This is a genomic window from Cellulomonas sp. P22 (genome assembly GCF_044392165.1).
The window spans coordinates 1-42,607 of the sequence record NZ_JBISBW010000013.1; the positions used below are offsets into that span (position 1 = coordinate 1).

Consider the following 42,607-nt stretch of genomic DNA (forward strand, 5'->3'; position numbering starts at 1 on the left):
CAGCGACCGGAGTCCGGTCGCTGCCGCGCGGGCACGTCCGTCAGCCCTTGACGGCGCCCTGCATGATGCCGGCGACGAGCTGGCGTCCCGCGAAGATGAACACGACGACCAGCGGGATCACCGAGAGCGTGACACCAGCCATGATGAGCGACATGTCCTTGAAGTACGTGGACTGGAGCAGCTGGACAGCCACCGGCAGGGTGGGGTTGGACGACCCGAGCACGATGAACGGCCAGAAGAAGTTCGTCCAGGAACCCACGAAGGTGAACAGTCCGAGCATCGCCGCGGCGGGACGGGCCGCCGGAAGAGCCACGTGGTAGAACGTGCGGATCATCGACGCCCCGTCCACGCGGGCGGCTTCGATGAGCTCGTAGGGGAGCGCACTCTCGAGGTACTGCGTCATCCAGAAGACACCGAAGGCCGTGACCATGCCGGGCACGATGACCGCGATGAGCTTGCCGGTCCAGCCGAGCTGCGACATCACGATGAACAGCGGGACGATGCCGAGCTGGGTCGGGACCGCGGTGGTCGCGACGACGAAGACGAGCAGCGGGCCACGCCCCCGGAACCGGAGCTTCGCGAACGAGTACCCGGCCAGCGTCGAGAAGATGACCACCGAGAGCGCCGTCACGGTCGAGATGATGAGCGAGTTGCCGAGCGCCTTCCAGAAGTGGATGTCCGCGGACAGCACCCGGCCGACGTTGTCGAAGAACTGACCCCGGGGGATGAGCGACGGGATCGGCGTCTGGGCGATGGTCCCGGCGTCCGAGCTGGCGAGCAGGAACGCGAAGTACAACGGGTACGCCGAGATGAGGATGACGGCGACCAGGATCACATAGGTGACCCAGCCCGGTCGGCGGTCGGAGCCTGCACCCTTGGTGGGGCGGCGACGTGCTGCCGCGCGGGCTGCGCCGGCTCCAGCCGTCTGGTGGATGACGGGGATCGAAGGCGCGCTCATCGCTTCTTCTTCTTTCCGGTCTTCGGGGCCCCATCGGAGGCGATGCGGCGGGTGAGGGAGAAGTTGATCAGCGCGAGGACGATGATGATGAGGAACAGGATCCACGCGACCGCTGCGGCTCGGCCGAAGCTCTTCTGCGCGCCCCATCCGACCTCGTAGAGGTACATCGTCACCGTCATCCACTGACGGTCGGCGCCGCCCTGGCCGGCCTGGTCGAACAGGCGCGGCTCGTCGAAGATCTGCAGGCCACCGATGGTCGAGGTCACGACCACGAAGATGATCGTGGGCCGCAGCATGGGGACCGTCACCGAGAAGAACTGCCGCAGGCGGTTCGCGCCGTCGAGGATCGCTGCCTCGTAGAGGTCGCGCGGCACCGCCTGCATCGCGGCGAGGAAGATGAGGGTGTTGTAGCCGATCCAGCGGAAGTTGACCATCGAGGCGATCGCGACGTGGCTGGCCAGGACGTCGGCGTGCCAGCGGATGGCGTCGATGCCGACGCTCCCGAGGATCGAGTTGATCATGCCGGAGTCGCTGGCGAAGAGCTTGCCGAAGATCAGCGAGACGGCCACGGGGGCCACGATGAACGGCAGCAGCACGCCCATGCGCCAGAAGGTCTTGGCCCGGAGGTTCGCGTCCAGCACGGCCGCGATGACGATCGCGATGAAGACCTGCGGGACGGACGAGAGCAGGAAGATGCTGAAGGTGTTGCGCAGGCCCTTCCAGAAGTTGGGCTGCTGCAGGACGTACGTGAAGTTCTCGAGCCCGACGAACTCGCCCTGGCCACCGATGAGGTGCCACTTGTGCATCGACACGAAGGCCGTGTACCCGAGCGGGAAGAGGCCGACGATCGCGAACAAGATGAAGAACGGGGAGATGTACAGGTAGGGCGAGATCTTGACGTCCCACCGGCCGAGCCGCTGGCTGAGGCCGACCCTGCGGGGCTGGCGATCGTCGGACCGGCTCGGCCTGTGGTCGAGCTTCGGCGTGGTGGAGGTGACCATCGGTTTCCTTCGAGGGCTACGAACAGGGCGCGGGCAGGGGTGGAGGTGGGGGGGGGGGGGGGGGGAAGACCCCCCCCCCCCCAGGGCCGATAACCCCCGGGGCGTCGGTGTGACCGACGCCCCGGCTCCGGGAGCATCAGCTACCCAGGGTGTTCACTGCCTCGAGGAACTTGTCCCACGACGCCGCGGCGTCGTCGGTCTTGTCCACGTCGACACGCGTGAGCGCGCTCTGCATCGCGTCGTTGACCGCGAAGTAGTTCGGGCCCTTGAACGGCGGGGTGTCCGAGATGGCGTTCGCCCGGTTGGCGAGGATCTCACCCGACGGGGCATTGTTGAAGAACGCGTTGGTGACGGAGGTCAGGTCGGGGCTGGACAGCGCCTCCTTCTGGCTCGGGAACGTGCCCTTGGCCTTGAACGCCTTGATCTGCTGCTCGGGGGCGGTCAGCCACGCGGCGAGCGCCTTGGCCTCCTCCGGGTGCGCCGACTGGGTCGGGACCGTCAGGAACGAGCCGCCCCAGTTGCCGCCGCCGCCGGGGAAGACATCGGCGATGTCCCAGCCGGTGACGCCCTTCGCGTTGCCCTCGATGACGCCGAGCATCCAGCCCGGCGCGAGCATCGTGGCGAAGCCGTCCGTCTGGAAGGAGGCCGTCCAGTCGTCGCTCCACTGCCCGAGGTGTGCCGACTGCGTCGCCGCAGCGGCCAGGACCTGGTTGTAGATGTCCTTGACGTCCGCGTTGTCCGCGGCGATGACCTCGTTGGTCTTCGGGTCCTCGTACGCCGCCTCGACCTGGTTGATCATGCCCTGGTACGTGGCACCGGCCGAGTCGAAGAACGGCTTGCCGCCGCTGTTGGCGACGTACGTGTCGCCGACCTCGAAGTACTTGTCCCAGGTGGCGTCGGCGCCGCCGAAGAGCTTGGCGACCTCGGCGCGGTCGGTCGGCAGACCGGCAGCGGCGAACAGGTCGGAGCGGTAGGCGATGACCTCCGGGCCGATGTCCGTGCCGTAGGCGATGAGGCGACCGTCGGCGTCCGTGGCCTGCTTGGTCTTCCACGGCAGCCAGCGACCCTCGACGTCGTCGGAGGTCAGGTCGACGAACTTGTCCGAGTACTGGAGCAGCTCGGGCAGCCAGTCGACCTCGATGGCCTCGATGTCCGACAGGCCGGAGCCCGCGGCGAGGCGCGTGTTGAGGTTGTCGCGGGCGTCGTTCGACGTCGCGGCCTTCTTGTGCTCGACCGTGATGTTCGGGTGGAGCTCCATGTACTCCTTGACCAGGTCCTCGTAGCCGAACTCGTTGAACGTGGCGACGGTGAGCGTGATCTTCTCGTCCGAGGACCCGGAGGACTCGCCGCTCCCGGCGTCCGAGCTACCGCAGGCGGAGGCGAGGAGGGCGATGCCCGTGACCCCGGCCGCGGCCGCCCACATCTTGCGTGTGGTCTTGCGCACTATGACTCCCTTGTCAGTCGACGGCGTCATCGCCGTACCCATGGGACACGCTCCGCCCGAACCGCCTGCGGCGGTGACGTCCGGCTCGTGTGGGCCTTGTGGACCCTCACGTGAGAACGCTCCCAGTCACTGTGTGCGGGAGCGTTCCCACGCGCTGCGGTGAACTCTGGCGGCCCCCTGGTCGGGTGTCAAGGTCGAACGCTGTCGAGAACCCCGTGGTAGCGATTCCACGGCTGCGTGTGTGCAGGTCAGAGCGTTGTGCGCGCCGTTGGTGTTACCGAATTGTTACGGCTGGGAGCCCGGTTCGTGATCTTCCAACCAGCGCCGCGCGACGTCCTCCTCGGAGCGCAGCGCGGTCTGGATGGCCGCGGCCGCGGCCTCCTCCACGGCGCCGGCGAACAGGGGGATCGCAGCCTTGAGCTCGCCCTCGTACGTCACGGTCGACGAGTCGGCGGTCCCGAGCAGCCGGATCGAGCCCGTCAGCCGCACGGGCGCGCCCGCGACCTCGACGACGACCGTGCCCTGCCGGTCGTCGCCGGTGGACGGCGCCTCCCACGCCTCGACCTGCCGCACGTCGATCTGCGCGCCGACGAAGGGCCGCATGTTCGTGGGGATCTGGTCGGTGGGCAGCGCGCGCCGGGTGGTCACGGTGAAGGCGCCGCCGTCCGCCGGCACGACGTCCACCTGCTGCTCGATCGCGCCGCTCGCGCGGACCTTCGCGTCGACGTAGAGCGGGTCGGCGAGCATGCGGGCGACGTCCGAGGGGGGCGCCGCCAGGGAGAAGCTGACGCGCAGGTGCACCGATCGGCCCCTTTCCTGGATGGAGGATCGTGCTGGTCGCGAAGGACCGCACGGGTCGAGGCTAGCGTCCCGCCCCGGACGCCGCGGCGATCGGTTGTCCGGCGCGCCTACGCTGGAGCCCGTGTCCACCCTGAGCGACCTCGCCACGCGCCATGCCTCGCTCGATGCTGCCGACCTCGAGTGGCTGCACCTGCTCGTCGGTGACTGGCAGGTCATCTCCGACCTGGCCTTCGCCGACCTCGTGATGTGGCTCCCGACAGCGGACGGCGACTTCATCGCCATCGCGCAGTGCCGCCCGAGCACGGGCGCGACCGTCCACTACGACGACGTCGTCGGGTCGCGCGCCCCGGACGGCCAGCGCCCCCAGCTGCAGCGCTCGCTCACCGAGGTCCGCGCGCTGCGTTCGCGCGAGCCGCGCTGGTTCGGCTCGTACGCCGTCCGGGAGGAGGCCGTCCCCGTGGTGCGCGCCGGGCGGGCGATCGCCGTGATCGCCCGGCAGACGAACCTCGGCGGCGCCCGGACCCCGAGCCGGCTCGAGCTCAACTACGTCGAGGCGGCGGACGAGCTCATGGGCATGATCGGTCGCGGCGAGTTCCCGGCGCCGAACGCCGCCACCGGACCCCGGCGAGGTGCGCCGCGCGTCGGCGACGGCCTCATCCGGCTGAACTCCGAGGGTGAGGTGCTGTACGCCAGTCCCAACGCGCTCAGCTGCTTCCACCGTCTGGGGGCGCTCGGCGACCTCGTCGGGCGCTCGCTCATCGAGGTCACGACCGAGCTCGTCGAGCACAAGGCACCCGTGGACGAGTCGATGCCGCTCGTCGTGATGGGTCGCGCACCGTGGCGCGTCGACATCGAGTCGCGTGGCGTCGTCCTGTCGCTGCGCGCCGTGCCGCTCACCGAGCGTGGTCAGCGGCTGGGTGCCGTGCTGCTGTGCCGGGACGTCTCGGAGCTGCGCCGACGCGAGCGCGAGCTCATCACCAAGGACGCGACGATCCGGGAGATCCACCACCGGGTCAAGAACAACCTGCAGACCGTCGCCGCGCTGCTGCGGCTCCAGTCGCGCCGGATGAGCAACCCCGAGGCCCGCGAGGCGCTCGACGAGGCCATGCGGCGGGTCGCGACCATCGCGCTCGTCCACGAGACGCTCTCGCAGACGCTCGACGAGTCGGTGCCGTTCGACGACCTGGTCGGGCGCAGCCTGCGGCTCGCCGCAGACGTCGCGTCGGCCGGCAGCAGCGTGCGGACGGTCGTGAGCGGGTCGTTCGGGCTCGTGCCGGCCGAGGACGCGACGGCGCTCGCGCTCGTGCTCACCGAGCTCGTGACGAACGCGGTCGAGCACGGCCTCTCGGCGGTGGGCGGCGGCACGGTCGAGGTCACCGCGGAGCGTGACGGGCAGGCGCTGCGGGTCGTCGTGGCCGATGACGGCGGTGGGCTGCCCGACTCCGCGGGCGCGGGCAGCGGGCTCGGCACGCAGATCGTGCAGACCCTCGTCGCGAACGAGCTGCGCGGCAGCATCGAGTGGGGTCCGCGCGAGGGTCGCGGCACGCAGGTCGTCCTCGAGGCGGTGCTGCGCAACCCCGGGCGCGAGACGGCCGGGTCGGGCTGATCCGCGATCCGCGACGGGCGTCGTGGCAGGAGCGGACATGACAGAGCCGCCGACAGCGGGGGGAGCTGTCGGCGGCTCTGCTTCAGTGGCACGGGATCGCGGCGCAGGGGGTGCCGCGACCTCGCGCGTCCAGGTGCTGACCGGGGGCGACCCGGGTCAGCGGGCTGTGGTCGTCAGCCGGCGCGGCGCTGGCGTGCGGTGCGACGCTTGAGCGCGCGGCGCTCGTCCTCCGACAGGCCGCCCCAGACGCCCGCGTCCTGACCGGACTCGAGTGCCCACTTGAGGCAGGTGTCGACGACCTCGCAGCGACGGCACACAGCCTTCGCCTCGTCGATCTGGAGCAGGGCGGGGCCGGTGTTCCCGATCGGGAAGAACAGTTCCGGGTCCTCGTCCAGGCATGCTGCGCGGTGGCGCCAGTCCATATGAGTACTCCTTGGCACAGGGCAAGCCAGGGCCTTCGACGAAGAGCTGCTGGCTTGGTGCGTGCAGCACGGGCACATCGATGTTGACGTGACGCGCGTGTGGGATCTGCAACGCACAAGGTGGGGGGATCAACTGCTGGATCCAGCCTCACACCTGCGGGCGCGCTGCACAAGGGTTTCACGCCAGGTGGATCGCCTCTGACCTGAGGTCTTGATCACACCTGGACGTGACCTGTGACGTGGTTGCTCACCATAACTGCTCCAGGGGGATCCGACCAACTCGGCCCGGGTGTCCCGTGCGACACGCCGTCCAAGGCCCTGACCTGGGCGTTCGTAGACAGGTGTCCAGGAAGGCGTCCCCGCACCGCCTCGACTCATCCGACCGGAGATCGCCTGACACGCCCGACCGGCCGCATGCGAGGCCCCCGCGGTCACGCCGCAGGCGCCTCCCGTAGGGTCGCCCCGTGACTGCCCGACGTCCCTCACGCCTGCTCGCCGCGATCTGCCTGCTCGTGCTCCTCGAAGCCGCCCTGCTGGTCGGGCTCGGGGTCGCGTTCGCGGTCGAGCTGGTGCGTGGCGCGCAGCTGCCCGCCGCGATGGTGTTCCTCGTCGTCTTCCTCGTCGCCGTCGCCGCTGTGCTCGGTGCGTCGGCCCGCGGCCTGTGGCGCGGTCGTCGGTGGGCGCGGTCGCCTGTGGTCACGTGGCAGCTCCTGCTCGTCGTGCTGTCGATCGGCTGGCTCCAGGTCGAGCCGAGCGCGTGGGCCGTCGCAGTGCTGGTCGGCGCGCTCGTGATCGTTGCCGGACTCGTGGTCCCCTCGGTCGTGGCTGCGACGACGGGCACCGCGGCGGGATCAGACCGGCCCGAGTAGGTCCGCGACCTGCACGGGGTGGACCTCCCTCCCGTGCACCAGCACGCCTCGACCCGACCCGTGCCCGCGCACCGGGTCCGCCGCCTGGTCGAGCGGCACCCCGAACACGTCGGCGGACCCGGCCTCGTGCGCGTCGAGCACGAGGCCGTTGCGCAGTGCCCGCAGCCGGGCGAGGGGTTCGCGGTAGGCCGTCGCGGCCCGGGCCGTGGACACCGAGGCCACGAGCCGGACCGGCGGCGCTCCCGACCCGGCGCCGCCGGCGGTCAGCCGGGCGAGCCGTTCGACCTCGAACGGGTTCAGCTGGTCGAGCAGGTCGAGATCGTCCACCATGACGACCCGCGGCCCGGCCGGGGGAACGGCGGGAGATGCCGGCGCCACGGCGCGGCCGTGCCGCTCGGACCGCTCGGACTGCTCGGACCGCTCGGGCTGCTCGAGGTGGTCGAGCAGCGTCGCCAGCTCGGAGGGCTCGCCGCACCACGCCAGGCCGGGCAGACGCGTGAGCAACGGGTCGGTCGCGACCAGGTGGACGGCGGCACCGCGCGTGACGAGACCCTCGGCGAGGACCCCCAACGCGGTCGAGCGACCCGAGCCGCCGGGCCCGACGACGAGCGCGCCGCGCGACACGTCGAGGCGCAGCACCTGCGCCCGGTCGCCCCCGCACCCGATCGGCACCCGGCAGACCTGCCCGGGGTCGTCGCGCACGTCGTGCTCCGACGTCGGCCCCAGATCGGCACGCCGGACGCGCCGAGGGACCGGTTCGAGCCGCAGCACGGGCTCGACCTGCCCGCCGGCCCCGGTGCGGGACCGCCCCCCGGCGGGTGGCAGCGGCGGCTCCTCGACGACCGCGACCTGGCACTCGCGGGCTCCGGCTGCCCCGAGGTGCACAGCGCGCCCGGGCGGCCGACGGCCGTGGGTGAGCTCGGTCGGGACCCCCGCGAGCACCTGGTCGACGGGGTCGGGCACCGCGAGCACGAGCCGGTCGCGGAAGTGGCCGGCCAGGGCCAGCACGGCGGCCGACGGGGCCGCGGTGACGGCCAGCGTGACGTCGCGCGAGCGTCCGTCGCGCAGCAGCTCCAGGAGACGCTCGGTCGCGGCGCCTCGGGCGACGGGCTCGAGGGCAGCGAGCACAGCCTCCAGCCCGTCCACGAGCACGAGCTGCGGACGTCGAGCGGCGCTCCGGTCCTGATCGTCGCCCGCACCTCCGGCGAGCGGGGGACGGGTGGCGAGGAGGGTGAGCAGCCGGGCCAGCCGGCGCGGGTCGGTCGGGTCGACGCGGGTGCCGAACAGGTCCCGTGGCCACGGCGCCAGGTCGATGCCGATCGCGTGCACGTCCCACCCGAGCTCGATCGCACCGGCGGCGAGCGTGCGCAGCGTCGTGGTCCGACCGGACCCCGGGCCCCCGAGCACGAGCAGATGGCCGCTGCCCGGGTCCCAGCGCACGGGCACGCGCCGCTGCTCGTCGGGGACGTCCGCGAGGGCGAGCGCGACGCCGCGGCGACCCTCCGCGGAGCCGCCGTCCGGGACGCAGGTGGCCGACGTCCCGACGAGCTCGGCGCGCGGGACCAGGTCCGGCAGCTCGGGCAGCCAGGGCGGATGCTGCACGACGTGGCCGGTCGCGGCCGCGCTGACGGCCGCGACGTACCGGTCCTCGTCGTCGTCCGCCCGGGCCCCGCCGCCGGCGACGTCCGCAGGCGACCGCGGGCTGCCGCCGTCGGCGCCGCCCCAGGGCGGTGCGGGCCGCACCGGCGCACGGGCTCCCGGCGCGCGGATCCGTGCGACCTGCAGGTGCTCGAGTGGTCCGCCACCGCGGCGCAGCACCGCGCGCCCGGGCCGGTCGGCGGGGACGGCCGCGGCGTCGGGCGCGTCGAGGACGTCGAGCGAGTCGGTGACGTCGGTGACGCGCAGCGCGACCCGCAGCGCGATGTTCGCGCGGAGCTCGGGCGTCACGGCGCCGGCGGGACGTTGTGTCGCGAGCACGAGGTGCATGCCGAGCGAGCGCCCCTGGGCGGCCAGACGGACCAGTCCGGGCACGAAGTCCGGCACCTCCTCGGCGAGCGCACGGAACTCGTCGACCACGACCAGCAGACGCGGCGGGGGCGGGGGACCGGGGCTCCCCGCGGCCCGCGCGGCCCACAGGCCCGCGAGGTCGGTGCAACCGGCCTCGGCGATCGCGTGCTCGCGTGCTCGCAGCTCGGCCCGCAGGCCGGTGAGGGCCCGGGTGGCCAGGTGCCCGTCGAGGTCGGTCACCTGGCCGACCACCTGGGGCAGCGCGGCGCACGGGCCGAAGCTGGCGCCGCCCTTGTAGTCGACGAGAGCGATCGCCAGCCGTTCGGGAGGGTGACGCAGCGCGAGGGAGAGGACCAGGGTGCGCAGCAGCGCCGACTTCCCGGCGCCTGTCGTGCCCGCGACGAGGGCGTGGGGGCCGTCGCGCACGAGGTCGACGTCCAGCGGACCGGCCGTGTCGGCGCCGAGTGTGGCGACCAGCCCGTCGGGCGCCGATGACCACGCCCGGGCGATCGCATCGGCGTCGGGGGCAGGTACGCCGGTCAGGTCGCCGAGCGCGACCTCGGCGGGCAGGGGACGCGCAGCCCCTCCGACACCCGCCCGGAGACCCGCGACGCGCCGTGCCTGCGTCTCGGCCCACCGGGCGCCCACGGCCTGGAGGGGGACGGGGCGCCGTACCCCGTCAGTGCTGAGCTCGGCCCGTCCGGCCGCGACGTGCAGCAGGGCGCGGCACCAGGCGGGGACGGCGGCCGCCGTGGGGGCGACGAGCACCAGCCGAGGGTCCACGTCGTCCGGGGCGCCCGCCGCACGAGGGCTGCCCACCGAGCCAGGGGTGCCCGCCGGGAGGGCAGCGAGCGAGGCCGGGCCGTCCACCAACGTCACACCGGGTTCGCCCAGACCGTCGGGCACGGGGTGCGCGAGCCATCGTGCCCAGGACCACTCGGCGAGGTGCGAGGGGTCGGCCTGCACCGCGAGGGTGCGCGACCCGTGGCTGCCGACGGCTCCGAGCGCGAGCCACCGCGCCGCACCCAGGGCGAGCTCGCGCGGCCCGACGACGGCGATCGCGTGCCGTGGCCCGAACCGCTCGTCGGCGACCCGCGGCGCCCCGGTGCCGACCACGGCACCCAGCGTGGCCCAGGTGAGCTGCGCCGGGTCGTCGAGCGGCGCCGGCGCGACCTCGCCGGGCGTCAAGGCTCCCGGGTCGGCACGCGCCCGTCGCCGCTCGCCCACGAGCTGGACGAGGGCGAGGGCAGGTGCGAGCAGGGCGCAGAGCAGCAGCACCGTGTGGCCGGTCGTGGCGGCCAGAGCGGCCGAGCCCACGGTGGGTGCGACCCAGGTCCACGCCGACGTGCCGACGCCGGGTCGTGCCGCACGGTGCCCGGTGGGGGGCGCGTCGGCCCGCGCGGGGTCGCGCACCTCGAGCACTGTGGCCCCCACGTGCAGCCGGTCGCCCGCGCGCAGCCGGACCCACCGCGGCCCGAGGCGACGTGCGCGTCGCAGCCGCAGTCCCGGACCTCCCCGCCGGGCAGGTTCGATCCGCGTCCCGTTGGCCGATCCGCAGTCGCGGGCCCGGACCGTGCCGGCGGACCCGCGCAGCTCGACGTGGCGCGCCGACAGCAGCCCGTCGCGGAGCGCGAGGCGCGCGGGGCGCGGGCCGCCCGCCACGAGGTCGTCGTCGGGCCCCCTGCGCCCGACGACGAGCCTGTGCTCCAGTCCCACGAGGTGCCCCGCGTCCGGGCCGACCGCCACCGCCACGTGCAGCGGAGCGCGCCGCGCCGCCTCGTCGGAGGGCTCGTGGCCCCGGCCGAGGCAGAGCGTGGCCCCCGCGACGAGCGGGGGCTGCCCGCACCGGTCGGTGTCCTGCACCGCGCGGTGCCCCACCGCGAGCCGTGCCCCGCGCGCGACCCAGCCCGCGTGGCCCGTGAGCCCTGCGAGGTGGGGACGCAGCTCGCGCAGCGCCAGGCCGTCGAGGACGTCGACGTCGAGCGAACGAGTGGCTCCGGTGGGGTCGGCGGGATCGGGGCCCTGCACGGTGAGTCGCACCGGCGGAGCATCGCCGACCTGGGTCGCGGCCGACCTGCGCCGGTGGCGGACGGGGGACGGGTGCCCCGCCCACAGGGGCGCAGGTCGGCCGGTGGTCTCAGTCCACCGCGAGGGCCGCCACGGGGGACGTGCGTGCCGCCGCACGGCCCGGCACCACCGAGGCCAGCAGGCCGGCGACCAGGGCGACCAGGACCACGACCGCCAGGTCGCGCCACGGCACCGCGAGCGACACGCCACCGAACGTCCCGAGCATCGTCGCGGAGCCGGCCCAGCCGTACAGCAGCCCCATGGCGGCGCCCAGCACCGCACCGACCCCGGAGATGAGCATCCCCTCGACCGCCAGCATCCACCGCAGCTGGCGCCGCGAGAGACCGATCGCCCGCAGCGTGGCGGACTCGCGGCGTCGTTCGAGCACCGACAGCGACAGCGTGTTGGCGACACCGACCAGGGCGATCACGACCGCGACGGCGAGCAGGCCGATGACGATCGCGAGCATCGTGTCGATGATGCTCTGGAGCTGTGCACGCTCGACCGCCGAACCCTCGATGTTCACGGGGGTGTCCACCAACGCGTCCTGGATCGAGGCGAACGACCCCGCGACGTCGTCGATGTCGGCGAGCTGCACCCACAGCGCGCTGGGAGCCGCTGAGGGGGCGAGCAGCCTCAGCGTCGACGGCGTCACGAGCGCTGCCGACCCACCGAAGTCGGTGACCTCGACGCGGAGCACGGCGACAGCGGCACCGGGTACCCCGCCGTCGTTCGCATAGATCTGCACGGGCACCTGGTCGCCCTGCTCGACCCCCAGCCGGGAGGCGATGTTCGGGCGCATCACGATCGTCGAGTCGGTCAGGGCGGAGGCCGCCGCTGACGTCCGCATGACCCGAGCGGCGTCCGTGGGCTCGATCCCCTGCAGGCCGACCCACTCGCCGTCGGTCGCGTCCGCAGCGCCGGCCCGGCCGACGGATGCGTCGGCGAGGAGCACCGACGCCGTCTCGCGGACACCCGCGACGTCCGTGACGGCGTCCGTGACGCTCTGGGGCAGCGCGTCGTACACGCCGGCCTCGCTCGACGTCGCGCTGACCGACACGTCCACCGGGTAGGTGCTGTCGAGCTGATTCCCGAGCGTGCTCCGAGCGCTCGCGGCCCCCGTGCTCATGAGCGCGACGAGCGTGACGCCGATGAGCAGGGCCGTGCTCGTGGCGGCCGTGCGTCGCGGGTTGCGGACCGTGTTGGCTGCCGCGAGCCGGGCGCTGGTCCCCGTCCGGGCGACCAGCCGTCCCGCGAGAGCCACGATCCGGGGCACCCAGAAGACGGCCCCGAGCAGCACCCCGACGAACGACAGCGTGCCGCCCGCCACGCCGGCCAGCAGTCCGGTCATCGGGTCTTCCCGGCCCGCGAGGACGCCCAGCGCCAGGGCGCCGAGACCCAGCACGACGCACACAGTCGACAGCACCAGCCGGACCCGGCTCGAGCGCGAGGCGATCGCCGGGGCGTCCGCCGGCCGCAGCGCCGCGACAGGGGTGACCCGTGTCGCAGCCCGTGCCGGCAGGAGCGCCGCGAGCACAGTCACGATGGTGCCCACCAGGAGCGGCGCGAGGATGACCGACGGAGTGATCGCGACCGTCGCGGGCAACGGGACGTCGAGGTCGGTGCCGCGCAGCACCACGAGCGTGACCTGGGCGAGGACCGTGCCGGACACGAGCCCCACGCCGGAGGCTGCGATCCCCAGCAGGGCGGCCTCGACGATCACGGAGAAGCGCAGCTGCCTCTTGCCGGCCCCGACGCACCGCAGCAACGCGAGCGTGCGGGTCCGCTGGGCGACGAGCACCTGGAACGTGTTGGAGATGACGAGTGCGGCGACCAGCAGCGCGATCGCGGCGAAGCCGAGCACCACCACGGTGAGCACGTCCTTGCCGTCCGTCAGGCCCGCGATCCTCTCCTGGGCTGCCTCGTCCTTGGTCCGCACCGCCGCGTCCGGCACGGTGGCGGCGACCTCGGCCCGGGCCACGGCCGGGTCGGCCCCGGCCGCGAGGACGATCAGTGTCGACCCGCTCGCGGCGTCCGCGAGCGTGTCGACGCCCGCCCAGGTCACGGCGTCCTCGGCTGTCACGACGGCTGCGCCGCCGATCGCGGAGTACGCGCCCTGCGGGTCCGCGAGCAGCCCGACGACACGCTGGTCGACCTTCTCGGTGGTCGCCACGACGGCGTCCTCGTCGGCCTCGCCGTCCGTGGCGTCCTCGTCGGCGGCCTCGGTGGTGCCCGTCGAAGGTGCCCAGGTCGTGAAGGACGCGGTGAGCTCGTCGCCCACCTCGACGTGCAGTCGCTCGGCCAGCTCGGTCGGCAGGGCGATCTCGCCTCTCGCGGCCGGCAGGGCGCCCTCGGTGACGGTCTGCACGTCGAGCCGCGGGTCGGACGCCCGGGGGACCACCGTCGTCCAGACCCGCGCACCACCGTGCGCCATCTCGACCTCGACCTCGGCCATGGGCTGGACGGCGTCGACCGAGGGCAGTGCCGCGACCTCCTCGACCTGGTCGGCCGTGAGCCGGCTCGTGACCAGGTCGGCCTGCGCGAAGCCCGAGGTGACCGCGTCGTAGCTCGTCCGCGTGATGATCGCGCCGGCGATGAGCGTCGCGGCGACGAACGCCGTGCCGATCGCGATCGCTATGCCCCCCGCGGCCAGCCGCCCGAGGCTGCGCCGCATCTGGGCCAGAGTCAGTCGCAGCATCAGGCACCCACCACCGGGGTCGTGCCCGTGACCGGGGGCTGCTCGTCGAGCTGGCGCAGGGCGTCGAGACCCGCGAGCACCGACTCGGGCGTGGGGTCGGCGATGTCCCCGGCGATCTTGCCGTCCGCGAGCAGGACCACGCGGTCCGCGTACGCCGCAGCGGTGGGGTCGTGCGTGACCATGATGATCGTGCGCCCGAGCTCGCGCACCGAGCGGCGCAGGAAGCTCAGCACCTCGGCGCCCGAGCGGGAGTCCAGGTTCCCCGTCGGCTCGTCGGCGAAGACGACCTCCGGCTTCGCGATGAGTGCGCGGGCGATCGCGACGCGCTGCTGCTGGCCGCCCGACAGCTCGGACGGGCGGTGCGTGAGCCGGGCGCCGAGGCCCAGGGTCTGCACGAGCGTGTCGAACCAGGGGCGGTCCACGGGGGCTCCGGCGAGCTCGAGCGGCAGCGTGATGTTCTGCTCCGCGGTGAACATCGGCAGCAGGTTGAACGACTGGAAGACGAAGCCCACCCGGTCGCGGCGCAGCCGGGTCAGGGCGTCGTCGCCGAGCGCGGTGATGTCGGTCTCGCCGAGGAACGCCCGCCCCGACGACGCGGAGTCGAGCCCCGCGAGCAGGTGCATGAGCGTCGACTTGCCCGAGCCGGACGGCCCCATGATCGCGGTGAAGGCACCCTGGGCGAAGTCGACGTCGACACCGGCGAGCGCGTGCACCGCCGAGGCGCCGTGCCCGTAGACCTTGGTGAGGTCACGGGCCCGTGCCGCGAGCGCGGTCGTGAGCGGGGCCGCCGGGGGGCGGGTCGGGTCGGTGGTCTGCCAGACGGTCGTGTCCACGACTACTCCAGGGATCGGCACGGTGGGACGTCCACGACGCTACGGTCCCGCCCGCGACCCCCGCGTCGGGCCGTGGTCGGGTCGTGACCTCATCCCTGAGGGGGAGCGCCACACCGCCCGGTGCGACCTGGGGTCCCCGACCTCAGGAGCCGGGACGGACGAGCCCGGTCTCGTAGGCGACGACCACGGCCTGCACACGGTCGCGCACGCCGAGCTTGGCCAAGATGCGGCCCACGTGCGTCTTGACGGTCGCCTCGGCCACGAACAGGTCCTGCCCGATCTCGGTGTTCGACCGGCCGCGTGCCATGTGCACGAGCACCTCGCGCTCGCGGTCGGTGAGGTCCTGGACCGCACGGTGGGCCGGGTCGGCGTCGTGCGCGAGCTGCTCGGGCGGCAGCGCGGTCACGAGGTGCTCGAGCAGGCGGCGGGTGCTCGACGGTGCGATGACGGCGTCGCCGTGATGGATGGTGCGGATCGCACCGAGCATCTCCTCGGGGGGAGCGTCCTTGAGCAGGAAGCCGCTCGCACCTGCCCGGATCGCGGAGAGCACGTACTCGTCGAGGTCGAACGTGGTGAGCACGATGACCCGCGGTGCGGGGGCGTCCGCGGTGCCGGCGGCCGTGATCGCGGCGGTCGCCGCGAGACCGTCCATGGTCGGCATGCGCACGTCCATGAGGACCACGTCGACCTGCCCGTGGGCCGGTGGCGTCGGGCCGGGCGTGAGCGCGCGCACCGCCTGGGCGCCGTCGCCCGCCTCGAGCACGACCTCGAGGTCGGGCTGCGAGTCGATGACCATGCGGAACCCTGCCCGCACGAGCTGCTGGTCGTCGACGAGCGCGACCTTGATCGTGCCGTTCATGCGGGGCGCCGGGTCGTCATCGGGGTTCTCTCCTGGGGGTCGTGCGGTGCTGCGACGGGGGTCGCCGCGAGGGTCTCGGGGTGCGTCGGCTGGTGGTCGTCGGGGGCGGGGGGCAGCGGCAGCTCGGCGCGCACCCGGAAGCCGCCGCCGGGGCGCGGGCCCGCGGTGACGCTGCCGCCGAACATCGCGGCCCGCTCCCGCATGCCGAGCAGCCCCTGGCCCAGGCCGTCAGACTCGGCCGCCGCACCGCGCCCGTCGTCGCTGACCTCGAGCCGGATCGCCGCGGACTTCCACTGCACGAGCACTGTCACCGACGGGTCCGGCCCTGCGTGCTTGAGCACGTTGGTGAGCGACTCCTGGCAGATGCGGTAGACGGTGAGCCCGGCACCGGGCGGCAGCCGGCGCGGGGTGCCCATCCGCACGAGCGAGATGCGCACCCCGCTGGCGCGGACCTGCTCGACGAGCGTCTCGAGCTCACCCCCGTCGGGCTGCGGCGCGGTCGGGCCGACGGCGCCGTCACCCGGTGCGCCCGTGGCACCCGCCGGGAGCACGAGGCCGGGCGTCCGGTCGGGCGCGGTGTCCTCGGTGCGCAGCACGCCCAGCAGCCGTCGCATGTCGGCGAGCGCGGCGCGTCCCGTCTCGGAGATGGTGCCGAGCGCGCGGGTCGCGGCGGCGGGGTCGGCGTCGGCCGCGTACCGCCCGCCGTCGGCCTGCGCGATGATGACGCTCAGGGAGTGGGCCACGATGTCGTGCATCTCGCGTGCGATGCGGGCCCGCTCGGCCGACGTGGCGATGCGGGACTGCTGGTCGCGCTCGACCTCGAGCCGGTGCGCGCGGTCGACCAGGGCATCGATCGTCAGGCGCCGCTGGCGTCGGACGAGCCCGAACGCCCACACGGCGAGCGCGATCGTCCCAGCGAAGGCCGTCATCCAGAGCGCGGGGACCATGTCGTGGGCGATGCCGCTGCCGAAGGAGGCGACGGCCACCACGGCTGAGCCGACGAGGGCACCCGTGATCGCGACGCGGTGCGCCCACCGCGGGCCGTGCACCGTCACGGAGTAGAGCGCAGCGAGAACCGCCAGGTCGGCGGGCAGCAGCAGCGGGTAGCCGAGCAGCATGTGCAGCAGCGCCGCGAGGTACACCGAGACGACCGACGCGGTCGGGTGCGAGCGGCGCCACGCGAGCGGGGCCACCACCGCGACGGACAGCACCAGCGTCATGCCCGTCTGCCCGCGGGACGTCACCTCGTGCGTGATGGGGACGACGACGAGGGCGACGGCCGCTGTGAGCGTCGCGTCGATCACGAACCGGTGGGCCGCTTCCCACCGGTTCACACGCTCCCACCAGCTCATCAGGCGAGCGTAGACGGCCGGGCTGGACGGCGGCTCCGCCCGGGGTCGGACCGGTCGGACGGCCCGTCAGACCCCGGGGGGACCCCTGTCGGCTCCGTGTTCACCTGGCGAAGGAGGCCGTTGCGCGTCGCGCACGGGTACCGGACCCACCCATGACCTAGCATGGGCCGATGACCCACGTGCTGCTGGCGGAGGACGACCCCGCAATTGCCGAGCCTTTGGCCCGTGCGCTCGGGCGTGAAGGTTATGACGTGCACGTGCAAGGAACCGGTCAAGGAGCGATCGACCACGCCGGCGAGGCCGACCTGGTCGTGCTGGACCTCGGGCTGCCCGACATGGACGGGCTCGACGTCGCCCGCGCGATCCGGAACCAGGGCCTGACGACGCCCGTGCTGGTGCTCACGGCACGCGCCGACGAGGTCGACCTCGTCGTCGGGCTCGACGCCGGCGCCGACGACTACGTGACCAAGCCGTTCCGGCTCGCCGAGCTGCTCGCCCGCGTACGGGCGCTCCTGCGCCGCACCGTCGGCGACACGATCGAGGAGGACGAGCTGCACGCGCAGAACGTGCGCGTCGACGTCGCCGCGCACCGCGCGTTCCAGGGCGAGCGCGAGCTCCACCTCACGGCCAAGGAGTTCGACCTGCTGCGGGTGCTCGTCGGAGCCGCGGGCACCGTGGTCGCCCGCGACACGCTCATGCGCGAGGTGTGGGGATCGGACCCGTCCGGCTCCACCAAGACCCTCGACATGCACGTCTCCTGGCTGCGTCGCAAGCTCGGCGACGACGCGAACGCGCCGCGCTACGTCACGACCGTACGCGGCATGGGATTCCGGTTCGAGACCGGCGAGGGCGACCGGGGCTGACGTGCGGCGTCGGGTCCTCCAGTCGACGATCGCCGCGGTCACCGTCGCGGTCGTCCTGCTCGGCTTCCCCCTCGTCTTCCTCGTCGCCCAGCTGGTCCGTGAGAACGAGGTGCGCGACCTCGAGGCGCGCGCGGCAGCGATCTCCCGCACCGTCGACTTCCGCCTCGAGGAGAAGATCCCGCTCACCGAGCGCATGCTCGAGCCGTACACCGGCGGGGACGGGGCGCTCGAGGCGAGCGTGTTCGTCGTGGACCCGGACGGTGGCCGGTTCCAGGCCGGACCCACGATCGACGGCCGCACCGTGTCGGTCGAGGTCGTCTCCCCGAACGGTGCCACCGTGTCGCTGGACGCCTCGTGGTGGGACGTCTTCTGGCTCAGCGCCCGCGTCATCGCCCTCGTCTTCGTCGCGGCGGTCGTCGCGTTCGGAGCCGGCATCGCGATGGCCATCTGGCAGGCCAACCGGCTCGCCGCGCCTCTCGTGTACCTCGCCGCGTCGGCCGAGCAGCTGGGCTCGGGGCAGGTCCGTCCCCAGGTGCGCCCGTCAGGCGTGGAGGAGATCGACCTCGTCGCGGCCGAGCTCGCCCGCAGCGCCGACCGGATGGCCGGGCGCCTGGCCGCCGAGCGGCAGTTCGGAGCCGACGCCTCGCACCAGCTCCGCACCCCCCTCACCGCGCTGTCCATGCGGCTCGAGGAGATCGCCCTCGCGGCGCACGAGCCCGAGGTCCGCGAGGAGGCCCGCATCTCGCTCGAGCAGGTCGAACGCCTCGTGACGGTGGTCGACGACCTGCTCACCCGCTCGCGTCGCGCCCAGGGCGGCACGACCGAGGCCGTGCGGCTGCTCGACGTGCTCCACCAGCAGGAGGAGGAGTGGGCCCCGGCGTACGCCGCTGCGCGCCGACGCCTCGTCGTCGACATCGACCCAGAGACGCAGGTTCTCGCGACACCCGGCGCGCTCGCGCAGGTCGTCGCGACGCTGCTCGAGAACTCGCTCAAGCACGGCGGCGGGACGACCACCGTCCGGTCCCGGCCCAGCGGGGCGTCCGGCGCCGTCGTGATCGAGGTCGCCGACGAGGGTGACGGCGTGCCCGACGAGCTCGCCCCGCGCATCTTCGAGCGTGAGGTCACCTCCGGGGCCGGCACCGGCCTCGGGCTCGCGCTCGCTCGCGACCTGGCCTCGGCCGACGGCGGGCGCCTCGAGCTGGCCCAGCGTCGTCCCGCGGTGTTCGCGTTGTTCCTCGCGGGGGTCCCGGCATCTCTTGCACCTGACGTGGTGCTGCCGCGCGGGTCGATCATCTCGCCGCGCCGCGACCGGCGGTGGCGCTGACCGTCCGGTGACGGTCTGCTCGGTCCGGTGCGCCCCGTCGAGGGCGGGAGGCGGTCAGGGGCGGCCGAGGGCCCGGTACGTCCACCCCGCCTGGCGCCAGGTCGCCGGGTCGAGGACGTTGCGGCCGTCGAGCATCCGACGCGCGTTGACGACCTTCCCGAGGACGACCGGATCGAGCTCGCGGTACTCGGCCCACTCGGTCGCAAGGAGCACCACGTCGGCACCCTCGGCGGCCTCGAGGGCCGTCGGTGCGAAGCGCAGGTCCGGCCACTTCAGGCGCGCGTTGTCGATGGCCTGCGGGTCGGTCACCGTCACATGGGCGCCCTGGAGCTGCATCTGCGCGGCGACCGACAGCGCCGGCGAGTCGCGGACGTCGTCGCTCATCGGCTTGAAGGCCGCGCCGAGCACGGCGATGCGCCGGCCGACGATCGAGCCGCTGCACATCTCCCGTGCCAGGTCGACCATGCGGACCCGGCGCCGCATGTTGATCGCGTCGACCTCACGCAAGAACGACAGCGCCTGGTCGACGCCGAGCTCGCCCGCACGGGCCATGAACGCGCGGATGTCCTTGGGCAGGCAGCCACCGCCGAAACCCAGCCCCGCGTTCAGGAACCGCCGACCGATCCGTTCGTCGTAGCCGATCGCGTCGGCCAGCCGGGTCACGTCGGCACCGGTGGCCTCGCACAGCTCGGACATGGCGTTGATGAACGAGATCTTGGTGGCCAGGAACGAGTTGGCTGCGACCTTGACCAGCTGCGCGGTGGCGTAGTCGGTGACCACGAGCGGGGTCCCGTCGCTGAGCGAGACCGAGTAGACCTCGTCGAGGGCCTGTCGCGCCTTCTCGCCTGCCTCGGTGATCTGCCCGGCCGTGCCGGTGGGCAGACCGTAGACGAGGCGGTCCGGGTGCAGCGTGTCCTGGACCGCGAAGCCCTCCCGGAGGAACTCGGGATTCCAGATGAGCGTCGCCCCGGTGTCCTCGAGCCGCTCGGCGAGCGCCTCAGCGGTACCGACCGGCACCGTCGACTTGCCGACGACGACGTCGCCCTCCGTGAGGTGCGGCAGCAGCATCGCGAACGCCTGCTCGACGTGCGTCAGGTCGGCACCGAACTCGCCACGCTTCTGCGGCGTGCCCACGCAGATGAAGTGCACCCGGGCACCGGCCGCGTCGGCCATGTCCGTGCTGAACGTCAGATGGCCCGAGCTGACGCTGCCGGTCAGGAGCTCGGGGAGCCCAGGCTCGAAGAACGGCGCTCTCCCGGCTGCGAGCGAGACGACCTTGTCGGCGTCGACGTCGATGCCGATGACGTCGTGGCCGAGGCTCGCCATCGCCGCTGCGTGCACCGCGCCGAGGTAGCCGCAACCGATGACAGATATGCGCACGACGACTCCTCGGCAGGGGGTACCAGGCCGCTCAATCTAGCGTGCGGATTGCCCCTTTGTGCCCGAATCGTCCCATCCTGTCTACCCGTTCGAGGCCGCTGTCGATCCCGAACAGGTGTCGCCCCTCAGGCGGGGTCGAAGTCTCCTTCAGGGTCGGCGGGCAGCTGCACGGGCGGCGGCGGTGGAGCGGCGGCGTCCTCGCGAGCGGTGAACACCAGCTTCTTGTAGCCGATGTAGCGCACGATCGTGCCCAGCACGATGCCCAGGATCGTCGAGACGTTGTCCTCGAGCGGGGTGCGCAGGTCCAGCACGTAGTGCGAGAACGCGAGCGTGCCGATCCCGATGAGCACGCCGACCACGTTGATGACGGCGTACAGCAGGAGCTCGCGCCCACGCCGGGTCGTCTTGTGCGCCGAGAAGGTCCAGTAGCGGTTGCCGAGCCACGAGACGAGCGTCGCCGCCGCGACCGAGATCACCTTCGCTGTGATCGGCTTGTCCCGGAGCAGGTCGCCCGGGCCGAACCGGAGCAGGTTGAACAGCCCGAGGTCGACGACGAACGAGACGGCCCCCACCGACAGGAAGCGGGAGATCTCGAGGAGGCGGGCGCGCGTGAAGCCCAGGCGGCGCGGCCCGGCGGCGGAGGCGGTCACTGATCGACCCTATGCCCCGACGCCCCTGACCCGCCTGTGAGGAGACCATGAGCGGTGCGGCACGCAGCGGCGCCCCGGGAGGCCGGTGATCGAGTCGTGGGCGCCGTGCCAGGTCGCCCGAGCCCTCGACTAGGCTCCCGGTCTGTGGCAGCACCAGTGGTGGCAGTGGTCGGCGGCGGGCAGCTCGCCCGCATGATGGCACCCGCGGCGACCGCGCTCGGGGTGCACCTGCGGGTGCTCGTCGAGGACGGCGGGTCGTCCGCGGCGCAGGTCGTGGTCGACTCCCCGGTCGGTGCGGCCAGCGACCCCGGCGCCGTCCTGGCGCTGGTCGACGGGGCGCGGGTGCTGACGTTCGAGCACGAGCACGTGCCCCACGCCATCCTCGAGGATCTCGTGGGTCGCGGTGTGGCGGTGCGCCCCGGTCCGGCCGCGCTCGTGCACGCCCAGGACAAGAAGGTCATGCGCGAGCGGCTCGAGGCCCTCGACGTCCCGTGCCCGCGCTGGGCCCCGGTCTCGAGCCCCGACGAGCTCACGGACTTCCTTGCGGCGACCGGCGGGACCGCCGTGGTCAAGACGGTGCGCGGCGGCTACGACGGCAAGGGCGTGCGCGTCGTGCACTCGGCCGCCGACGTCGCCGACTGGCTCGCCGCCGCGGTCGACGGCACGGGTGCGGCGCTGATCGCCGAGGAGAAGGTGCCGTTCACGCGCGAGCTCGCTGTGCTCGTCGCTCGGTCGCCCTCGGGTGAGGTCCGCACGTGGCCCGTCGTGGAGTCCGTGCAGGAGAACGGGGTGTGCGCCGAGGTCATCGCGCCCGCCCCCGACCTGCACCCGGGGACCGACGAGGAGGCGCACCGGATCGCCGTGCGCGTCGCAGAAGGGCTGGGGGTCACCGGGGTGCTCGCCGTCGAGCTCTTCGAGGTCGCCGCCGCCGAGGGCGGGGCCCCCCGGGTCTTCGTGAACGAGCTGGCCATGCGCCCGCACAACTCGGGCCACTGGACGATCGACGGTGCGGTGACCAGCCAGTTCGAGCAGCACCTGCGGGCCGTGCTCGACCTGCCGCTCGGTGACCCCTCGCCGCGCGCGCCGTGGACCGTCATGGTGAACGTGCTGGGCTCGACCCGCGACGAGCTGACCGACGGCCTGGCTGACGTGACCCGGCTGGACCCGTCGGCCAAGGTGCACCTGTACGGCAAGGGAGTGCGACCCGGGCGCAAGCTCGGCCACGTGAACATCTCGGGCGACGACCTGCCCGACGTGCGGGCCCGCGCCCGCGCCGCCGCCGCGCTGCTGCGCGGGGACGCCACCGCATGACCGGAAGGACCACGACAATGGGTGCTCAGCCGCTGGTCGGCATCGTCATGGGGTCGGACTCCGACTGGCCCGTCATGCAGGCGGCCGCCGAGGCCCTCGCCGAGTTCGACGTCCCCGTCGAGGTCGACGTGGTCTCGGCCCACCGCCAGCCCGACAAGATGGTCGAGTACGGACGTACCGCCGCAGCGCGCGGGCTGCGGGCCGTGATCGCCGGGGCCGGCGGAGCCGCGCACCTGCCCGGCATGCTCGCCGCCGTGACGACGCTGCCCGTGATCGGGGTCCCTGTGCCGCTCGCGTACCTCGACGGCATGGACTCGCTGCTCTCGATCGTGCAGATGCCCGCGGGTGTCCCCGTCGCGACCGTCTCGATCGGTGGGGCGCGCAACGCCGGGCTGCTCGCCGTGCGGATCCTCGCCTCGGGCACCGACGCCGATGCCACCCGGCTCGCGGCCGCGATGTCGGCGTTCCAGGACGGGCTGCGCGAACAGGCTGACGCGAAAGGTGAGCGGCTGCGCGCCTCGGCCGGTGACGGGCAGCGCCGGACGATCGGTTTCGGCGGCTGACACGTCGGCCCACGTGCCTCGCGGTGCGGGGGTGTCAGCCCGCGGGCATGCCGCCTGTCGGGCCCACGGGCCAGGTTCCCGCAGCGACCGCCGCGAAGAACGGGCCGGTCTGGTCGGGGTCCAGGCGCACGGTCGAACCGACGTTGCCCGGCCGGTAGTCGAGGTCGACGATCGGCGGGGTACCCGTGATGCCGCCCTCGCCCTTGGCGTTGCGGAACGCGATCGCCAGGCTCGCCAGGTCGACGATGCCCGTTCCGTCGCTCACCGTCAGGGCGCCGGTCCCGGCGGTGATCAGGTCGACCTGCTTGCCCGGCTGGAACACCAGACCGGGGCTCTCGACCGTGCCCGTGATCGCGCCGATGAGCTGCTGCTGGCGTTCCGCGCGACCGATGTCGCCCTCGGGGTCGGCCTTGCGCATCCGGGCGAAGGCCAGGGCGTCGACACCGCCGACCGTGCGGCAGCCGGGCGTCCAGACCATGCCCGAGTCCGCGTCGTCGACAGTGAGGTCGGAGCACAGCTCGACCCCGCCCACCGCGTCGACCAGCTGCTCGATCCCGCCGAACCCGACCTCGACGTAGTGGTCGACCGTGAGCCCGGTGAGCTGTTCGACCGTCTGCACGAGCAGCGGGGCACCGCCCCACGCGAACGCCGAGTTGATCTTGGACGGGTCGTGGCCCGGGATCTCGACGTACGTGTCGCGCGGGAGGCTGATCAGCGCCGTCGGGCCGCTGTCGGGCACGTGCAGCAGCATGATCGTGTCGGTGCGGGCACCCGTCGTCTCGGAGTCCTCGATGATGCCGCCCTCGCGCGAGTCCGAGCCCGCGAGCAGGTACGTCGTGCCCGGCGTGCCGGCCGCTCCCGAGAGCGCGTCGACGTGCGAGATCTTGCCGTTCGCCCACACCAGCAGGCCGATCGGCCAGGCCAGGAGCAGGACCAGCACCAGGGCGGCCGCGATCAGGGTGCGGCGTCGGCGCGACCCGTGCGCCCGGGTGGGTGCGGTGGCCTCGGACGTCGGTGCGGTCGCGGGACGTCTGCCGTCGACGGCCGGGCGTCCGGACGCGGGCCGGGCAGGTGGTGTCGGGCCGCTCGTCCCTCGACCGGTCGGCGCCGAAGGTCGTCCGGGCACCCGAACGGGCGGTGCCTGTGCCGGGCGTGGTGCGCCTGAGGTCCGCGCCGAGGGGGCCGGGGCGACCGACGGCGGTCGTGCCGGGTCAGCAGGTCGGGCCTGGTCGCGCGATCGCGGCGCGGGCGGTGCGGGTGGCGTGCGTCCCACCCGGACGGCGTCCGGCTGAGCGGGTGGCCGGGCGGTGCTCGCGCCGGGAGCGAAGCTCGGGGGTACGGACGCCGGCGCCGGGCGCCCGGCGCCGCGCTCGTCGGTGGGGCGTTTCACCGCGCGGGCCCCGCCAGAGGCCGACGGGGCTGGGCGGGCCGATCCGCCCGCGCGGGCGCGGGACCCGCGCCGGTCGTCGCTCTCGGACGGCATCGGGCTAACCGCAGCTTCCCGTGTTGTCAGCGGCGGAGAACTGCTCCTTGCCCGCCTGCTTCGTCGCGGTAGGCGTGGGGTCGACGGTCGTGGGCTCGGGGGCCGTCGCGGGCGCCCCGGCCGTGGCGCCCCCGGTCGGCGTCGGGGTCGTCGGGTCGGCGGCGGTGCCCGCACCCGTGCCCGCTGCAGCGCCGGCCGTGTCGTCGACCGGCGGTTCGGTCGCCGTGATCGGGATGTCCGCGGCCATGTTCGCCCAGATCGTGTCGGCCTCTGCCGTCCACTCGACGCGGTTCCGGTCGCTCGCCGCAGCCGCGAACGGGATGGTCATGAAGCTGATGCTGTCCGGCGAGATGTTCTTGAGGCTGAGCCCGAGCCCTGCGAGGTTGGTCACCGACGCGAGCGACGGTGAGGTCGTGACCGACTCGGTGGCCGCGTCGAGGAGCCGGATCAGCCCCGTCGCGTCGGTCAGCAGGTTCTTCTGCAGGATCGTGGTGGCCATCGCCGCCAGGAACCGCTGCTGGCGACCGAGCCGGTTCGTGTCGGAGCCGTCGCCGACCCCCGTGCCCTTGCGTGCCCGGGCGAAGGCCAGCGCGGTCGTGCCGTCGAGCGTCTGCTGACCGGCCTTGACGTCGAGACCCGCGAGCGGGGACTTCATGTCGTTCGGGATGCAGATCGACACGCCGCCCAGCGCGTCGACCATCTTGACGAAGCCGCTGAAGTCGATCACCGCGTAGTCGTTGATCGTCACGCCCGTCGTGGACTGCACCGTCTTGATGCTGCACGCGGCCGCGGAGCCGATGTCCTTGCCGATGGTCGCGCCCGTCGCGAACGCCGAGTTGAACATGTCGTGCCGCGCTCTGGTCGTCGTGCCGTCGGTCATGGTGCACGACGGGATGTCCACGAGCGAGTCGCGGGGGATCGAGACGAGCTCGACCCGCGACCGGTCGGCGGAGATGTGCATGACGATCGCCGTGTCCGAGCGCATGCCCTCGGCCTCACCGCCCAGAGCTGCGTTCTCCCCGTCCCGCTGGTCCGATCCCAGCAGCAGGATGTTGAGGGCCTTCCCGGCGTTCGGGTCGCCCGGCTCGGTCGACGTGGGGGAGGGGGCGTCGCCCACCAGGTCGCTCACGTCGACGGCCTCGATGTTCCCCTGCAGCTTGCCCATCGCCGTCGCCACGCTGGTCACTCCGAAGGCGAGCACAGCGCACAGGGTGAGGGCGACTCCTCGCCGCGCGTGATGGGTGCGTACCCGCCGCGAATGGCGCGCCGCACGAGGGCGCGGGGAGGCAGCATGGCGGGAGGTCACCAGAGGAGCATATGAGGACGCCGCCCGCGCGACGGGGGTGCGGCGCGCGGACGGCGTAGAGGAACTGTGGAGATCAGCGGCCCAACTGGGCGTACTTCGCCTCGGTGGCGTCCTTCTGGGGGCGCCACCACGCCTCGTTCGCCTGGTACCAGGCGATCGTCGCAGCGAGACCCTCGCGGAAGCTCTCGTAGCGCGGGACCCAGCCGAGCTCCTCGCGGAGCTTGGTCGAGTCGATCGCGTAGCGCATGTCGTGACCGGGGCGGTCGCTCACCAGGTCGTAGGCGTCGCGGCTCTGCCCGGTCAGCTCGAGGATGAGCTCGACGACGTTCTTGTTGTTCTCCTCGCCGTCCGCGCCGATGAGGTACGTCTCGCCGATGCGGCCCTTCTCGAGGATGGCCCAGACCGCGGAGTTGTGGTCCTCGACGTGGATCCAGTCGCGCACGTTCTCGCCCGTGCCGTACAGCTTGGGGCGCACCCCGTCGACGACATTGGTGATCTGGCGCGGGATGAACTTCTCGACGTGCTGGTACGGCCCGTAGTTGTTCGAGCAGTTCGACAGCGTCGCCTCGACCCCGAACGATCGCACCCAGGCGCGCACGAGCAGGTCGCTCGCGGCCTTGGTCGAGGAGTACGGGCTCGACGGGTTGTACGGCGTCTCGGGCGTGAACTTCGCCGGGTCGTCGAGCTCGAGGTCGCCGTAGACCTCGTCGGTCGAGATGTGGTGCAGGCGCGTGCCGTGACGGCGCACGGCCTCGAGGATCGTGTACGTGCCGATCACGTTGGTCTGCACGAACGGCCACGGGTTCGACAGCGAGTTGTCGTTGTGCGACTCGGCCGCGAAGTGCACGACAGCGTCGGCGTCCTTGACGAGCGCGTCCATGAGGTCGGCGTCGGCGATGTCGCCCTTGACGAACTCGACCTGGCTCTCGACCGGCGCGAGGCTCAGCTCGTCGCCCGCGTACGTCAGGGCGTCGAGCACCGTGACCTGGACCTCGGGGTGCTCGCGCACCGTCTGGTGGACGAAGTTGGAGCCGATGAAGCCGGCTCCGCCGGTGACGAGCAGGCGCATGGGTGTCAGACCTCCAGGGACGGATGAGTGCCGCGAGTCTATCCGGGTGGACCGGTCACCGGGGTTGGTGCGCGCAGGTCACGTCCGGTACCCGCCCGTGACGTGCGACGACGGTTCGACGAGCAGGTGCTCGACGTCCCGGCGCGAGACCGCAGCGGTGCGGGTGATGACTCGACGCTTGCGGAGCATCCGCGGCAGCAGCCGGACGAACGACGCCAGCACCCGCAGGCGCGTGCGGACGAGCGGCCACGGCTGACGGCGGCGCAGGCCGATCGAGGCAGTCGTGAGCGCGTAACGGCCCACGCACCGCAGGGCGAGGCCCGCGGACGCGTCCTTGACGAGCATGAGCAGCCGGTTGCGGCCGTCGTGGAAGCGGAACAGCTCGGAGCCCTCGCCCGTCGACGCCGCGTGCTGGTGGTGCACCACGGCCTCGGGGCAGTGCCGCACCTGGTAGCCCGCCAGCCGCAGCCGCCACGACAGGTCCGTGTCCTCGTAGTAGAGGAAGAAGTCCTCGTCGAACGTGCCGACCTCGCGCAGGGCGCTCGTGCGCAGGATGGCGGCCGCACCGCAGAACCCGAACACGTCAGCCGGGGGATGGTGCGTGGCCGCGTCGGCGAGCCACCCGCGGTCGACGCCGTAGCCGTCGGTGCGCACCTGGTTGCCCGTCGAGTTCACGAGCGTCACCGGCCCGTCAGGGGCTGCGACGTAGGTGCCGTCCGGGCCGGTCACCGTGTCGGCGGCCGTGGTCGAGGCGGCGTCCACAGGGCGGAAGCGATCCGCCAGCAGGACCGTCGCCGTCAGGCACGCCACATCGTCAGGAGCTGCGTCGAGCGCGCGTACGAGCGTGGCCACGAAGTCCGGCTCGGGCACGGCGTCGTTGTTGAGCAGGATCACGTACGGCGACGCGACCGTGTCGAGCACCAGGTTGTTGCCGCCCGCGAAGCCCCGGTTGACGGGGGAGCGCACCAGTCGGACCTCGGGGTGCTCCCGCGCGACGAGATCGGCGGTGCCGTCGGTCGAGGCGTTGTCGACGACGACGACCTCCATGCGCAATCCGTCGAGCTCCTGGTGCGCGAGGGCGTCGAGGCATGCGCCCACGAGGTCGGCACCGTTGTACGTCACCGTCACGACAGTGACGTCAGGAGCTGTCCCCGGGTTCATGCGAGGTACGTCTCGAGCGTGCGGTCGGCGCAGCGGGCCCAGGTGAACTCGCGAGCCCATGCCTGCCGGTGTTCACGGGCGGGGGCGTCGTCGGGGGCCTCGGTCGCGCGCCGCAGCGCGTCGGCGAGCGCGTCCGAGTCGTCCGGAGCCGCAGCGAACGCGTGCGGCCCGGCGACCTCGTGCAGCACAGGGATGTCCGAGACGACGACTGGCCGACCCGCCGCGAGCGCCTCGAGCACCGGGAGCCCGAACCCTTCGTCGGTCGAGGGGAGCACGAGCGCCCTGCTCCCGGCGACGAGCCGGCGCAGGTCGTCGTCCTCGAGCCAGCCCGTGAGGTGCACGCCCGGACGGCCCTGGAGGGACGCCTCGCGACCGGCCGGCCCCGCGAGCACCAGGTCCGGCGTGCCCGGGGAGTCCGCGCGCAGCCGGGCATGGGCCTCGAGCAGACGGGGGAGGTTCTTGCGGGGATCGAGCGAACCGACGAACACCACGTAGTCGTCGGGCAGACCGTTCGACCGCAGCCATGCCGGCTCAGGCGCGGTCGCGTCGAACCAGGCGTCCTCGACACCGTGCGGGACCGCCACGACCCGCTCGGCCGGTAGGGAGTAGTACGTGCGCACCGCGTCCGCGACGACCTCGGTCGGGGTCACGACCAGCGCGCCGCGGGCCAGGGCGCGTGGCACCAGCTCGCGGTACTGCAGGCTCGCGGGGCTCACCGTGTCGGCGTGCAGCGCGTAGGTGAGGTCGTGGATCGTCACGACCTCACGGGCTCGGCGGGTCGGGGGCGAGACGAAGTTGGTGCCGTGGAACACGTCGGTGGGGCCGACGAGCGCCTCGATCGGGGGGAACTGCGTCCGGCGCCAGCACTCGCGCAGCAGGCGCGCCGAGATGCGCCGACCCACCTGGTGCACCCCGGCAGGCAGGTCGACGAGCCGCGCACCGCGGGCGGTCCACGTCGTGACCCGCACCTGGGCGTCGAGGCCGCGTCGTCCCACCGCAGCCGGGAGCTCCGTCAGGAGGTGATCGACGTAGCGCCCGATCCCCGTCCGTCGGCCGAGGAGGGGGGTCGCGTCGAGCGTGATCAGCACGGCGGCATCGTCTCACGGCACCCGCTTCCCGCCGGCGCCACGCGGGCGGTGCCGGGGCAGGATCACCGCTCACCCGAGGCGCCGGACCGCGTGCCGTGTTTGTCTGAGGTGGGCTGTCCGTCCGGACAGTCGCCTCGTGTATCGTCTGCGACGCCTACCGGCCCGATCAGCGGGACCGGTCGAACCCAGAACGGAACCCGCTGTTGGGCCTCTTGACCGACACTCGCGAGGTCTACAACTCCCGCGAGCTGCTCCATAACTTGACGCTCCGCGAGCTCCGGGGCAAGTACAAGGGAACGGCCCTGGGTTGGCTCTGGTCGTTGATCAATCCCTTGGCCACCACCGCGATCTTCACGATCGTCTTCTCGACCGTGATGCGGGTCGACCCGCCTGTGGGCGTGAACGGGCTGCACAACTACTCCCTGTTCCTGCTGTGCGGCCTGCTGACCTGGAACTTCATGGCCGGCGCATTTCAGACCGGGATGGGGTCGCTCGTCGCCAACGGCAACCTGATCAAGAAGACGTACTTCCCGCGTCGGCTCCTGGTCATCTCGAACGTCGCTGCGGCCTTCGTGTCCTACGCCATCGAGATGCTCGTGCTCATCGCCATCTTCTTGGCTTTCCGGGTCAACGTGCTGCCGTACATCCCGCTGATCCTGCTGGTCATGGTGCTGCTGGGCTTCTTCGCCCTCGCGCTGGCGCTCATGCTGTCGGTGGTCAACGTCTACTTCCGCGACATCGCGCACTTCGTGACGCTGTTCATGCAGCTCTGGTTCTACGCCACCCCGATCATCTACCCGATCACCCTGATCGAGGGGACCCGGGACAACGGCAAGTGGACCGCCGCGTGGCACGTCGCGGACCTGTACACCCTGAACCCGATGGTGGGGTTCGTGGAGTCGATCCGCGACATGATGTACTCCGGTCGGCTCCCCGGCTGGCAACCCATCGTCTACTGCCTGGTCATCACCGCCGTGCTCCTGTGGATCGGGAACCGGGTCTTCGGACGGATGGAAAAAAGGCTGGCTGAGGAACTGTGAACGATTCCGTCATCACCGTCGACAACGTCTCCAAGCGCTTCCGGATCTACCACGAGCGGAACCAGTCGATCAAGGTCGCGCTCATGCGTGGGCGCCGGGCCAAGTTCGACGAGTTCTGGGCGTTGCGGGACATCGGCCTCGAGATCCCGCAGGGAAAGACCTTCGGTCTCGTCGGGCACAACGGCTCGGGCAAGAGCACGCTGCTGAAGTGCCTCGCCAAGATCCTGGTCCCGGACACGGGCAGCATCGCCGTCCGCGGCAAGGTCTCCGCGCTCCTGGAGCTCGGCGCGGGCTTCCACCCGGAGCTGTCCGGGCGGGACAACGTCTACCTCAACGGCTCGATCCTGGGGCTGACCAAGGCCGAGATCGACCGCAAGTTCGACGACATCGTCGACTTCGCCGGGCTCTCGGCCTTCATCGACACCCCGGTGAAGAACTACTCCTCGGGCATGTACGTGCGCCTGGGCTTCTCGGTCGCGATCAACGTCGACCCGGACATCCTCATGGTCGACGAGGTGCTGGCGGTCGGCGACGAGGAGTTCCAGCGCCGCAGCATGGAGAAGTTCAAGGAGTTCAAGGACGACGGGCGGACGATCGTCGTCGTCAGCCACGCGCTCGGGACCATGCGTGACATGTGCGACGAGGTCGCCTGGCTCGACCACGGGCGCCTGCAGTCCGTCGGGAAGCCCGGCGAGGTCGTCGACGACTACATCGAGACGTCGCACACCGACCGGGACGAGGGCGCCGCCAAGGAGGGGCGCTTGCGGCACGGCTCCGGCGAGATCCGCCTCGAGGACGTCGAGCTCCTGGTCGACGGCGTGCCGACGACCACCGTGCGCACGGGTGACGACGTGACGTTCCGGCTGCGCTACGACGCGTCGAGCGACGTCGAGGACGCGGTCTTCGGGCTCGCCATCGACACCCTGTCCGGGCAGAACGTCACCGGACCCAACACGAAGGACGGCGGTCTGAGGATCGACGTGCGCCGTGGCACCGGGCAGGTCGACCTGCGTGTCCCTCGTCTGATGCTCCTGGCGGGCACCTACGACGTCACGGTCGCCTCGACGGACTCGACCCTCACGCACACGTTCGACCACCAGAAGAACCTCTTCAGGTTCGACGTCCTTGCAGGGCAGCCGACCGACCGGTTCGGCATCGTGAGCCTGGGGGGGACCTGGCAGAACAACGGAGTGCGACATGACTGAGCCGACGTACAGGACCCCTGAGGCCCTCGAGCTCCCCTTCGACCAGTACCAGCGCTACGCCACTGCGGCGCGCGCAGTCGAAGGCCTCGGCGGGTGGAGCGGTCGACGGGTTCTCGACGTCGGTGGTGCACCCGGTTTCCTCGAGCTGTTCTTCGACGACGCCCAGGTGGCGGTGATCGACCGGTTCGGCACGCACGGGGGCAACTTCGTGGTGGCCGACGGTGCGCACCTGCCGTTCGCCGACGACGCGTTCGACATCGTCATCTCGCTCGACACTCTCGAGCACATCCCTGCCCAGTTCCGCGCGGCCTTCCTGTCGGAGTGCCGACGTGTCGCGCAGGACTTCGTGGTGCTGAGCGCTCCGCATGACACCGAGGGCGTTGCGCTGGCCGAAGATGCGCTGCAGGCGTTCGTCACGGCCCGGTTCGGCGAGGTCTTCGGCACGCTCCAGGAGCACATCGACAACGGTCTGCCCAAGATCGACGACACCCTTGCGGCCTTCAGCGGCGACGGCTGGAACTCCGTCCGGCTCCCCAGCGGATACCTGCCCCGATGGCTGCTCGGCATGGTCTTCCACCACGAGCTCCTGGCGTCCGGCCTGCCTGCGCTGCCGGAGCTCCACCGGTTCTACAACGAGCGTCAGTCGCTCAACGACAACGCCGATCCGTCCTACCGGCAGGTCGTCGTGGCGTCCGGCCGCCGCAGCCTGGACGAGCTCGAGGCGCTCATCGACTCCCTCCGCAGCCCTGCCACGTCACCCGACTCGGGCGCGACGCTGGCAGCGATCGGGGGTGCGGTGCTCAGTGCGCGGCTGTCCGGCGCCGGACAGATCGCCGATCTGCACAACAAGGTCTCAGGGCTCGAGGCGGAGCTGGCCGGGGCGCGGTCCGAGACGCACAACCGGGATGTCGAGCTGGCGCAGCTCCGCGCCCAGCTGATGGTCGCGCAGAGGAAGGCGGAGGCCAGCAGGTACAGCTTGGAGCGGGTCGCGAACGCGGCGGCCCGCCGGCTCCGCAAGCCGGATGGGGGACAGCAGTGACCGACGGGGGACAGCAGTGAGCAAGGACATGGCAATGGGCACGGTTTCGGTCGTCGTCGTGAACTACCGGGGTGCCGAGGACACCATCGCGTGCCTCAAGGCGTTCGCAGACATCGACTGGCCTGCGGACAAGCTCGAGCTCGTCGTCGTCGACAACGCCAGCGGCGGCACGGACGTCAAGCAGATCAAGCAGGCGGTGCCGCACGCGCGGGTGATCGAGTCGAAGAAGAACCTCGGATTCGCCGGCGGCTGCAACCTCGGCGTGGAGAAGGCGACCGGCGAGTTCGTCGCGTTCATCAACAACGACGCGCGCCCCGACCGTGCGTTCCTGTCGGCGGCGATCCCCGAGCTCGAGCGCAACCTCGATGTCGGCGCTGTGGCCACCAAGGTCCTCGACTGGGAGGGCAAGACGATCGACTTCGTCGCCGCCGGGATGTCCTGGTACGGCCAGGCGTTCAAGCTGGGCGTCGGCGAGGCCCCGGGCGAGGGGCCGGAGAGCCGACGGGACATCCTCTTCGGCACGGGCTCCTCGCTCATCCTCCGCAAGGAGGTCTTCCAGAAGGTCGGCGGCTTCGACGACGACTACTTCATGTTCTTCGAGGACGTCGACCTCGGCTGGCGCCTGTGGGTGCTCGGCTACCGGGTGCGCTACGTCCCGCAGTCGATCTCTTACCACCGCCACCATGCCTCGATGTCCTCGATCGGGAGCTGGCGCGAGAAGTACCTGCTCGAGCGCAACGCGCTCTACACGATCTACAAGAACTACGGCGAGGAGAACCTCTCGCGGTTCCTGCCCGGCGCCATCGCGCTGGCCATCCGCCGCGGGGTGGTGCTCGGGGGCGACGACCCGACCTCGCTCGACCTGGCGCACGGTCACGACCCGTCCGAAGGCCCCACCGCCGAGGTGTCCCGCACCGTTCTGGCGTCCACCTACGCGGTCGACGAGTTCGTGCGCAACCTCCCGGCGATGCGCGCGAAGCGCGACGTGCTGCAGGCCGCCCGCCGCCGCACCGACGCCGAGATCGTGCGCCTCTTCGGCGAGCCGATGCGCCCCAACATCCCGGACGCGGGCTTCGTCGACGCCTATCAGGCGGTCGTGGACGCCTTCGACGTCGCCACCCCCTTCGGTGGCCGCCGTCGCGTCCTGGTCGCGACCGGTGACACCGTCTCGAAGCGCATGGCCGGGCCGGCCATCCGCGCCTGGCAGATCGCGAGCGCGCTCTCCAAGGAGCACGACGTCCAGCTGGTCACGACCGGCACCTGCGACCTGACGAGCTCAGAATTCCCGATCAAGCACGTCAACGGCCGCGACCTCGTCCAGCTCGAGAAGTGGGCGGACGTGATCGTGTTCCAGGGCTTCCTGATGCACGAGCACCCGGTGCTCAAGAACAGCGACAAGATCGTCGTGGTCGACATCTATGACCCGTTCCACCTCGAGCAGCTCGAGCAGGCGCGCGACCTGGGCGAGAAGGCTCGTCGTGAGGTCGTGCGGTCATCGACGGCCGTGCTCAACGAGCAGATCCTGCGCGGGGACTTCTTCATGTGCGCGGCGGAGAAGCAGAGGGACTTCTGGCTCGGCCAGATGGCCGCGCTCGGACGGGTCAACCCCGCCGTCTACGACGACGACGAGACGCTGAACTCGCTGATCAGCATCGTCCCGTTCGGTGTGGGAGACGAGCCGCCTGTCGCGACGAAGCCGATGGTCAAGGGCGTCATCCCGGGCATCGGCAAGGACGACAAGGTCATCCTGTGGGGCGGCGGGATCTACAACTGGTTCGACCCGCTGACGCTGATCCGCGCGATCGATGTCGTCAAGGAGACCATTCCCGAGGTCCGGCTCCTGTTCATGGGGGTCAAGCACCCCAACCCTGCCGTTCCCGAGATGCGAATGGCCGTCCAGGCCAGGGACCTCGCACGCGAGCTGGGGCTGCTCGGCACGCACGTCATCTTCAACCACGAGTGGGTGGCGTACGAGGAGCGGCAGAACTTCCTGCTCGAGTCGGACATCGGGGTGAGCACGCACCTCGACCACGTCGAGACGGCGTTCTCGTTCCGAACGCGCATCCTCGACTACCTCTGGGCGTCGCTGCCGATCGTGTGCACCGACGGAGACTCGTTGGCTGCTCTCGTGTCGTCGCGCAATCTGGGGCGCGTCGTCCCGGCCGGCGACGTCGGCGCTCTCGCCGATGCCCTGACCGAGGTCCTGACCAAGCCGGATGTTGCGGCCGAGATCCGGTCCAACATCGAGGTCGTGGCGCCCGAGTACCGCTGGAGCGAGGCCCTTCGCCCGCTGGTCGAGTTCTGCCGCAGCCCGCGGCGGGCGCCCGACCTCGTCGACCCTGAGTCGGCCGCGGCGCTACGCACACCCGTCGCCGTCGTCGCGCCGCGCTGGGGCGGCCTTCGTGGTGACGCCGCGCTGGTGCGGGAGTACCTGCAGGACGGCGGCGTGGTCAACGTCGTGAGCAAGGCAGGCGGAAGGGTCAAGCGACTGGTGCTCCCGCCGCGTGCTTGACGGCGCACCCGTAGCGTGACATCGAGGCCCTGACCAGATGCGTTCCGGTCAGGGCCTCGAGTCGTTGCTGTGGTCGATCAGGACATGCGCGAGCTGCTGTCGTCCGCATGGGTCACAGGGGACGGCACGCTGATGTCCGACCGGACGTCTTCAACATCCAGTCTGAGGAGCGCGACCTCTTCAGCCAACGTTCGCACCTCTTCTTCGAGCGTCGACAGCTCCACGCTGTACTGGACGGAGATGAGCAGCAGCGCCAGCATGGCGGCGAAGAAGAGCAGGTTCACCGGCGCCTCGAAGCCCAGCTGTGACGCCGTCCAGGTGAGCAGGCTCGGCACGAGGCCGACGACGACGGTGAGGATGGCGATGACGATCCAGATCGCCGCGTACTTCTCTCGGATGCGCCGGCTCCGCATCAGTAGCAGGACGACGACGAGCGTCACCCCGGCGAGCGCCAGCGATGCGATGTAGCCGGTCATGCGTCCTCCGCCAGAGGGAAGCCTGCAGCCGGACGGCTCAGGGCGATGAGAAGTGCGAGCACGGCGCGCAGGAGAAAGAGGCTGGCGCGCACCGGGTTGTGGGAGGGGATCCCGCCCGCCCGGGCACGCATCTCGACCGGCATCTGGCGGACACGGAGCTTCGCCCGGGCTGCCAGCACCAGCGACTCGATGGTGTCCCCGAGATACTCAGCGGGATAGGTCGGGGCGAACAGGGCGATCGCCCGAGGGCCGGCGGCCTTGAAGCCCGAGGTGCTGTCGGTCAGGCGTGTGCCCGTGACACGCGACAGCACGAACGAGAGTCCGCGCATGGCCCACCGGCGCGGGCCCCGGGCCGAGTAGGTCCCCAGGCCGGCGAAGCGAGCGCCGATCACCAGGTCCGCGTCCTCCTGCATGAGGAGATCCACCAGTCGAGGCACATCACGAGGGTCGTGCTGCCCGTCGGCGTCCAGCTGCACGACGACGTCGTAGCCGTGCCGTTGCGCGTACTTGAACCCTGCGCGCATGGCGCCGCCCACCCCCAGGTTGATCGGGAGGTCGAGGACCGGGACACCGCAGCGTCGAGCGACTGCTGACGTGCGGTCCGTCGAGCCGTCGTTTACGACGAGGATGTCCGCGTCCGCGACCGTTTCGTCGACCTCTGCGAGGACACCGGGGAGCGCGTCCTGTTCGTTCCATGCCGGAATGACAACGAGGACGCGACGTGGGAAGGGGGCGGTCACGGCATTATGGTAGCGGGACTCATGTCCAGCCTTGGCGACCGCGTTCACCACGATTCTCCGGGGTGAGCGAGGAGAACGATTCTAGCGCCTCTCACGGGACCCGCTAGGATCTGACCGGCTCCTCGGGCGAGGGTCACACGCCTGGCGGGGTGCCGGATCCGCCCGGTGGCGTGGTGCTAGAGGATCGAGGGTGCGGTGCAGCAGTGGGTTCCGATGAACGACCTGTCGAGGGCGATCGACGATCAGCGGGCCGAGCTCGACCGCGCGTGGACACGTGTGCTCGATTCGGCCCACGTGGTGATGGGGCCAGAGCACACAGCTTTCGAGGCCGAGCTCGCTGCCCTGGTGGGCGCCAACCACGCTGTCGCGGTCGGTTCTGGCACCGACGCCCTGGAGCTGATGCTCCGCGCGACCATGCCTGTCGGACGCGAGGTGGTCGTCACAGCTGCCAACTGCGGCGGGTACACGACGACGGCTGCGCGGCGTGGAGGGTTCGCGGTGCGCTATGTCGACGTCGATGCCGAGACGCACTGCGTCGACCCCAAGGCCCTCGTCGATGTGCTGGATGCCCGCGTGGGAGTGGTCGTGGTGACGCACCTGTACGGGCGTGCGGCGGATGTGGCCGCGGTGCGCTCCGTGTGCGAACCGCTGGGGATCCGCGTCGTCGAGGACTGCGCGCAGGCGATCGGGGCCAGCACGGTCGAGGGCCCCGTGGGGTCAAGGGCCGATGCGGCTGCCTTCAGCTTCTATCCGACGAAGAACCTCGGTGCACTCGGCGACGGCGGAGCGGTGACGACATCGTCCGAGGAGATCGCGGGGAGCCTGCGCGCCCTGCGCCAGTACGGCTGGGACGGCAAGTACCGCATCGGCGTCGATGGGGGCCGCAACTCGCGGCTGGACGAGGTGCAGGCGGCAGTTCTTCGCACCCGCATGCCCTTCCTCGGAGCGCAGAATCAGACCCGCCGCGGCATCATCCGACGGTATGTCGAGGTTGCGGCGAGCGGAGTCCGTGTCCTCCCAGCCGAGGGCGCCGGGCACGTCGGCCATCTGGCTGTGGTCGTCGCGGATGATCGAGCGAGCCTGCGGCGTCATCTCGAGAGTCAGCTGATCAGGACAGATGTGCACTACCCCGTCCCGGACCACCTGCAGAGCGCGTTCCGCGACGAGTACGCCGAGGTCTCCCTGCCGGTGACCGAGTCGCTGGCTGAGCGGATCGTGACGCTTCCATGCTTTGCGGAGATGACGTCGGACGAGGTCGACCGTGTCTGCGCCGCACTGGCGAGCTACTGACCGTGCCCGCCGCAAACGAGATCAAGTACTCGGTCGTCGTCCCGGTCTACGGGAACGAGGGGTCGGTCGAGAGCGTCACCCGTCGGCTCGAGGAGGTAGCCCTCCAGCTCGACGGTCGGCTCGAGGTCGTGTTCGTCATCGACGGTTCTCCTGACCGGTCCGGGCTTGTCCTCGAGAAGGTCCTGCCCGCGGCCACGATCGACTCCCAGCTTGTCTACCACTCGCGGAACTTCGGTTCGTTCGCCGCGATCCGCAGCGGTCTGGCCGTTGCCCGTGGCGAGATGATCGGAGTGATGGCGGCAGACCTGCAGGAGCCGCCCGAGCTCATGTTGTCCTTCTTCGAGACGATGGCCACGGGTGAGTTCGACGTCGTGGTGGGTCGGCGTGAGTCACGTGACGATCCTGCGCTCTCGTCATTTCTGTCGCGGAGCTTCTGGAACCTCTACCGCAGGTGGATCGAGCCCGAGATCCCTCGAGGCGGCGTCGATGTGTTCGGCTGCACCCGAGATGTCGCCCGACAGCTGCTCACGCTCGGCGAATCGCACTCGAGCCTGGTCGGGCTGCTGTTCTGGGTGGGGTACCGCCGGGCGGAGGTTCCCTACTCCAGGAGTCGGCGTGAACAGGGGAAGAGCGGGTGGACGATGCATCGGCGGATCCGGTACCTGTTGGACTCGGTCTTCTCGTTCACGGACCTGCCGATCTCTGCCCTCACCGGGATCGGCGCGGGAGGGATGGCCCTCGCGAGCATCGTCGTGTTCGTGGGATGGTGGACGGACCGGATCGCGGTTGGCGGCTACACGCCGCTCATGCTGACGATCCTGCTGTCGACGTTCTCGCTCCTCTATGGCCTCGGTGTGGTCGGCTCGTACGTCTGGCGCACGTACGAGAACAGCAAGGGGCGACCCGCGTCCATCGTGATGAGCAACAAGGTCTTCGACCGTGCGCTCGACTGAGCTGCGCGCCCTCCTGGGCTCTGCGATGCGGTTCGGCCTCGCGGGCGGGGCGAACACGCTGGTGACAGGGGTGCTGCTTTCGCTCCTCTCGCTCGTCATCGCCCCCGGGTTGGCCTACTCGATCGTGTTCGCCCTCGGGATCGTGTTCTCGACCTTCATGGCCGGGCGGTTCGTCTACCGGGTCAGGATGGCGCGGGCCCAGCTCGTGCAGTACGTGGCCCTCTACATCGCCGTCTACGTGGTGGGCCTCGGGGCTCTCGCCGTCGCCGTCGACCAGGGGATGTCGCCGGCCTACTCAGGACTCGTCGTGCTCGTCACCGCGCCCCTGACATTCCTTGGTGGACTTCTGATCGTTCGACGGGCTGAGCCTCGACAGGTGGTCCGACAGCAAGAAGGGATGATGTCGTGACCGACTTCTTCGTGCACGAGCTTGGCGTCTGCGAGACGGTGAACATCGGACAGGACACTCGGGTGTGGGCGTTCGCCCACGTGCTGCCGGGGGCGGTCATCGGTGACGACTGCAACATCTGCGACCACGTGTTCATCGAGAACGACGTCGTCGTCGGCGATCGGGTGACGATCAAGAGCGGTGTCCAGCTGTGGGACGGAGTCCGGCTGGCGGATGACGTCTTCGTGGGACCCAACGTCACGTTCACGAACGACCGGTTCCCCCGCAGCAGGCAGTACCCCGACACCTTTCCCATCACGCGCATCGATCAGGGGGCGTCGCTGGGCGGCGGTTCCGTGATCCTCCCCGGCATCCATGTCGGACGTGGCGCGATGGTAGGTGCGGGCGCCGTGGTGACCAAGGACGTGCCGGCGAACGCCGTGGTGGTCGGAAACCCGGCCCGCATCATCGGGTACGGCCCCAGCGCCGAGGCGCCTCGTGCCGCCCAGCTGCCCGCCGTGCCCCAAGATCTGATCGGAGGCGCCGCGACCATAGCCCTGCGGCGGGCCGACGATCTGCGCGGCTCGCTCGTCTCCACCGAGCTCGACGACGACCTCCCGTTCCGGCCCGCGCGGTACTTCACCGTGTTCGACGTCCCGACCGTCGACGTGCGGGGCGCACACGCGCACCGCAAGTGCGAGCAGTTCCTCGTCAGCTTGAGCGGATCGGTCACCTGCGTGGTCGACGACGGCATCCAGCGGCAGGAGATCGTCCTCGACCGGCCGGACCTGGGCCTGTACATGCCCGCGATGGTATGGGGTACCCAGTACCGCTACAGCGCCAACGCGGTGCTCGGGGTGTTCGCCTCGCTCCCGTACGACTCGGACGACTACATCCGCGACTACGAGACGTTCCTCGAGGCGCGAGGTCTCGCGACGAGCGCGCCGCACATGGTTGAACTGTCGTCATGAGTCTTCGCACGGAGGCGATGTCGAGCAGCAGGTTCGGCCGCGCGTTGACCGGAGAGCGGGCGCGCGAGATCGCTCTGGTCGTCGCCGTGCTCGTGGTCCTGGAACTGATGATGTTCTGGCACTACTTCACCGGCAACGTCGTGCCGGCGCCGGACGACTTCATCGGGTCGTACAACAACGAGCCCCTCGCGTGGTGGCGTGACGGCTCGCTGGTGAATCCGGTGCAATGGATGCCCTACTCCTGGGGCGGGTTCCCGGCGGCGATCTCGATCCAGAACGGCTCGTGGTACCTGCCGATCGGCATCGCCGCCGCGATCACCCCCTACTCCATCCATGCGGCAGCGGTGCTGCAGGCGTTGCACGTCGCCTTCGGTGCCCTCGGTGTATACGTGCTCGGCAGACGGTGGGGGCTCGCGCGCGCGGGCACGATGTTCGGTCTGGTGACGTACTTCTTCGCGGCCAGCTTCTTCACCAACGCCCTGCACCCGGACATCGTCCGAGGTGCCGCATGGGCGCCGTGGGTACTTGCGGTCCTGTCGCCGACCTGGGCGTGGAAGCGTTGGTGGGGTATCCCCGTCGCGGCGGTGGTGATCTGGCAGGCCCTGGCGGGCTCGTACCCGGGAGTCATCGTCGCGGGGGCCTACTGCGGGATGGCGTGGGTGGTGACCTCCCAGATCGTGCGCCGACCGCGGATCAAGGAGTTTCTTCTGCCGCTGTGCGTCGCAGGCGTGGGCGCCGTGCTCCTGTCCGCGCCGAAGTACCTCACGGCGATCGGACTGCGCGGGACGGCGTCGCCGACCGGCGTGGACGAGTCGATCTTCGACTGGCGCATGATCGGCACCACGATCTTCCCCTACGACCTCGTCGGCCTGCCAAACGACCCGTCGATGCGGGCGTTCTTCCTGCCAGCGGCGTGCTGGGCGGCAATGGCGCTCGTGCGATGGAGGGACCCTCTGGTGCGGGTCTGTGCCGGAGCCGGCGGAGTCGTCCTCGCACTCGGGATGCCCTTCATGCCGTGGTACGGGACGCTCGAGAGGCTCCCCGGCCTCGACCTCAGCCGATTTCGGATGGCCGACTTCCGCGTGTACCTGCTTCTCGTGGTCGTGGTCGCCGGCATGGCGGGCATCTCCAGCGCCCTCGCGCGCGCCCGGTATGAGGAGGGGCCGAACGGGCGGTGGGCTCATCCGTGGGGAACTGCTGCTTTGGCAGGAATGGCAGCGCTGGCGCTGGCCGTCGCTGTGCGCGCCAACTATCAGGTGCCGCGGTGGGTCGAGCCATGGACGTTGCTCGTCGCCTCCGCCGCGGTGGTAGCACTGCTTGGAGGCTTCGGCCGCGCCCGGTGGCACGCCGATCGTGGCGACCTGCGGCGTTGGGTCGCGGTGCTGACTGTGCTGGGCGCCGTGTCGGGGGTCTTCTGGGCGTACGCGATCACAGCGTCGTGGCGAACTGAGCGTGCCCCCCTCGAGACAGCCGTCTGGGGTGAGACATCCGAACAGCTCATCGATGATGGAGCTCAGCTGGAGGTCTCATCCACGCAGCGTCCCGCACGCGCGGCCCTGGACGAGTTGCCGGTCTCGCCACTCGCGGTCAACTGGAACTCCTCCTTCTACGACCGCCAGGACGCGGTCGGAGGATATGTCAACCTCAAGGGCCAGCCGGCCTTCGAAGCCGCGTTGGCGGCACTCGACAATCCTGCGACGGCGGAACGCATGGCCGCGCTATACGAAGCGCCCGGCCTGGCGATCGCCGTCGGTTCCGACGGAGAGCTGCCTTCGGAGGAGGCTGTTGAAGCGTGCGCCGAGGACCATCTGTGCGGCGAAGGGCTCGAAGTGATGCCGGACGGCTACGAACCGGGGCGGCTCACGTATCGCGTCTCCTCCATCTCAGACGCCTCAGCGCTGTTCAACGAGGCGTACTACCCGGGCTGGTCTGTCGAGGCGTGTGACGCAGGGACCGATGGTTGTCGCACCCTGGACCCCCGAATGGGCGCCGCGGGGCTCATCCAGGCTGACCTGCCCGCCGGCGACTGGATCGTGACGCTCCAGTACGCGACGCCCCACCAGGCCGCGGCGGGTGTCGCGTTCATCGCGGGGACGCTCCTGCTCGGGGTTGCCGGGAGTGTGGTCGCCCTTGCCGCCCGGCGTCGTCGATTCGCGCGAGGTCAAGCAGAGGCCTCGGACCCCCAACTCGGGATCGACGAGCCCATCAAGGTGTTGTAGAGCTGACCACACGTCGGCCGGATGAATGGCCTCTCGGTTGAGGGGGGTGGCTGAGCGGCCTCGCCCCACGAAGGAGGCCTCTTGTGTCTCCACGGTCCCGCAGATCCCTGCCAGGCATGTCGCCCATCGAGCGCCAACCGCCCGAGAAGCGGGCGCGCCGTTCACCTGCTGCCCCAACGTCGCCGGCTTCCATATGACCGAGGGGCAGGCCGTCCCGCCTTCAGTCGCCGTTCGCCTGCACCCGTGCCGCAACCCGCGTGGATGCCAGGCGCGCGCTCGCTGGCGGCACAGCAGGCAGCTGGAGCGTCAGTCTCGGTGACCGTCAGCTGACGGTGATCGTGCGGCAGCCCAGGGCGGTGTTGGGTCCGGAGGGGAGGTTGATGGCGTAGAGGCACACCTGGTGGTTGCCGGGGCCGGCGGCGACGGTGAGGTCGTAGGCGTGGTTGGGGCCGGCCGCGGGGAATGCTCCGCTGACGGCGGGGGACGGCTGGTCGGCGTTGAAGGCGTAGCCGACGCCGTCGACGTACATGTGCACCGGGATCGGTGCGGTGGTGTCCCAGTCGAAGGCCCAACCCTTGGCGTTGATGGCGCCGTTCGCGCCGGTGATCGAGTCGATGACCCCGACCGGGGTTTGTGTCTGGGTGGCCGGGACGGTGACT

General features: G+C 71.4%; 34 protein-coding genes and 1 pseudogene. 15 read left to right on the forward strand and 20 right to left on the reverse strand.

Going from position 1 to position 42,607, the window contains the following annotated elements; translation table 11 throughout:
- Window positions 1-40: 40 nt before the first annotated feature.
- The 4 genes from ACGIF2_RS14300 to ACGIF2_RS14315 form a co-directional block, all read right to left on the reverse strand.
- Window positions 41-958, reverse strand: a complete 918-nt coding sequence (locus ACGIF2_RS14300; protein WP_396047763.1) for a carbohydrate ABC transporter permease — start codon at window positions 956-958, stop codon at window positions 41-43.
- Complete coding sequence (locus ACGIF2_RS14305; RefSeq protein ID WP_396047765.1) at window positions 955-1,959, reverse strand: carbohydrate ABC transporter permease; 1,005 nt, start codon at window positions 1,957-1,959, stop codon at window positions 955-957. Before ACGIF2_RS14305 ends, ACGIF2_RS14300 begins: the two co-directional genes overlap by 4 nt.
- Window positions 1,960-2,095: 136 nt before the next feature.
- On the reverse strand, window positions 2,096-3,382 hold the full coding sequence (locus ACGIF2_RS14310; protein WP_396047829.1) for an extracellular solute-binding protein: 1,287 nt from the start codon (window positions 3,380-3,382) through the stop codon (window positions 2,096-2,098).
- A gap of 306 nt (window positions 3,383-3,688) precedes the next feature.
- Window positions 3,689-4,204 carry a DUF2505 domain-containing protein gene (locus tag ACGIF2_RS14315; RefSeq protein WP_396047767.1) on the reverse strand — a complete coding sequence of 172 codons (516 nt, stop codon included), beginning with the start codon at window positions 4,202-4,204 and terminating at the stop codon, window positions 3,689-3,691.
- Between the two features lie 121 nt (window positions 4,205-4,325).
- Here ACGIF2_RS14315 and ACGIF2_RS14320 point away from each other — a divergent pair, with 121 nt between their 5' ends.
- Window positions 4,326-5,810, forward strand: a complete 1,485-nt coding sequence (locus ACGIF2_RS14320; protein ID WP_396047769.1) for a sensor histidine kinase — start codon at window positions 4,326-4,328, stop codon at window positions 5,808-5,810.
- Window positions 5,811-5,983: 173 nt separating this feature from the next.
- Here ACGIF2_RS14320 and ACGIF2_RS14325 read toward each other — a convergent pair whose 3' ends face one another.
- Complete coding sequence (locus ACGIF2_RS14325; RefSeq protein ID WP_396047771.1) at window positions 5,984-6,232, reverse strand: WhiB family transcriptional regulator; 249 nt, start codon at window positions 6,230-6,232, stop codon at window positions 5,984-5,986.
- A 464-nt stretch (window positions 6,233-6,696) separates the two neighbouring features.
- On the opposite strand from ACGIF2_RS14325, the gene ACGIF2_RS14330 reads away from it, so the two are divergent.
- Entirely contained in the window at window positions 6,697-7,101 is a 405-nt protein-coding gene (locus tag ACGIF2_RS14330) for a hypothetical protein (protein ID WP_396047773.1), read from the forward strand.
- Here the strand turns inward: ACGIF2_RS14330 and ACGIF2_RS14335 are convergent.
- The 5 genes from ACGIF2_RS14335 to ACGIF2_RS14355 all read right to left on the reverse strand — a co-directional run bounded on the left by ACGIF2_RS14335 (window position 7,084) and on the right by ACGIF2_RS14355 (window position 16,917).
- Complete coding sequence (locus ACGIF2_RS14335; RefSeq protein WP_396047775.1) at window positions 7,084-11,148, reverse strand: FtsK/SpoIIIE domain-containing protein; 4,065 nt, start codon at window positions 11,146-11,148, stop codon at window positions 7,084-7,086. The genes ACGIF2_RS14330 and ACGIF2_RS14335 overlap by 18 nt on opposite strands.
- A gap of 97 nt (window positions 11,149-11,245) precedes the next feature.
- Complete coding sequence (locus tag ACGIF2_RS14340) at window positions 11,246-13,873, reverse strand: FtsX-like permease family protein (protein ID WP_396047777.1); 2,628 nt, start codon at window positions 13,871-13,873, stop codon at window positions 11,246-11,248.
- Entirely contained in the window at window positions 13,873-14,706 is an 834-nt protein-coding gene (locus ACGIF2_RS14345; RefSeq protein ID WP_396047779.1) for an ABC transporter ATP-binding protein, read from the reverse strand. The genes ACGIF2_RS14340 and ACGIF2_RS14345 overlap by 1 nt, the downstream gene beginning before the upstream one ends.
- 142 nt (window positions 14,707-14,848) lie before the next feature.
- Window positions 14,849-15,565, reverse strand: a complete 717-nt coding sequence (locus ACGIF2_RS14350; protein WP_396047781.1) for a response regulator — start codon at window positions 15,563-15,565, stop codon at window positions 14,849-14,851.
- The gene (locus ACGIF2_RS14355) at window positions 15,562-16,917 is read right to left on the reverse strand and encodes a sensor histidine kinase (protein ID WP_396047783.1); all 1,356 of its coding nucleotides are present in this window, start codon (window positions 16,915-16,917) and stop codon (window positions 15,562-15,564) included. The genes ACGIF2_RS14350 and ACGIF2_RS14355 overlap by 4 nt, the downstream gene beginning before the upstream one ends.
- A gap of 170 nt (window positions 16,918-17,087) precedes the next feature.
- On the opposite strand from ACGIF2_RS14355, the gene ACGIF2_RS14360 reads away from it, so the two are divergent.
- Window positions 17,088-17,780 carry a response regulator transcription factor gene (locus tag ACGIF2_RS14360; protein WP_396047785.1) on the forward strand — a complete coding sequence of 231 codons (693 nt, stop codon included), beginning with the start codon at window positions 17,088-17,090 and terminating at the stop codon, window positions 17,778-17,780.
- A 1-nt stretch (window position 17,781) separates the two neighbouring features.
- Window positions 17,782-19,104 (forward strand): ATP-binding protein, encoded by a 1,323-nt coding sequence (locus ACGIF2_RS14365; RefSeq protein WP_396047787.1) that lies wholly within the window; start codon window positions 17,782-17,784, stop codon window positions 19,102-19,104.
- Between the two features lie 54 nt (window positions 19,105-19,158).
- Here ACGIF2_RS14365 and ACGIF2_RS14370 read toward each other — a convergent pair whose 3' ends face one another.
- Window positions 19,159-20,484, reverse strand: coding sequence for a UDP-glucose dehydrogenase family protein (locus ACGIF2_RS14370; protein ID WP_396047789.1), 1,326 nt, complete (start codon window positions 20,482-20,484; stop codon window positions 19,159-19,161).
- 125 nt (window positions 20,485-20,609) lie between these two features.
- The gene (locus tag ACGIF2_RS14375; RefSeq protein ID WP_396047791.1) at window positions 20,610-21,134 is read right to left on the reverse strand and encodes a GtrA family protein; all 525 of its coding nucleotides are present in this window, start codon (window positions 21,132-21,134) and stop codon (window positions 20,610-20,612) included.
- Window positions 21,135-21,278: 144 nt separating this feature from the next.
- On the opposite strand from ACGIF2_RS14375, the gene ACGIF2_RS14380 reads away from it, so the two are divergent.
- Together ACGIF2_RS14380 and purE are read left to right on the forward strand one after the other, a co-directional pair.
- Window positions 21,279-22,445: a 5-(carboxyamino)imidazole ribonucleotide synthase gene (locus ACGIF2_RS14380; RefSeq protein WP_396047793.1), complete on the forward strand. Its 1,167-nt coding sequence runs from the start codon at window positions 21,279-21,281 to the stop codon at window positions 22,443-22,445.
- A gap of 17 nt (window positions 22,446-22,462) precedes the next feature.
- On the forward strand, window positions 22,463-23,008 hold the full coding sequence (purE, locus tag ACGIF2_RS14385; protein ID WP_396047795.1) for a 5-(carboxyamino)imidazole ribonucleotide mutase: 546 nt from the start codon (window positions 22,463-22,465) through the stop codon (window positions 23,006-23,008).
- A 34-nt stretch (window positions 23,009-23,042) separates the two neighbouring features.
- On the opposite strand, the gene ACGIF2_RS14390 is transcribed toward purE, so the two are convergent.
- The 5 genes from ACGIF2_RS14390 to ACGIF2_RS14410 form a co-directional block, all read right to left on the reverse strand.
- A complete protein-coding gene (locus tag ACGIF2_RS14390) occupies window positions 23,043-24,134 on the reverse strand; it encodes an LCP family protein (protein ID WP_396047797.1) in 1,092 nt (363 codons plus the stop codon).
- Between the two features lie 361 nt (window positions 24,135-24,495).
- Window positions 24,496-25,692 (reverse strand): LCP family protein, encoded by a 1,197-nt coding sequence (locus tag ACGIF2_RS14395; protein WP_396047799.1) that lies wholly within the window; start codon window positions 25,690-25,692, stop codon window positions 24,496-24,498.
- A gap of 178 nt (window positions 25,693-25,870) precedes the next feature.
- Window positions 25,871-26,866 (reverse strand): dTDP-glucose 4,6-dehydratase, encoded by a 996-nt coding sequence (gene rfbB / locus ACGIF2_RS14400; protein WP_396047801.1) that lies wholly within the window; start codon window positions 26,864-26,866, stop codon window positions 25,871-25,873.
- 78 nt (window positions 26,867-26,944) lie between these two features.
- A complete protein-coding gene (locus tag ACGIF2_RS14405; RefSeq protein WP_396047803.1) occupies window positions 26,945-28,027 on the reverse strand; it encodes a glycosyltransferase family 2 protein in 1,083 nt (360 codons plus the stop codon).
- Window positions 28,024-29,115 carry a glycosyltransferase family 4 protein gene (locus ACGIF2_RS14410; RefSeq protein WP_396047805.1) on the reverse strand — a complete coding sequence of 364 codons (1,092 nt, stop codon included), beginning with the start codon at window positions 29,113-29,115 and terminating at the stop codon, window positions 28,024-28,026. Before ACGIF2_RS14410 ends, ACGIF2_RS14405 begins: the two co-directional genes overlap by 4 nt.
- Before the next feature lie 212 nt (window positions 29,116-29,327).
- Here ACGIF2_RS14410 and ACGIF2_RS14415 point away from each other — a divergent pair, with 212 nt between their 5' ends.
- From ACGIF2_RS14415 to ACGIF2_RS14430, 4 genes are read left to right on the forward strand one after another with little or no spacing between them, the layout of a single operon-like run.
- Window positions 29,328-30,155: an ABC transporter permease gene (locus ACGIF2_RS14415; protein ID WP_396047807.1), complete on the forward strand. Its 828-nt coding sequence runs from the start codon at window positions 29,328-29,330 to the stop codon at window positions 30,153-30,155.
- Window positions 30,152-31,360 carry an ABC transporter ATP-binding protein gene (locus ACGIF2_RS14420; protein ID WP_396047809.1) on the forward strand — a complete coding sequence of 403 codons (1,209 nt, stop codon included), beginning with the start codon at window positions 30,152-30,154 and terminating at the stop codon, window positions 31,358-31,360. Before ACGIF2_RS14415 ends, ACGIF2_RS14420 begins: the two co-directional genes overlap by 4 nt.
- On the forward strand, window positions 31,353-32,399 hold the full coding sequence (locus ACGIF2_RS14425; protein WP_396047811.1) for a methyltransferase domain-containing protein: 1,047 nt from the start codon (window positions 31,353-31,355) through the stop codon (window positions 32,397-32,399). The genes ACGIF2_RS14420 and ACGIF2_RS14425 overlap by 8 nt, the downstream gene beginning before the upstream one ends.
- A 34-nt stretch (window positions 32,400-32,433) precedes the next feature.
- Window positions 32,434-34,911: a glycosyltransferase gene (locus ACGIF2_RS14430; RefSeq protein ID WP_396047813.1), complete on the forward strand. Its 2,478-nt coding sequence runs from the start codon at window positions 32,434-32,436 to the stop codon at window positions 34,909-34,911.
- 77 nt (window positions 34,912-34,988) lie between these two features.
- Here the strand turns inward: ACGIF2_RS14430 and ACGIF2_RS14435 are convergent, their stop codons facing one another.
- Window positions 34,989-35,387 (reverse strand): DUF2304 domain-containing protein, encoded by a 399-nt coding sequence (locus ACGIF2_RS14435; protein WP_396047815.1) that lies wholly within the window; start codon window positions 35,385-35,387, stop codon window positions 34,989-34,991.
- Window positions 35,384-36,127 (reverse strand): glycosyltransferase family 2 protein, encoded by a 744-nt coding sequence (locus ACGIF2_RS14440; RefSeq protein WP_396047817.1) that lies wholly within the window; start codon window positions 36,125-36,127, stop codon window positions 35,384-35,386. Before ACGIF2_RS14440 ends, ACGIF2_RS14435 begins: the two co-directional genes overlap by 4 nt.
- A 213-nt stretch (window positions 36,128-36,340) precedes the next feature.
- On the opposite strand from ACGIF2_RS14440, the gene ACGIF2_RS14445 reads away from it, so the two are divergent.
- Genes ACGIF2_RS14445 through ACGIF2_RS14465 form a run of 5 tightly spaced genes read left to right on the forward strand, consistent with a single transcriptional unit; the run spans window position 36,341 to window position 41,948 of the window.
- A complete protein-coding gene (locus tag ACGIF2_RS14445) occupies window positions 36,341-37,417 on the forward strand; it encodes a DegT/DnrJ/EryC1/StrS family aminotransferase (RefSeq protein WP_396047819.1) in 1,077 nt (358 codons plus the stop codon).
- Between the two features lie 2 nt (window positions 37,418-37,419).
- Window positions 37,420-38,370, forward strand: coding sequence for a glycosyltransferase family 2 protein (locus ACGIF2_RS14450; RefSeq protein ID WP_396047821.1), 951 nt, complete (start codon window positions 37,420-37,422; stop codon window positions 38,368-38,370).
- The gene (locus ACGIF2_RS14455) at window positions 38,357-38,779 is read left to right on the forward strand and encodes a GtrA family protein (protein ID WP_396047823.1); all 423 of its coding nucleotides are present in this window, start codon (window positions 38,357-38,359) and stop codon (window positions 38,777-38,779) included. Before ACGIF2_RS14450 ends, ACGIF2_RS14455 begins: the two co-directional genes overlap by 14 nt.
- Window positions 38,776-39,729 carry a WxcM-like domain-containing protein gene (locus ACGIF2_RS14460; protein WP_396047825.1) on the forward strand — a complete coding sequence of 318 codons (954 nt, stop codon included), beginning with the start codon at window positions 38,776-38,778 and terminating at the stop codon, window positions 39,727-39,729. Before ACGIF2_RS14455 ends, ACGIF2_RS14460 begins: the two co-directional genes overlap by 4 nt.
- Entirely contained in the window at window positions 39,726-41,948 is a 2,223-nt protein-coding gene (locus ACGIF2_RS14465; protein WP_396047827.1) for a hypothetical protein, read from the forward strand. The genes ACGIF2_RS14460 and ACGIF2_RS14465 overlap by 4 nt, the downstream gene beginning before the upstream one ends.
- Window positions 41,949-42,270: 322 nt before the next feature.
- Here the strand turns inward: ACGIF2_RS14465 and ACGIF2_RS14470 are convergent.
- Window positions 42,271-42,607, reverse strand: a pseudogene (locus ACGIF2_RS14470) (hypothetical protein); the annotation flags it as partial.

What these genes read in the sequence shown, in the direction of transcription:
- ACGIF2_RS14350 (WP_396047781.1), bottom strand. Translation starts at nt 15,565, where the DNA reads ATGAACGGCACGATCAAGGTCGCGCTCGTCGACGACCAGCAGCTCGTG.
- ACGIF2_RS14325 (WP_396047771.1), bottom strand. Translation starts at nt 6,232, where the DNA reads ATGGACTGGCGCCACCGCGCAGCATGCCTGGACGAGGACCCGGAACTG.
- ACGIF2_RS14405 (WP_396047803.1), bottom strand. Translation starts at nt 28,027, where the DNA reads ATGAACCCGGGGACAGCTCCTGACGTCACTGTCGTGACGGTGACGTAC.
- ACGIF2_RS14340 (WP_396047777.1), bottom strand. Translation starts at nt 13,873, where the DNA reads ATGCTGCGACTGACTCTGGCCCAGATGCGGCGCAGCCTCGGGCGGCTG.
- rfbB (WP_396047801.1), bottom strand. Translation starts at nt 26,866, where the DNA reads ATGCGCCTGCTCGTCACCGGCGGAGCCGGCTTCATCGGCTCCAACTTC.
- ACGIF2_RS14305 (WP_396047765.1), bottom strand. Translation starts at nt 1,959, where the DNA reads ATGGTCACCTCCACCACGCCGAAGCTCGACCACAGGCCGAGCCGGTCC.
- ACGIF2_RS14300 (WP_396047763.1), bottom strand. Translation starts at nt 958, where the DNA reads ATGAGCGCGCCTTCGATCCCCGTCATCCACCAGACGGCTGGAGCCGGC.
- ACGIF2_RS14310 (WP_396047829.1), bottom strand. Translation starts at nt 3,382, where the DNA reads ATGTGGGCGGCCGCGGCCGGGGTCACGGGCATCGCCCTCCTCGCCTCC.
- ACGIF2_RS14430 (WP_396047813.1), top strand. Translation starts at nt 32,434, where the DNA reads ATGGGCACGGTTTCGGTCGTCGTCGTGAACTACCGGGGTGCCGAGGAC.
- purE (WP_396047795.1), top strand. Translation starts at nt 22,463, where the DNA reads ATGGGTGCTCAGCCGCTGGTCGGCATCGTCATGGGGTCGGACTCCGAC.
- ACGIF2_RS14465 (WP_396047827.1), top strand. Translation starts at nt 39,726, where the DNA reads ATGAGTCTTCGCACGGAGGCGATGTCGAGCAGCAGGTTCGGCCGCGCG.
- ACGIF2_RS14360 (WP_396047785.1), top strand. Translation starts at nt 17,088, where the DNA reads ATGACCCACGTGCTGCTGGCGGAGGACGACCCCGCAATTGCCGAGCCT.
- ACGIF2_RS14425 (WP_396047811.1), top strand. Translation starts at nt 31,353, where the DNA reads ATGACTGAGCCGACGTACAGGACCCCTGAGGCCCTCGAGCTCCCCTTC.
- ACGIF2_RS14355 (WP_396047783.1), bottom strand. Translation starts at nt 16,917, where the DNA reads ATGAGCTGGTGGGAGCGTGTGAACCGGTGGGAAGCGGCCCACCGGTTC.
- ACGIF2_RS14445 (WP_396047819.1), top strand. Translation starts at nt 36,341, where the DNA reads ATGAACGACCTGTCGAGGGCGATCGACGATCAGCGGGCCGAGCTCGAC.
- ACGIF2_RS14435 (WP_396047815.1), bottom strand. Translation starts at nt 35,387, where the DNA reads ATGACCGGCTACATCGCATCGCTGGCGCTCGCCGGGGTGACGCTCGTC.